We start from the raw sequence: 57,671 nt of genomic DNA, 5'->3' as shown, positions 1-57,671 counted from the left end.
CGCCCATCATGCTGTTCTTTTGCTGGAGCGTCTTTGCCCAGCGCGACAGGCGTGACTATGTGGATTTGTTTGGTCTCTCGCTGCGGCTAATTGGGAGCCTGGCGCTGCTGCTGACCTCCTGCGGCCTGGCTGCGCTAAACGTGGCCGATCTTTACTACTTTGCCTCTGGCGGCGTTATCGGTAGTCTGCTTAGCAATGCCATTTTGCCGTGGTTCAACGGTATCGGTGCCACCCTGGCGTTGCTGTGCGTCTGGGCATCGGGATTGACCTTGTTCACCGGCTGGTCGTGGCTGACCATCGCCGAGAAAATCGGCGCGGTGGTGCTCGGCTGTGCCACCTTTGTCTCCAACCGCAGCCGGCGCGACGATGATGAGCATGACGGTTACCGCCGGGCGGACCCCGAATCGGCGAACGATGTTCCACTGCGCGCCGGGGAGCAGGACGATGACGACCCGCTGCTGCGTCCGTACGCGACGCAGGAGGCGGATCCCGATCCGCTGTTGCGGCCATCGGCCGCAGCGCTCGCGGCGCGGCGCGGCGAGCTGGCCCAGGGCGCAGAGGCGACCCCGCTCGCCGGGCAGGGCATGACCGCTTACCCGCAGAACGAACGGCCTGACGCCACGATGCATGACGCGGCGCACCCTGACGCTTTCGCCAATGCGCCCACGGGCGCGACGGCCCCCCTGGGTGTGGCTGCTTACCCCGGCGCGGGCGCTATTCCACCCGCCGTCGCGGGTCAGGTCATTGCCGGCGATCCCATCGCCAACGGCGCGCGGGTGAATTATCCCCCCGAGGGCGCCTGGGCCGAGCCTGCGCCGTCTGCTTTCCTACCGCCGGCGCAGGCCGATGAGGTGCCGCATTACCGGTTTGAATTGCCCGGCGCGGCGGCCAGACCGCAGGCTTTGGCCGCGCAAGAGGAGGGACCGCGTAATGGGGACTGGCCACGGGATCCTGATGCCCCGCACACCCCCTATGATTTCACCGTCGCGCAGCAAAACAGCGGTGCGCTGGCGGCAGGCGCTGCCGCCGCAGCGCAAGGGGGCAGGCCGTTGACCTTCATGCCGGTGTTTTCCGCCAGCGGTAATGACTACAATCAGCAGGTTAAACAAGGCATTGGACCGGAACTGCCGCGCCCGAACCCGGTGCGTATTCCGACGCGGCGTGAACTCGCCTCGTACGGCATCAAAATCCCCTCCCAGCAGCGGTCACCCCAGGACGGTCTGCAAGCGGATTCGCTGGCGCCGGCTGACGGCGTCGACGGCCATCCGCTGCCGGCGCAGAACGCTGATGCGTCCCCAGTTGACGCCACGCTAAGGCCGGCGTTCGCGTCACCGGAAGCAGCAGCCGCGTGGGATGAGCAGCAGCGCCTGGCGGAGGATTTTGCCCGCCAGCAGTGGCAACGCTATCCCGATGATGCCCACGCAGCGCACGGCAGCGCCTCACCGCTGTCGCCGGCGGCCGATATCGACGGCCTCCGCGCGGCAGGTAGCGCGCCGATGTCAGCAGGTGTGGACAGCCGGCGGCAGGCTGATTTTGCGGCGCAGGAGGCGCGGTTTGCGCCAGCGCGCACCCTTGACGATGCGCCGTCCGCCGCCAACCCGAGCGAGGACGACGGCTGGCAGGACGACGATGCCACTTGGCACGACCATGATGGCGCTGGCGACGACGGCGTGCCGCAGGGCTATGGCGCGGCCTCGCGCGCGCCGCAGGATAATCCATTCGGCCAGCCCGCGCCGCAGACGCCGGCAATGGACAGTCTGATCCATCCGTTCCTGATGCGTCAGGAACAGCCACTGCAAAAACCGTCCACGCCGCTACCGACCATGGATATCCTGACTCCGCCGCCGCAGGAAGAAGAGCCGGTGGACATGTTCGCCCTGGAGCAGACGGCGCGCTTGGTGGAAGCCCGACTGGCCGACTATCGCGTCAAGGCGGAAGTCGTCGGCATTTCGCCGGGGCCGGTGATTACGCGCTTTGAGCTGGATCTGGCGCCCGGCGTGAAGGCGGCGCGCATTTCCAATCTGTCCCGCGATTTGGCGCGCTCATTATCGGCGATGGCGGTGCGGGTGGTGGAAGTGATCCCCGGCAAACCCTATGTTGGCCTGGAATTGCCCAATAAGCGGCGCCAGACGGTCTATCTGCGCGAAGTGCTCGATTGCGAGAAATTCCGCGAGACACGCTCGCCGCTGGCGCTGGTGCTCGGCAAAGATATCGGCGGCCAGCCGGTGATTGCCGATCTGGGCAAAATGCCGCATTTGCTGGTAGCGGGGACCACCGGCTCCGGGAAATCGGTGGGGGTCAACGCCATGATCCTCAGTATCCTGTATAAAGCGACGCCGAAAGAGGTGCGCTTTATCATGATTGACCCGAAAATGCTCGAGCTGTCGGTGTATGAAGGTATTCCCCATCTGATGACCGAAGTGGTCACCGACATGAAGGACGCCGCCAACGCGCTGCGCTGGTGCGTGGGCGAAATGGAGCAGCGCTATAAGCTGATGTCGGCGCTCGGCGTGCGCAATCTGGCGGGCTATAACGAACGTATTGAGCAGGCGGACGCCATGGGCCGGCCGGTGCCAGACCCGTTCTGGAAGCCCGGCGATGGCATGGCGGAGGCGCCACCGGTGCTGGAAAAGCTGCCCTACATCGTGGTGATGGTGGATGAGTTCGCCGATCTGATGATGGCGGTAGGCAAGAAAGTGGAAGAGCTGATTGCCCGTCTGGCGCAGAAAGCACGTGCCGCCGGTATCCATCTGGTGCTGGCGACGCAGCGGCCGTCGGTGGATGTTATCACCGGTCTCATCAAGGCCAACATCCCGACGCGTATCGCCTTTACCGTTTCCAGCAAAATCGATTCCCGCACCATTCTCGACCAGGCCGGCGCCGAATCGCTGCTCGGCATGGGGGATATGCTCTATCTGGCGCCCAACTCTTCGCTGCCGGTGCGCGTTCATGGCGCCTTTGTGCGCGATGAAGAGGTGCATGCGGTGGTTAGCGACTGGAAAGCCCGCGGCCGGCCGCACTATATCGACAGCATCACCAGCGCCGGTGACGAGGGTGAGGGTGGTGGCGCCGGCCTTGACGGCGACAAAGAGCTGGATCCACTGTTCGATCAGGCGGTGGCGTTCGTCATCGACAAGCGCCGCGCGTCGATCTCCGGCGTGCAACGCCAGTTTCGCATCGGTTACAACCGCGCCGCGCGGATCGTCGAGCAAATGGAATTGCAAGGCATTGTCAGTCCGCTGGGCCACAACGGCAACCGCGAAGTGTTGTCCCCGCCGTCACAGGAGTAAGCGCCTCTCGCCGGGGCGCCACCGTGCAAAGATGCGTAAACCGGGACGTTTCAGAGGATATTTCTATGGCGTCCCGCTTATCTTCCGATAAAGTTAATTCTGTCACCGCGCCTCGGACGGGATCGCGCGGGCTTACTTTCTCAAGGAATGCCAATAATGAAAAAACGGTTGATGACTGCTTGTCTATTTGCCGCCGTGCTGGCGGCCCCGGCGTTTGCCGACGATGCCAACGTGCTACAAAACCGTCTGAATCAGGTCAACAGTTTCCACGCCAGCTTCACCCAGCGGGTGACCGGCGCCGAAGGCGGCGTGGTGCAGGAGGGCGAGGGCGAATTGTGGATAAAACGGCCGAATCTGTTCAACTGGCATATGACCGCGCCGGATGAAAGCATACTGGTGTCCGACGGCAAAACCCTTTGGTTCTACAATCCCTTTGTTGAGCAGGCGACCGCCAACTGGCTGAAAAACGCCACCGGCAACACGCCGTTTATGTTAATCACCCGCAACAGATCCACCGACTGGGGGCAGTATAATGTGAAACAGCAGGGCGACAGTTTTTCGCTGGTGCCGAAAGCGGATAACGGCAACCTGAAGCAGTTTACGATTAACGTCACCGCCAATGGCACTATTACCGGTTTTACCGCCGTGGAGCAGGATGGCCAGCGCAGCGCCTATCAGCTGAAAAGCCAGAAGAACGACCCGGTGGACGACACCAAATTCCACTTTACACTACCGAAGGGCGTGACGCTGGACGACCAGCGCCAGTGAGGTAACTATGGGTAATCTGTCCCTGGACTTTTCCCAAAATGCATTCCAACCGCTGGCGGCGCGTATGCGCCCGTCAACGCTTGAGGAGTATATCGGTCAGAGTCACCTGCTGGCGGCGTATAAACCGCTGCCGCGGGCGATCAAAAACGGCCAGCTCCATTCAATGATTTTGTGGGTACCGCCGTGGACTAGACTACCCTGGCGGAATTGATTGCCCGTTACGGTCAGGCCGACGTGGAGCGCCTATCGGCGGTGACGTCAGGCATCAAGGAAATCCGCGAGGCCATCGAACGGGCGCGCTTGAATCGCGATGCCGGGTGGCGCACCATTCTGTTTGTCGATGAGGTTCATCGTTTCAATAAAAGCCAGCAGGACGCTTTTTTACCGCATATTGAAGAGGGCACCATCACCTTTATCGGTGCCACGACCGAGAATCCCTCATTTGAACTGAATTCGGCGCTACTTTCCCGCGCCAAGGTCTATTTGCTGAAAGGCTTGACGGCCGAGGATATCGGCCTGGTGCTCGATCAGGCGATGCAGGACAGCCAACGCGGCTACGGTGGGCAAAATATCGTGCTGCAGCCGGAAAACCGCCAGCTCTTGGCGGCGTGGGTAAACGGCGATGCGCGGCGGGCGCTCAACAGTCTGGAAATGATGGCGGACATGGCTGAGACTGACGCTGAAGGCCAACGGGTGCTGCCCCCCGCACTGCTAAACGAGATAGCCGGCGAGCGCAACGCGCGCTTTGATAACAAGGGCGATCGTTACTACGACTTGATTTCGGCGCTGCATAAATCGGTGCGCGGATCATCGCCCGATGGGGCGCTGTACTGGTATGCGCGGATTATTACCGCCGGCGGCGATCCGTTGTACGTCGCGCGTCGATTGCTGGCTATCGCATCCGAAGATGTGGGCAACGCCGATCCGCGCGCCATGCAGGTGGCCATCGCCGCCTGGGATTGTTTTACCCGCGTGGGGCCCGCTGAGGGCGAGCGGGCCATCGCCCAGGCGATCGTCTATCTGGCCTGCGCGCGAAAAGGCGGATTATTATGTACCGGCGCATTTGCGTAACGCACCGACCAGGCTGATGAAAGACATGGGGCTGGGGGCCGAGTACCGCTATGCCCACGATGAACCCAACGCCTACGCCGCCGGTGAGGACTATTTCCCGCCGGAAATGGCGCACACCCGCTACTATCATCCCAGCTCGAGCGGCCTGGAGGGCAAAATCGGCGAAAAGCTCGCCTGGCTTGACGCGCTGGATCAAAATAGCCCGACAAAACGCTACCGATAACTAGGCCGTTGCGGTAAGGTTAGCAGTGCTGAATTCATGACGCGACCCCCGCCCGGGGCGCCGCGCGGCCGTAAACGTACATCAGATAATCATAAGCACAGGACTAGCATGCTCGATCCCAATCTACTGCGTAATGAGCTCGACGCAGTCGCCGAAAAATTGGCTCGCAGAAAATTTAAACTGGATGTGGCGACATTGCGCCGGCAGGAGGAGCGCCGCAAAGTGCTCCAGGTGGAAACCGAGAATCTGCAGGCTGAACGCAATGCCCGCTCCAAAACTATCGGCGCCGCGAAATCCCGCGGGGAAGACATTGAGCCACTGCGCCAGGAGGTCAATCAGCTTGGTGAGCGTTTAAACGCCGCCAAAACCGAGCTGGACGCCCTGCAGGGCGAGATCCGCGACTATGCGCTCTCGCTGCCCAATATTCCCGACGATGACGTGCCCGACGGTCGGGACGAAAACGACAATCGGGAAGTGTCGCGCTGGGGCGAACCGCGGCAATACGATTTTCCCGTCCGCGACCATGTGGAACTGGGTGAAATCGCGGGCGGGCTCGATTTTGCCGCGGCGGTCAAGCTGACCGGCGCGCGCTTTGTGGTGATGCGTGGCCAAATAGCCCGTCTGCACCGCGCGCTGGCCCAGTTCATGCTGGATCTGCATACCGAACAGCACGGCTATGTGGAGCATTATCTGCCTTATCTGGTTAACCATGCTTCGCTGTACGGCACCGGACAGTTACCCAAGTTTGCCGAGGATCTGTTCCACACGCAGCCGCTGAGCGAAGAAGCGGACACTAGCGCTTATGCGCTGATCCCGACCGCGGAAGTGCCGCTGACCAACCTGATGCGCGATGAGATAATCGAGGAAGACGCGCTGCCGCTGAAGATGACCGCCCACACGCCATGTTTACGCTCCGAAGCCGGCTCTTACGGGCGCGATACCCGCGGGCTTATTCGTATGCACCAGTTCGACAAAGTGGAAATGGTGCAGGTGGTGAAACCGGCGCTGTCGATGCAGGCGCTGGAAGAGATGACCGGTCATGCCGAAAATGTACTGCAATTGCTGCAACTGCCGTACCGTAAAGTGTTGCTGTGTACCGGCGATATGGGTTTTGCCTCCTGTAAAACCTACGATTTAGAAGTATGGCTGCCGGCGCAAAATACCTATCGCGAAATCTCCTCGTGCTCCAACATCGGCGATTTTCAGGCGCGGCGGATGCAGGCGCGTTACCGCAGCCGGACGGACAAAAAACCGCAGCTGGTACATACGCTGAATGGTTCCGGTCTGGCGGTGGGCCGTACGCTGGTGGCGGTGCTGGAAAACCATCAGCTTGCCGACGGGCGCATCGCCATCCCGGCGGTACTACAGCCTTATATGAAGGGCCTGACCCATATCGGCTAAGCGGCCGCAAGCAGGTGCTACGCGCCCAATGTGGCGCGTTTTTTTGCGCGCGATCAAGCCGCTTACCTGCGCTGGCGCAAAAAATGCGGCGGCCAGAGGCGGCCGATTGACTTTTTACGCCGTGGTGGCATGATGCGCGCAATCTCTTCTCTGAGGCTGCGTTTCCTATACCATGTCCGCCTATTCTCGCCCGGTGCTGTTATTGCTCGCGGGGCTTTTGTTATTGACGATTTCTATCGCCGTACTGAATACGCTGGTGCCGCTTTTGCTCAGCCATGCTTCGCTACCCACCTGGCAGGTCGGCCTGGTCAGTTCGTCCTATTTTACCGGTAATCTGGCCGTTACGCTGCTGGCCGGGCTAATGATTAAGCGGCTGGGTTTCACCCGCAGTTATCATGCGGCCTGCGTGCTGTTTGCGCTGGCGACCGCGGAGCTGGGGCTGACGGACGGGTTCCACAGCTGGCTGGTCCTGCGCTTTCTGGCCGGTATCGCCTGCGCGCTGATTTGGGTGGCAGTGGAAAGCGCGCTGATGCGCAGCGGTACCCTTCATACCCGCGGACAGCTGTTGGCGGCCTATATGATGGTCTACTATTTGGGCACCGTGGTGGGGCAGTTGCTGTTAAGCGGCGTGGCCACCGCCCTGACGGCGGTGCTGCCGTGGGCGGTCAGTCTGGTGGTGTGCGCGATGCTGCCGCTGCTGTTCGCCCCGATGGCGCCCCCCAGCGCTGAAGCGCCGCGGGTGGCGCTGTGGCCAATGTTGCTGCGCCGCAACGCCAGACTAGGCGTCAACGGCTGTATTATCTCGGGGATTGTACTCGGCTCGCTGTACGGTCTGATGCCGCTGTATCTGTCCCATCTGGGCCTGAGCGATGGCAATGTCGGCTATTGGATGGCGCTTCTAGTCAGCGCCGGTATCGCCAATGGCCGGTCGGACGCCTGGCGGACCGCTATGGCCGCCTGATGGTGCTACGAGTGCTGGTGTTCATGGTCGTCCTCGGCAGTTTGGCGATGCTGAGTCATGCCGCGATGGCGCCGGCGCTGTTTGTGCTCGGCTGCTCCGGTTTTACCCTGTATCCGGTGGCAATGTCCTGGGCCTGTGAGAAGGTTAGCCCGGATGAACTGGTGGCCATGAATCAGGCGCTATTGCTCAGCTACACGCTCGGCAGCCTGTTCGGCCCAACGATGACCGCCATGCTGATGCAGCGTTATTCGGATCATTTGCTGTTTGTGATGATAGCGGCGGTGGCGCTGGTTTATCTGGTGATGCTGCTGCGCAAACCGGATCGACACCACACCCCGGTGGCGACCGCCTGATAGCGGCGCCGGCGAGCATCTACCCCCCGGCGGCATCCAGGACCTTCTTCTCGTTATCCCCGGCACTAGGGCCGCCGCCGGCCCGCGCGGCTGTCATCTGATGCTGTTCAGCATCAGCGCCCCGACCAGCCAACGGAGGCAGAGCGCCGATGCCCCCGCGGAGGCAGAGCTTCCGACGGTCGAACTCCCGACTACTCGCCGGCAGCGCCCCGACGAGCCAGCATGGTCCGCAGCCACAACAGGGCGCCTGCCTGCCTCAGGCGTTTTCCGCCAGCGTCTGCGGCAAGGCGCTCGGCTGCATCTGCGCTTGCTCGTCCTCTTCGTGACGGGTAAAGCGCCAGCAGCGGGTATGATAACGCGCAACACTATTGCGATGCGCGACGCTGACCAGCGTCATCTGGGGCAAGGTGTCAATCAGCAGACGATACATTAGCTGTTCATTCTCATCATCCAGCGCGCTGGTGGCCTCATCGAGAAACAGAATCTCCGGCTTTATCAACAGCGCGCGGGCGAACGCCAGCCGCTGTTGTTCGCCAGGAGAAAGCCAGTGTCTCCAGTTGGCCTCCTGATTCAGCTGCGGCCGCAGGTGTTTGAGGCGACACTGTAGCAATACCTCATGCATTTGCGCGTCGGAAAAGTGATCCGGCGCATCGGGATAGCACAGCGCGCCTTTCAGCGTGCCGATGGGAATGTAATTGCGCTGGGGTAAAAACAGCAATTTGCGCTTCTCTTGCAGCAGGATGCTGCCGCTGCCGTAGGGCCAAATGCCGGCAATGGCCCGCAGTAACGTGGACTTACCACAGGCCGACGGCCCGGCCACCAATACGCGTTCACCGGGGGCGATGGAAGCGGTTACCGGCGCAAAGAGGGGGCGGCACGTCAGGAACATGCAACGTCAATGCCCGCAACGATAGCGCCTGGAGCGGGTCGTGTGCGCGCTCGATTGGCGTATTGCGGCTCTGATGGCGCTCTACTGCCGCATTGAAACCCGCCAAACGGTTGATACACGCTTTCCAATTTGCTAATTGGGTAAAAGCGTCGATAAACCAGGATAACGAGCCCTGGATTTGGCCAAACGCGGAATTAATTTGCATGAGCGTGCCGAGCTGGATCGCGCCGGAAAAATAACGCGGGGCGGCCACCAGAATGAGAAAGATGATGGCAAATTGGCCGTAAAAGTTGCTGGCGATGTTCAACCGGCGGCCGACACGCATGATAGACCACCAGTTGTCCCGGATCGATTCAAACCTGTCATCCAGTTGTTTGGCTTCGCGGGGTTCACCCTGATACAGCGCAATGGCATCATTGTTTTCACGAATGCGGATCAGCCCGAAACGGAAATTTGCCTCAAACTTTTCCTGCATAAAGCCCAGACTCACCAGCGGGCGGCCTACTTTCCAAATGATAAGCGAACCCACACCGGCATAGAGAATAGCGAACCACACCATATATCCGGGTATGTTAATTGCGTGGCCGCTGAGCATAAAACTCAGCGGTCCGCTTACCGACCAGAGAATCGAAATAAAGGTGACAAAGGTAACGACACTGGACAGCAGGCACAGGGTCAGCGAAAGCGTACCGCTGGTCAAGGCATTGAGATCTTCAGCGATACGCTGATCGGGGTTATCCACCGTTTGCTGCTGTTTGGTATGATAATACACGTGGTGAGCCAGCCATTTTTCCATATACTGCCTGGTCATCCAGCGTCGCCAGTGCATCTGCAACCCTTGGGTAAGATAAATTTTATAGATGGAAAGCAGGATAAAGAGCAGCGCCAGCCAGGTAAACTTGAGCAGTTGGCTTTTGAACACCGCAAAATTCTTGGTTTGCAGCGCGTCGTAGAACACCCGATTCCATTGGTTGAACAACACGCTCAAATAAACGATAGCCAAAGACAATATGATAATGACGGCCAACAGACCCCAGGCACGCCATTTCTCTTCGGAGCGCCAAAATGGCGCAATGAGTTGCCAAATGTCTCTCCAGCGGGCCGCTTTGATGTGGTTTGCTTTCATAACCCCTAATCACACTTATTGTTCAAACAAACATGATACGACATTCGCTAATCCCTCTTGTTCATAAAATTGCAGAATTAGTAAGTAAACATGTAACACACCCGGGCATGGGGTGTTTCCGGGCGCGTTGAGACAGGCAACAATGGAATGCGCTCCGGCGGGGGTGAGTTGTCGATGGCGAGAGGGGGCTCGCTGAATGGGCGAACCGGTGATGCATGGATGAAAGGTAATCGCTAATGATAGATGGATATGGGAGACGAGCAAGGGAGACGGGTAAGGGATTTAATGATAGGAGGACGGGTAAGGGAGGACGGAGGCGACATACGGTCGCCATCGCGGCACGCCACCTAGCGCAGTCGATCTCCGCTCGTAAGAGGGCCGGCCTGGGGGAAGAAACGATTCATTAAACCAGGGATGTCGCGAAAAGAAATTGAGCCGCTTACGCCACGCTGCGCTTTCACCGCACTGGCGCCGCGGGGAGCGGAACCCCAGCGCAGAAAGCGCAAGAGGCCCGCCTGCTCAGTACATTACCTTGTGGCCGTAGCCCGCCAAAATGTCGCGAATGTGATCCATTCTCTCGGTTGTCGGCGGTTTGACGCCCTCCAGCCGGTACTCCTCGCCCATGGCGATCCATTTGTGCTTACCCAGCTCATGATAAGGCAGTAGCTCGATTTTCTCGATATTGCTCATATGTTTGGTGAACTCGCCGAGCATGTGCACTGATTTATCATCATCCGACCAGCCAGGCACCACCACATAGCGCAGCCAGGTACGCTTATTGATCTTGGCCAGATAACGGGCAAAATCCAGGGTACGGTGATTGTAGACCCCGACCAGATTTTGATGGATATCGTCATTCATCTCTTTGATATCCAGCATGACCAGATCGGTGACCTCCAGCAATTCGTCAATCACCGGATCGTAGCGGCGAACAAAACCGTTGGTATCCAGGCAGGTATTGATGACCTCGGCATGGCAGGCGCGGAACCAGTCGCGCACAAACTCCGCCTGCAAAATCGCTTCTCCGCCGCCGGACGCGTTCATAAAATGGCGATAGGAGATCACCTCACGCATGATTTCCTCAACGGTTATTTCCCGTCCGCCGTGGGTATCCCAGGTATCGCGATTATGGCAATACAAACAGCGCATCAAGCAACCCTGGAAAAAAATGATGAACCGAATGCCGGGGCCATCTACGGTTCCGCAGGATTCAAAGGAATGGATACGACCAATAACAGACATGGCAGGGTGTTCTCCATTGATAATGGAATAATAAGTTTTGGCTGAAAGCCTGCTTACGCTAAGTATAGCCGTCAGACAAAACGCGCTGTTCCATTGGGCGCGCCGCGCCGAGTAAAAAGGCCCCACTTTCGTGGAGCCTTTATTTTACGCCCTTTAAGACGGTGTGGGAAATTACATTGATTCAGTGAAGGTACGGGTAATCACGTCTTTCTGCTGCTCTTTGGTCAGCGAGTTGAAGCGGACCGCGTAACCGGATACACGAATAGTCAGGTTCGGTTAATCCTCCGGGTGCTCCATCGCCTTCACCAGCATTTCATGATTCATCACGTTAACGTTCAGATGCTGGCCGCCTTCAACACCGGCTTCATGATGGAAATAACCGTCCATCAGACCCGCCAGATTGGCTTTACGTACGTCGTCGTCTTTGCCCAACGCCTTCGGAACGATCGAGAAGGTATAGGAAATCCCGTCTTTCGCATAAGCGAACGGCAGTTTTGCCACCGAGGTCAGCGAGGCAACGGCGCCTTTCTGATCACGGCCATGCATAGGGTTGGCGCCAGGTCCAAACGGTGCGCCGGCGCGACGACCATCCGGAGTATTACCGGTTTTCTTACCATACACCACGTTAGAGGTGATGGTGAGAATCGACTGGGTCGGTACGGCGCCGCGATAGGTGGTCAGCTTCTGGATTTTCTTCATGAAGCGTTCAACTAGGTCGCAGGCGATATCGTCGACGCGCCGATCGTTGTTACCGAACTGCGGGTATTCGCCTTCAATATCAAAGTCGATGGCCAGACCGTCTTCGTCACGGATAGGTTTGACTTTGGCATATTTGATGGCGGACAGCGAGTCGGCGGCGATGGACAACCCGGCGATGCCGCAGGCCATAGTGCGATAAACGTCGCGGTCGTGCAGCGCCATCAGAGAGGCTTCATAGCTGTATTTATCATGCATGTAATGGATGATGTTCAGCGCGGTGACATACTGTTTTGCCAGCCAGTCCATGAAATGGTCGGTACGTTCCAGCAGGCTATCATAATCCAGTACGTCGTCCGCCAGCGGTTCCCATTTCGGACCGACCTGCATTTTCAGTTTTTCGTCCACGCCGCCATTGATAGCGTAAAGCATGGTTTTCGCCAGGTTGGCGCGGGCGCCGAAGAACTGCATTTGCTTGCCGACGACCATCGGGCTGACGCAGCAGGCAATGGCGTAATCGTCGTTATTAAAGTCAGGACGCATCAGGTCATCGTTTTCATACTGCACGGACGAGGTGTCGATGGACACTTTTGCGGTGAACTTCTTGAAGTTGATCGGCAGTTTTTCCGACCACAGAATGGTCATGTTCGGTTCCGGCGACGGCCCCATGGTGTACAGGGTGTTCAGGAAACGGAAACTGTTTTTGCTCACCAGCGTACGGCCGGCGATGCCCATACCGCCAAGGTATTCTGTTGCCCAAATCGGGTCGCCGGAGAACAATTCATCATATTCCGGCGTACGCAGGAAGCGTACCATACGCAATTTCATGACCAGATGGTCGATAAGTTCCTGCGCCTGTTCTTCCGTCAGTTTGCCGGCTTTAAGGTCACGTTCGATGTACACGTCAAGGAAGGTGGACACGCGACCGAAGGACATCGCGGCGCCGTTTTGGGATTTCACGGCGGCCAGATAACCGAAGTAGGTCCACTGCACGGCTTCCTGTGCGGTCGTGGCCGGCCCGGAAATATCACAGTCGTATTTGGCGGCCATTTCTTTAATCTGGGCCAGCGCGCGGTGCTGATCGGCAATTTCTTCGCGCAGACTGATGGTCTGTTCCAGCTCTTCGCCGTTTTCCAATTTGGTTTGCAGAGATTGGAACTGGGCGAATTTATCTTTCATCAGAAAATCGATGCCGTACAGGCCACGCGGCGATAATCGCCGATGATACGTCCGCGGCCATAAGCGTCAGGCAGACCGGTCAGTACGCCCGCTTTACGACAGCGCAGAATGTCGGGGGTATAGACATCGAACACGCCCTGATTATGGGTTTTACGGTAGTCGGTGAAAATCTTTTTCAGGCCCGGATCCAACTCGCGGTCATAGGCCTTACAGGAGCTTTCCACCATTTTAATGCCGCCAAACGGAATGATGGCTCGTTTTAGCGGTGCATCGGTCTGCAGGCCGACCACTTTTTCCAGCGACTTAGTGATATAGCCGGCGTCATGAGAGGTGATGGTGGCGGCGACATCGGTATCAAAATCGACCGGGGCATGGGTGCGGTTCTCGATTTTGATCCCTTCCATCACTTTTTCCCACAGCGACGTGGTGGCGGCGGTGGCGCCGGCCAGGAAAGATTCGTCGCCTTCATAGGGAGTATAGTTTTTTTGGATGAAGTCACGCACGTTGACTTCTTTCTGCCAGTGTCGCCTGCGGCAAAACCTTCCCAGGCCGTGGACAGTTTGTTATTCAGATCGGTCATTATACACCTACCTTCTAATGTGGATTTCGACAATCCGGCTTCGGCGGCACAACTTAGTGTTGGTTGTCACCGCGCGGATAAATTACCCAATACGTTAACCCAACCAGTAAACCATCGCCGATAATGTTGCCGATCGTAACCGGAATCAGGTTATCGGTGATGAAATTGGCGACCGTCAGGTTAGCGAATTGTTCAGGCGCCATCCCGATGGCCTGCCAGAATGCTGGCGAGGCGAAATTCTTGATAACGATCCCCATCGGGATCATAAACATATTGGCAATGCTATGCTCAAACCCGCTGGCGACAAACATCGTGACCGGCATAATCATGGCGAACATTTTATCAAACATGCTGCGGCCGGAATAACTGGTCCAGACCGCCAGACAAACCATCAAGTTTGCCAGAATACCGAGGCAGACCGCCTCGACAAAGGTGTGATGCATTTTATGATCGGCGGTCTGCAATACGTTCAAACCCCAAGTGCCGTTGGCGACCATGTGCTGACCAGCAAACCAGATGAGGGCCACAAATAACAGCGCGCCTATCAGGTTGCCGATATAAACATTGATCCAGTTACGCACCAGCTGCGCCCAACTAATACGGCCGCTTGCCCGAGCTACGACAATCAGTACCGACGAGGTAAACAGATCGGCGCCGCTGATGATGACCAACATTAACCCTAGAGAGAAACAAAAACCGCCGATAAGTTTGGCGAAGCCGTAAGGAACGGCTGAGGTGCCGGTGGTCGCGGTAATGTAAAAGACGACCGCGATGGAAATAAAGACGCCCGCGGTTATCGCTAGGAAAAAGGTGGTGCTGGGGTGTTTCGTCGCTTTATAGACGCCCGCTTCCTCAGCCACTTTTGCTGCCGCCGGAGGTAATAACAGATCAAAAGGGTTGTCAGCTTTCGTACTAACTCTTTCGTGGAATTAATTTACGGGTTAATTCTACCAACTCAGTATAGGGCAAAAATTGACATGGATCATAGATGGCCAAACTTGAAGGGGGAAATACACCACAAACACTACGGGGTTTCTACTTAAATCATTGAATTACAATCAAAAAATAAATTTTAAATTTTATAAAATGAGTTGAAAATCACATTTTATGCACCTTTTCCTCCGCCTTTTTAATAGCATTTGTGGCGCAGTTGTTATTGGCGTTTATTATCGGCGTGATTTTACTTTAATGAAACAATTGCGCCTATCCTGTCACCTGTAATGCCGTTGAATCGCTTGAGCCTGCTAGACGCCCCATCGTGTCAGGCGCAAGCGCATCGCGATTGCGCACGCCTGCATCTGTGATGCGCTTGCGCAGCGGGGCCACGTGACGCACAGCGCGGCCTGCCCAGCTGCGAGACGCGCCGCGAACGGGTAGCCGTCAATAAAGCCGCCGTTCGCCGGCGAAGGCCGGAACCCCAGTAACCGCAGAGGCGGCTGCCCAGCTACGAGACGCGCCGCGAACGGGTAGCCATCAGTAAAGCCGCCGTCCACCGGCGAAGGCCGGAAACCCAGTAACCGCAGAGCCGGCTGCCCAGCTGCGAGACGCGCCGCGAACGGGTAGCCATCAGTAAAGCCGCCGTCCGCCGGCGAAGGCCGGAACGCCAGTAACCGCAGCACAGGCTGCGCCTCAGGGGGCAGCCTGTGCCATCGGCGTTAAGCCGCTGGCTTGCCGACCAGAAGCGGCGTTTGGCCTGCTGTAATTTTTCATACGCGCCCAGCAGGGCCTGGTGCGCCGGCAGGGCTTTGAGACTGTCATCCAGTGCCTTCAGACCGTAGAACGGGTTCACCCCCGCGAGCGCCGCAGTGGCGGCGGCTAGAGTCTGGGCGCCGTACAGACGTGCGAAGGCGTGCTGGTACTGCTCCGCAGCGCGGCCGTCATCGTCATCTTGCAACTGAAGCAGCGTCTGCAGGCAGCGGTAATAATTCTCGCGCTCCGGGCTGAATACCGATGCGTTGAAGTCTCGCGTCCATTCGACCCACAACAGCGCCTGCTCGTGGTCGCCGCCGGCCAGCGCCAGCATGGCCTTCAACTCGCCGACCCACAGGGTAAACCAGCCATTATCACTGCCGGTGGCAAGACCCAGGAGTTCACGCACCCGGGCGAAATCGTCCAGCCCCAGCGCGTCAATCTGCTCGATAAGCGCCAGATAGCGCGCCTGCGGCCACTGACTTGCCGGCAGTTGGCAGAGCGTGGCGCGAAGACTAATAGCCATGGTATTATTGGCCAGCAGCAGATCTTCGGCCGGATAGATATCTGACATCCCCGGCACCAGGATCCGGCAGGCATAAACGCCAAGATGTTGGTAATCGGCGATATAAACCTCTGTGTCGCGCTGGCGGAAAATGTCCATTAACGTGGCGAATTCAGCCGCGGTGGTGCCGATGAAGTCCCCGTCCGCAAAGGGATAATCCGCGTCCTGCTTGAACAGATCCCAGGAAATCAGGCCGCTGGAATCGATAAAATGGGTTTCCAAATTGGTCTGCTCGGCGACCTCTTGATTATCGAAGGTCGGCGGCGTGAACACGTCCAGATCTTTCAGGCCGCGCCCCTGCAGCAGCTCGGTTACCGTCCGCTCCAGCGCCACGCCGAAATCCGAGTGGGCGCCAAAGGAGGCGAAACAGTTCCCGTTGGCGGGGTTGAACAGCACGACACAGATAACCGGAAACTGGCCGCCCAGCGAGGCGTCATAGGCAAAGATAGGAAACCCTTCGCTCTCAAGCGTAGCGATGGCTTCGACCACGCCGGGATAACGCGCCAGCACCGGCTGCGGAATGGCGGGTAAACTGATGGCCTCGGCGATGATGCGGTTTTTGACGTAGCGCTCGAACACCTCAGACAGCGCCTGTACCCGAGCCTCGCTGGCGGTGTTGCCCGCCGACATGCCGTTGGAAACATACAAATTACCAATGATGTTCATCGGAATGTAGATGGTTGCGCCGTCGGAGTGGCGGATGAAAGGCAGGGCGCAAATGCCGCGCGCGTTATTGCTGGACTGCAAATCCACCAGGTCCCGCCCGGTCAATTCCCGGTCGGGGTCGTAAAAGGCGTGCAGATGATCATCAAGGATGCCGTCCGGCATCCCGCCGTCGGCCGGAATGGGGAACCAGCGCTCATTGGGATAATGCACAAACTCACCGCCGGCGACCGAAGCACCGAGGTAAAAGTCGGCGAAAAAATAGTTAGTGGAGAGGCGTTCAAAATATTCGCCAAGCGCCGAGGCCAGCGCCGCTTTGCGGGTAGCGCCTTTGCCGTTGGTAAAGCACAGCGGACAGTCGCGGTCGCGGATATGCACCGACCAGACATGGGGCACGGGATTCAGCCAGGATGCTTCTTCAATAGAGAAGCACAGCGCGCTGAGTTGCGCCTGGAAGCGGGCTATGGAGTCTTCCAGCGCCGCGTCTTTGCCTGGAATAAAGGTCTGTGTCATCAGGGTCACTTATTATCAACGGTAAACCGTCATAATACGGTGTTTTCTCCCTCGGCTCCATGTATTCTCTTACCTATCAGGCGTTGCGGCCGGCCGTGGGCGGTGTTAAAACCATGGTAGGTGTTTAGCGGTTTTACTGGCAAATCGTGGTGAGGGAAAATGAATCAGGTGTATAATTTTAGCTCCGGCCCGGCAATGCTGCCGGCGGAAGTGTTGAGCAAGGCGGAGCAGGAATTGTGTAATTGGCATGGCCTTGGCACATCGGTCATGGAAATAAGCCATCGCAGTAAAGAGTTTCTTGAATTGGCACACACCTCCGAGCAAGACCTACGCGAGCTGTTGGCTGTCCCCGACAATTATAAAGTCCTGTTTTGCCACGGCGGCGCGCGCGCGCAATTCGCCGCGGTGCCGATGAACCTGCTGGGAGAGGCCACCCGCGCCGATTATATCGATGGCGGCTATTGGGCGCACAGCGCGATAAAAGAAGCGCAAAAATATTGCGACCCACAGGTGATTGATGTCACCACCGAAATTGACGGTCTGAGCGCGATTAAACCGATGCGCGACTGGGCATTATCAACCGATGGCGCCTATTTACATTATTGCCCGAACGAAACCATTGATGGTTTGGCTATCGATGAAGTGCCGGATTTTGGCGACAGGGTGGTGGTGGCGGACTTTTCCTCCACCATTTTGTCGCACCCGCTGGACGTCAGCCGTTTTGGGGTGATTTACGCCGGGGCGCAGAAAAATATCGGACCGGCCGGGCTGACGCTGGTTATCGTGCGCGAGGATCTGCTGGGCCGCGCGAGCAAAGCGCTGCCGTCCATTCTGGACTACAGCGTTCTGGCCGAAAACGATTCCATGTTCAACACGCCGCCGACATTCGCCTGGTATCTGTCGGGACTGGTGTTCAAATGGCTGAAAGCACAGGGCGGGCTGGCGGAAATGGATAAACGCAATCAGGCCAAGGCTTCCCTTTTGTATCGCACCATCGACGAGAGCGATTTTTACCGCAATACCGTCGCGACGGCCAACCGTTCGCGTATGAATGTGCCGTTCCAATTGGCGGGCAGCCAACTGGATGAGCTCTTTTTGCAGGAGTCTCTGGCCGCCGGCCTGCATGCATTGAAGGGACACCGGGTGGTGGGCGGCATGCGCGCATCGCTGTACAATGCCATGCCGCTGGAAGGCGTACAGGCGCTGGTGGACTTTATGCTTGGCTTTGCTCGTCGCCACGGCTAACGCTTTCCGTGCCGCCGCCGGGCTTAGGCGGCGGCTTGAGGGTTGACCGCGATATTAAGCAAGGCCGCCAGGGCGCGTGGCGCTGCGATTTAGCGGCCTTGGCCGGCGGCGCGAGCAGGGCTAAGCCCCTTTTTTCCCTGTCGTGGCGCAGTCGGCCAGCGGGCCGGCCGCCAGCGCCAGGCGTTATTCTTTGTTGGAGAAAGTGTTACACATGCAGGATTCCCTGACCCTAAACCCCATCGCGCGCGTCGATGGCACCCTCAACCTGCCGGGTTCCAAAAGCGTATCCAATCGCGCCTTGTTACTGGCGGCGCAGGCCCACGGCACCACGCGGCTGACCAATCCGCTCGACAGCGACGATGTGCGCCATATGCTGACGGCCCTCGGCCAGCTGGGTGTGAACTACCGTCTGTCGGCGGATCGCCGCAGCTGTGATATCGACGGCCTCGGCAGGCCGTTGCGCGCGCAAGCGGCGCTGACGATGTTTCTCGGTAACGCCGGCACCGCCATGCGCCCGCTGGCCGCCGCGCTGTGCCTGCAGGCGCATGATGTCACGCTGACCGGAGAGCCGCGCATGAAAAAGCGTCCCATCGGACACCTGGTCGACGCGCTACGCCAGGGCGGGGCGAAAATAGATTACCTCGAACACGAGCATTATCCGCCGCTGCGTTTGCGCGGCGGTTATCAAGGCGGCGATATCACCGTTGACGGTAGCGTTTCCAGCCAATTTCTCACCGCCCTGTTAATGATGGCGCCGCTGTCCCCGCAGGACAGCCGCATCCGCATCAAGGGCGAACTGGTGTCCCGGCCCTATATTGATATCACCTTGGCGTTAATGAAAAGCTTCGGTGTTGAAGTGCGGCACGATAATTATCAGGTGTTTTACCTCACCGGCGGCAGTGTATACCGGTCGCCGGGAGAGTATCTGGTGGAAGGAGATGCCTCCAGCGCGTCGTATTTTCTGGCGGCGGCGGCGATCCGCGGCGGCACCGTGCGCGTGACCGGTATCGGCCGCCACAGCGTACAAGGCGATATTCGCTTCGCCGATGTGCTGGAGAGCATTGGCGCGACGATTCGCTGGGGCGACGATTACATTGAATGCAGCCTGGCGTCGCTGCACGCCATCGACATGGACATGAATCACATCCCCGACGCGGCGATGACCATCGCCACCACCGCGCTATTCGCCAGCGGCGGCACCACCACCTTGCGCAACATTGCCAACTGGCGGGTCAAAGAGACCGACCGGTTGACGGCGATGGCCACCGAGCTGCGCAAAGTGGGCGCGATCGTGACCGAAGGCGAGGATTATCTGACGGTCACGCCGCCGGCCGAATTGACCGCCGCCCGGATCGCTACCTATAACGACCACCGAATGGCGATGTGCTTTGCGCTGGTGGCGCTGTCGGACACCCCGGTGACCATTCTCGACCCGCAATGTACGCATAAAACCTTCCCGGACTTTTTTGCCCGGCTGGCGGCGCTAATGAAGCCTGAGGACTTCACTCTCGTCGAGTTTAAAGGAGAAGACAATGACGGTTATAGCCCAGGTAATCACCATCGACGGACCGAGTGGTGCAGGGAAGGGGACGCTATGCAAAGCGTTAGCAGAAACGTTACAATGGCATTTATTGGATTCCGGCGCGATCTACCGGGTGTTGGCGCTGGCAGCCCTGCATCATCAGGTGGCTATCGACAGCGAGGAGGCGTTGGTGGCGCTCGCCGCCCATCTCGACGTCCGTTTCGAGGTCGAGCAGGGGCAATTGAACGTGGTGCTGGAAGGGGAAGATGTCAGCCAGGCGATTCGCAACGAAACCGTCGGCAATACCGCATCGCAAATCGCCGCGTTTCCGCGCGTGCGTGAGGCGCTGCTGATGCGCCAGCGTGCATTTCGCGCCGCGCCGGGCCTAATTGCCGACGGCCGCGATATGGGAACCGTGGTGTTTCCCGATGCGCCGGTGAAAATCTTTCTGGATGCGTCCTCGGAAGAAAGGGCGCACCGCCGCATGCGGCAGTTGCAGGAAAAGGGCTTTAGTGTTAACCTTGGACGCCTTCCATCCGAGATAAAAGAACGGGACGATCGCGACCGCAATCGCGCGGTGGCGCCGCTGATGCCGGCAGCTGATGCGCTGGTGCTCGACTCTACCCGCCTGACTATCGATGAAGTGATAACCAAAGCGCTGGCGCACGCCAGGAAGATTCTGGCGCTATCGTAACGATGTAGTGACTAAATTACCCTGCAGCGAGGATCGGCAGCGGGGCGTGTGTATAACAACCCCATCAAGCAGGATGCCGGATGGACGTTAATCAAAAAATCTGAAGATTATCAAATATGACAGAATCTTTTGCTCAACTCTTTGAAGAATCCCTGAAAGAAATCGAAACCCGTACGGGCTCCATCGTTCGCGGTACCGTTGTGTCCATCGCGAAAGACGTGGTTCTGGTTGACGCCGGCCTGAAATCTGAATCCGCCATTCCCGTCGAGCAATTCCGCAACGCCCAGGGCGAGCTGGAAATCGAAGTGGGCGATCAGGTTGACGTCGCGCTGGATGCAGTCGAAGACGGTTTCGGCGAAACGCTGCTGTCCCGTGAAAAAGCCAAGCGCCACGAAGCCTGGCTGATGCTGGAAAAAGCGTATGAAGAAGCGGCCACCGTTATCGGCGTTATCAACGGGAAAGTCAAAGGCGGTTTCACCGTTGAGCTGAATAGTATCCGTGCGTTCCTGCCGGGTTCTCTGGTCGACGTGCGTCCGGTTCGCGACACCCTGCATCTGGAAGGCAAAGAGCTTGAGTTTAAAGTGATCAAGCTGGATCAGAAACGCAACAACGTCGTGGTTTCCCGTCGTGCCGTTATCGAATCCGAAAACAGCGCCGAACGCGATCAACTGCTGGAAAACTTGCAGGAAGGCATGGAAGTCAAGGGTATCGTCAAGAACCTGACCGACTACGGCGCCTTCGTTGATTTGGGCGGCGTTGACGGCCTGCTGCACATCACCGATATGGCCTGGAAGCGCGTGAAGCATCCGAGCGAAATCGTGAATGTCGGCGACGAGATCACCGTTAAAGTACTGAAATTCGATCGTGAGCGTACCCGTGTCTCCCTCGGCCTGAAACAGCTGGGCGAAGATCCGTGGGTCGCTATCGCGAAGCGTTACCCGGAAGGCACCCGCCTGACCGGCCGCGTGACTAACCTGACCGATTACGGCTGCTTCGTTGAAATCGAAGAAGGCGTTGAAGGCCTGGTGCACGTTTCCGAAATGGACTGGACCAACAAAAACATCCATCCGTCCAAAGTGGTTAACGTGGGCGACGTGGTGGAAGTGATGGTGCTGGACATCGACGAAGAACGCCGTCGTATCTCCCTGGGCCTGAAGCAGTGCAAAGCTAATCCGTGGCAGCAGTTTGCTGAAACCCATAACAAGGGCGACCGCGTTGAAGGCAAAATCAAGTCGATCACTGACTTCGGCATCTTTATCGGCCTGGGCGGCGGCATCGACGGCCTGGTTCATCTGTCCGACATCTCCTGGAACGTGGCCGGCGAAGAAGCCGTACGCGAATACAAAAAGGGTGACGAAATCGCGGCCGTGGTTCTGCAGGTTGACGCAGAGCGCGAGCGTATTTCCCTGGGCGTGAAGCAGCTGGCTGAAGATCCGTTTAATAACTACCTGTCTTTGAACAAGAAAGGGGCTATTGTTACCGGTAAAGTCACAGCAGTTGACGCGAAAGGTGCTACAGTTGAATTAGCCGGCGGCGTTGAAGGTTACCTGCGCGTTTCTGAAGCCTCGCGTGACCGCGTCGAAGACGCTACGCTGGTCCTGAACGTCGGCGACGATGTGGAAGCAAAATTCACCGGCGTCGATCGCAAAAACCGCGTTGTCAGCCTGTCCGTTCGTGCCAAGGACGAGGTGGACGAGAAAGAAGCCATCAGCACCGTGAACAACAAGCAGGAAGAAGGCAACTTCTCCAACGCGATGGCTGAAGCCTTTAAAGCGGCGACCAAAGGCGAGTAATAATAATGGGGGAGCGGGGGAGACTCTGCTCCTGGACGGTAGTTAAGGTGTTACGCTGCTCTCAAAAGAGACGCGTAAACTTGGAGGAATTATGACCAAGTCTGAGCTTATCGAAAGACTAGCTGGCCAGCACGCTCATATCCAGGCAAAAGTGGTTGAGGATGCAGTGAAGGAGATGCTTGAGCAGATGGCGACCACGCTCGCCAGCGGCGAACGCATCGAAATCCGCGGTTTCGGCAGTTTTTCTCTTCACTACCGTGCCCCGCGTATCGGCCGCAATCCTAAAACCGGTGATAAAGTGGAACTTGAAGGCAAATATGTTCCGCATTTTAAACCGGGTAAAGAGTTGCGCGATCGCGCCAATATCTACGGTTAACCGCCGCGGCCCGACGGCCGAAATTATTGCAAACCTGAAAAGCCCCTTTATGGGGCTTTTTTTTGCCTCTGCGTCGCGGGAGATCAGGTCAACGGCCGATAGGAGAACGGTGAGCGGGATCGATATTCTGGTAGGGTATTTAACACCGGTATTGATTCAGCGGAGGTTTATAACCGAAGGGATAAACCTGTGCCTGTGGCTGATGCCGGCCGCCGTCCCGTTGCGGTATGTGATTCTTTTACCCGTGCGGTTATCGGGTGAAGCATAACGTGCAACACGCATGATTAATCGTCTGAAGAGGTGAAGATGCCCATAGTTTTCTCAATGCCGAATAGAAATATATTGCTCAGTAACCATAAAGTTGCGCAGGTATTAAATGCCAATAACGAACGGGAAGCAACGCGAATTACTAATTTAGCTGAATTTGTCAGCGGCATTATTGATTGATTTAGGGGGGGAACGCATAAAAAAGAAATCATTGCACTATTCCATACCCTACAGGAAAGTCAACATGGCGCAACAGAGATGCGAGATGCCTGACCGATGCCGTCTGGAAAACTTTGACCAGCTCAGGCAACTGGCTTTGCCGGAATACCGAAACCAATTCCAGCTTGAGGTTGTATGCCCTGCCGCCCGTTTCGGCTGTGGTTATACGCTCAAGGTCAATGACCAGATCTTGTACCAGTGTGAAAATGTGTTGGAAAAGAGTAATAACCGGGACGTAAACCAACTGTCATTTTTTCATGCGGCAAACATTCGGATGAAAATGGAAGACATGGTATACCTGAAGATGGGTATCGAGGCCGATGGCGAAATGGATTATTTATCATTTTATAAAAATGCCTCTCTGTCCCGCCTGTTTAACATTAGCCCTGATCTTGCCCCGCCATCTCCGTACAGCTTTTGTATCTTAAGTTAACGAAGCCCGCTGCCGCCGGTATTCTCTCGGAGAGTGATATCCCAGCGCGCTGTGCGGATGGTTTTCATTGTAATGCGTGAACGCTGCTGCAAGGTTTCGCAGGGCTGTTCTCGCATCCGGTTTTGGCATGAACTCGATATAGTCTTCCTTCATCGTCTTCACGAACCGTTCGGCCATGCCATTGCTCTGCGGGCTGCTCACCGCTGTTGTGCAGGGCTCCAGATCCAGTTCTCTGGCGAACCTCTGCGTTTCATGCGCGGTATACGCTGAACCGTTGTCCGTCAACCACTGCACCGCTGTATCGGGTAACCTGTCGCCGAAGCGCTTTTCTACCGACATCAGCATCACATCCTGCACGGTCGAACTGTCGTAGCCTACAGTGCTCGCAGACCAGTCTATGGCCTCTCTGTCGCAGCAGTCCAGTGCGAACGTGACCCGCAGTTTTTCACCGTTGTCGCAGCCGAACTCGAAGCCATCTGAACACCAGCGCATATCGCTTTCTGCCACCGCGATCCTGCCCTTATGCTCACGCCTCGGCCGCTCTGGTTTTCAATGTAATAACAGCAGGTTATGCTCACACATGATCCTGTAAAGTCGTTTCGCATTTACCGGCGTCAGTCCCTCTGCGCGACGTTGTTTACGCAGGATGCCCCACACCCGCCGATAGCCGTAGCTGGGCATATCGCTGATGATGTCGAGGATGTCCGACAGTATTTCAGCGTCTGCTTCGTCATTACGCCGGTTACAGCGCCTGTCCTGCCAGTCGGCAGAACGCTTAATCCGCAGTGACAGCGGCGCACGCGACACGCTCATGGCGCGGCTGACCTGTGCTATTCCCCGGCCTTTGGCAACAAGGGCGCGTGCGCTATCCATTTTCGTGACTGGCCGTACTCCACGGCTTCTTTTAGGATCTCAACCTCCATCGTCTTCTTACCCAGAAGGCGCTGGAGCTCCCGGACCTGCTTCAATGCAGCTGCAAGCTCAGAGGCAGGAACAACGTCCTCCCCGGCAGTGAGGCTGCCTTCCTGATATTGCTTTTTCCACTTAAACAGCAGGCTGGGCTGGATACCGTGCAGTCGTGCGAGATGGGAGACATTCATGCCGGGCTCCATCCTCTGCTGAATAATGGCCATTTTTTCCTGAGGAGTTTTACGTTTACGGACTTCTTGACCTAACGGGATCCCGGTCATATCAAAATTGGCGTTAGTGTTAGACATATATTCAAGCCTATCTCTTATCTGGAGATACAGCTACTGTCTGGTGTTTCAGGGGGATAAATCAGTTTAACATTAGCCCTAAGGATGAGGACCCATTGATGATTAAACTCCAAGCGCGGGAATACCGTCTGGAAAATCTGGAGAAAATTGAGAACTATCAGTATGGCATTTCCTTCGACGCCGTTTTTAAACAGGGTAACCGAATCACTATTTCCGACGCTAATGTCTCGGCGATGAGAGCCTTAAACGAGACATTACAGGATAAATTGTTAAGCGGACGGTATAAAGAGTGGGATACGTTGTTGGCAGAGGGGTACAAAACCAAAGACGATAACGTGCTGAGAGCTTTAACGGCCCCTTAAACGAAACTATTGTGACATGATAAACCACGAAGAAATGCTGGCGGAATCGGGCTGGGACAATTCCCATAACGCATTGCGGGAAATTACCATCGCGGATATCCCTCTTTTTGAACTGTGGGACCTGGCGAATGAGGTTGGCGGTTATGAGGATGATGTGCTAAGCAGCAACCCTTCTGATCACTTAATCACTCTGCAGGATAATTGGAACGGTAGGCGAGACGTGGACGGCGATAGCCTGAACTGGCCTGACGATAGCGATGGTCTGGACTGGCTCGGCGATAGCCATAGTCTGGACTGGCCCGGCGATAACTACGGGTTAGCGGTTTCTTTAGCAAGCATATTATCGGCACTGCCGCCGCTACCCCCGATGCCGCCGCTTCCGCCGCTTCCGCCGCAATTGTCGCTTACTCCGCAGCCGATGCCTTCTCCGCTGGCGGCGATTGCGTCGCTGCCGACGACCGCCGACACCGAGGTGTAAGCTAATCGACGGGAACACCGTCGCAGTTTGCCTCAGCGGTCTATAAGGCCATTCACTTATCTGCGGCGTAGCTTACCGTCCTGTCCAAGCGGCGAGACCACGCCGCGTTTCCTGACGGATACTGGCTGCCTGTCTGACTCACCGAGTCTCTTAACACGCAGGTCCGTCGATGCCCTTGTCCATTACCGCGCTGGCGCTGGCCGTTATTGCGGGTAATTTACCGCTGTTATTTTTGCCACAATTACCGACGGCCGGCATGCTGTGCGGGCTAGTGGCTGTCGGCGGTGTGTTGTTACTGAGCGGCCGCCGCCTGGCGCAATATTTGGCGCTTGGGGTGCTGATGCTGGCCTGGAGTGGCTATCACGCCCGGCTATTGCTGGTGCAAACGACGGCATGGAGTCATGGTAATCAGACCATGATTGCCCGCCTGACCACCCTCAATCTCTCGGCAGAACAGGCGCCCGCCCGTCTGGTCGCTTGCGTCAGCCACATCAACGGGCAACGCGTATTTCCGCCGGTAGTGGTGGCGCTCCGCTGGCGCTCACTGCCGGCGCGGTGGTGCGCCGGGCAGCAGTGGCGGCTAAGGGTTGCGCTGCAGCCGGTACACGGGCGCATGAATGAGGGGGATTCGATACCCAGCGCTGGGCCATGGCGAATCATCAGCCACTGCAGGGCAGGGTATTGCGCGCGCGGTTGCTTGACGACGGGTGCATCCTGCGCCAGCGGTGGGTCCAACGTGCCGTTAACAACATGCAGCAGCCGCGCTGGCGGCCGCTGATGCTGGCGCTGGGTTTCGGTGCCACTCAGGAAATCAGCGACGGGGACTGGTAACTGCTGTCGCGTACCGGTATTGCCCATCTGATGGCGATTTCCGGGCTGCATATCGGCCTGGCGGCGCTGTTTGGCTGGCTGGTGGCGCGGGGGGCCCAATTTTTCTTGCCGGCCCGCGCGATAGGCGTGGGATTGCCGCTGCTGTTTTGCTGGCTGTGCGCTGCTGGCTATGTGGCGTTATCCGGGGCGAATTTTCCCGCCCAGCGCGGCCTGCTGGCGCTGACGCTTTGGAGCGTGGTGCGCCTGCGGGGTATGACGCAAAGCCCGTGGCAGATTTTGCTATGGTGCGTCGCGCTTATCCTTATCACCGATCCATTGGCGGTACTTTCCAATAGCCTGTGGCTTTCTTGCACCGCGGTGGCGGCGCTGATTTTCTTCTTCCAATGGGCGCCGCTACCTGAACGCTGCCGGCGAGGTTGGCGATGGTGTGGGGTTCGCTGGTTGCATTTGCAGGGCGGCATGACCCTGCTGCTATTGCCTATGCAGTGCCTGCTATTCCATGGCGGCAATCCACTGGCTCTGGCGGCCAATGTGTGGGCGGTGCCGCTGGTGTCGTTTATCACCACGCCCCTCATCCTGACGGCCATCGTCACCGGCGGTCAACGCTGGCTGAGCGCTCAGCTCTGGCGCATGGCGGATCTGTCGCTGGAAGGGGTGATGGCGCCGCTTGCGCCGCTGCAACAGGGTTGGTTGACGTTACCGGGACAGGGCCTGGTATTCAGCGCCGTCAGTTGGTTGGGCATCATCATCTGGCGTTTTGGCTGGTGGCGTCGCTATCCCATGACGCTTGGGGTGTTGGCCGTGCTGATGCTGCTCAGTTTCAGATCGCCGGGGACGAATGCGCCGCGCTGGCGGCTGGATATGCTGGACGTGGGCCACGGCCTCGCGGTGAGTATTGAGCGTGACGGCACTGTATGACACCGGCGCCGGCTGGCGCACGGGTGACATGGGCAAGGCGGTGATCCTGCCTTATCTGGACTGGCGCGGGCTGACGCCCGGACATATCTACCTGAGCCATAGCCATGAGGATCATATCGGCGGCTTGGCCAGCGTCAGCCACGTCTGGCCCGAGGTCCCGGTCAGCAGTCCATTTCGCGCGCCCGGACACCGGTTTTGTCTGCGCGGCTGGCGCTGGCAAGGGCTGCATTTTGAGGTGCTTTGGCCGCCAGAGCCGGTTGATAGCGCCGGCAATAACGATTCCTGCGTACTGCGCATTGACGACGGCCAGTTCCGGGTGCTGCTCACCGGCGACTGATTTATCCCCCTGAAACACCAGACAGTAGCTGTATCTCCAGATAAGAGATAGGCTTGAATATATGTCTAACACTAACGCCAATTTTGATATGACCGGGATCCCGTTAGGTCAAGAAGTCCGTAAACGTAAAACTCCTCAGGAAAAAATGGCCATTATTCAGCAGAGGATGGAGCCCGGCATGAATGTCTCCCATCTCGCACGACTGCACGGTATCCAGCCCAGCCTGCTGTTTAAGTGGAAAAAGCAATATCAGGAAGGCAGCCTCACTGCCGGGGAGGACGTTGTTCCTGCCTCTGAGCTTGCAGCTGCATTGAAGCAGGTCCGGGAGCTCCAGCGCCTTCTGGGTAAGAAGACGATGGAGGTTGAGATCCTAAAAGAAGCCGTGGAGTACGGCCAGTCACGAAAATGGATAGCGCACGCGCCCTTGTTGCCAAAGGCCGGGGAATAGCACAGGTCAGCCGCGCCATGAGCGGGTCGCGTGCGCCGCTGTCACTGCGGATTAAGCGTTCTGCCGACTGGCAGGACAGGCGCTGTAACCGGCGTAATGACGAAGCAGACGCTGAAATACTGTCGGACATCCTCGACATCATCAGCGATATGCCCAGCTACGGCTATCGGCGGGTGTGGGGCATCCTGTGTAAACAACGTCGCGCAGAGGGACTGCCGCCGGTAAATGCGAAACGACTTTACAGGATCATGTGTGAGCATAACCTGCTGTTATTACATTGAAAACCAGAGCGGCCGAGGCGTGAGCATAAGGGCAGGATCGCGGTGGCAGAAAGCGATATGCGCTGGTGTTCAGATGGCTTCGAGTTCGGCTGCGACAACGGTGAAAAACTGCGGGTCACGTTCGCACTGGACTGCTGCGACAGAGAGGCCATAGACTGGGCTGCGAGCACTGTAGGCTACGACAGTTCGACCGTGCAGGATGTGATGCTGAGGTCGGTAGAAAAGCGCTTCGGCGACAGGTTACCCGATACAGCGGTGCAGTGGTTGACGGACAACGGTTCAGCGTATACCGCGCATGAAACGCAGAGGTTCGCCAGAGAACTGGATCTGGAGCCCTGCACAACAGCGGTGAGCAGCCCGCAGAGAATGGCCGAACGGTTCGTGAAGACGATGAAGGAAGACTATATCGAGTTCATGCCAAAACCGGATGCGAGAACAGCCCTGCGAAACCTTGCAGCAGCGTTCACGCATTACAATGAAAACCATCCGCACAGCAGGCCAGAAACCGAGGATTGTAATCACGGCACGGCGTCTACCGGCTGCATTGTGGCCGCTAACAAGCCATTCGGTGTGGCTGGCATTGCACATGGCAGTGATTTTTATTTCTACGATACAGGCGATATTGAGCTGATCATTAGGGATGCAATGCCCGGCGATATCGTTAGTTTAGATATTCAGTTAAAGGTAGGAGGAAATAAGCTTGTACCTATGATAACCGACCGAAACTGGTGGGACTGGATTTATAGCTTAACCCAAAATGGTGTTGTTGTCATTTTTGCAGCGGGTAATGGTGGTTTAGATCTAAGTATTGAATCGGGCAATATCAACCAATATGGCGATAGCGGAAGTACACTTATTGGCGCATGCGCACATAACGATGGAAGTCGCTGTGGTTTCTCTAACTATAACCATCCTAGCTCGCTCATCAATTCATGGGGTGATTGGAGCGTTGTGACAACAGGTTATTCTTCGTTGCAGAGTTTACCGGGAAGTAATCGTAACTACACTAAAGATTATTCAGGGACATCGAGTGCGACGCCCTTAAGCTCAGGCGCGCTGGCATTGATACAGTCTTATGCTATCACTCACTTGGGACTCTATCTCAATTCACTTGAAATGCGGTACCTCATTTTAAAGACAGGCTATTTGGAAAATGCAGGCGACAACATTGGATGCCGGCCTAATGTTGGTGCTGCGATTCGTTACCTGCAGGAAAATCAGCCCGCAATAATAAGCGCCGTGATAGACGGGCCCGCAGTGGTTACACAAAAAGAAGAAGTCAACTTATCGGCCGAAAGGTCGGTATCAAATGTCGCCGCACTGACTGCCTATGCCTGGCAGGTTCCTGAGAATATTAGCGCAGAAGTCATCAATCAGCCAACGTTACGGTTCTACGCTCCTGCCGTCCTCCAACCGCAGGAGGTATTAATTAAACTGACGGTTACCGATGCTCTAGGCAATAGCGCCGATGCCACACATGCTCTGCTTATTAACCAAGAAGCCGCAACGCAATACCCTTTATGGGACGCGACGAAAGTATATTGGACTGGTGATAAAGTGAGCTGGAAAAACCAATACTGGCAAGCAAAATGGTGGAATGTCAACGTCGAACCTGAGGAAACGGGGATTATCTACCCTGGACCATGGGAAAAAATTGACTAACCTGGTAAAAGAAAATAACAAGGTACGATGACGATAACAGGATTCAACATGTCTTCCCTGATGTCACGTCGTTCGGATGAGGGATGCTGGGACGTGAGGGAGACCCCGTTAGACCACCACCGGCCTATCGGCCTGCACCATCGCCGCTGCTATCGTACTCGGGGATGTCGTCGTCCGGGCTGACGTCTTGTGCGGAGTCATCCGATTAACACCCGCATAGCGCTCAATGACCGCCAGGCGATACCCTAATGAGTCGCGTTTTTTCAACACCAGGCTTGGACTTGCGCCTTCTTTACCCCACCGCTGCGCCAGGGTTGCCACAGAGGGTACGGCCCCCCTTGCCCTGCCAATCACAGCGCGTGGATAGTGTCAGCGTCCTTTATTGACACTGTCGCAAAGTGCCGGCGAGACGGTGACAGAAAGGTATTGACCCCGCTGATGGCAACGTTTGCATCTCTTGACATGGCCGGCGGTGCAAGCATCACCCCCGCTAGCGACGCTTTGCCATAGTATCGTCGCGCGCGGATGCACCAATGCGCCCAGGGCGGATCAAACAGCACCCCACAAAGGCGTCTGACGGTGTGCTGCTGGAGTGGAGGTAAATCTTTGCCGGCGTAATGCTGCTAGAGGCCAGCCTTGTGCGGCATTCAGGTGTTTTTTTCGCCGAGGATAGCTTTAAGATCACTGCGCAGGGAAGACAGGGTTTTGTCGTATTTTTCCTTACGTTCCGCATCTTCGAGCAGGGTGACAATGGTTTCTGACAAGGTGTTACCACGCCGCTGGGCCAGCGCCGCCAGCCGTTGCCAAACCAGATATTCCAAATCGATGGACTTCTTGCGCGTATGCTGGTGTTCGGCGTTGAAATGCCGCTTGCGCCGCGCGCGAATAGTTTGCTTCATGCGGTTTTCCAGACCGGGATGCATTGATTCGCGGATCCATTTCAGGATCTTTTCCGGCTGGTGCTGATAACTGATAAGCTGCTGAGCAGATTCGGCTGCTGCGCTGTTTTCTTCGTGACGGGAGATGCGCTCCCCTTCACGGTGTTTTTTAATCAGGTATTTCCACTTCCAACCGGTTTCCAGATTTTCAAGCTGCTGGTATTTCATGGGAGCGCACCTGTGACCGTGTAACCTGCAGCCGATGATAACATTGTTGGTTGTTATTTCACTAATATTTGTCGGTGCCGACCTTTTTGCGCCCCCGCGCCGGACCGTTGAGGCAATGATGCCGCAGGAAGGAAAAGAGGCGAGACGAAGCAATGTCTCTTCTTGTATAATCAGCGTTTCCCTGAACAGCGACGCTATTTATCATTTTGACCAATAAAAAATTAGAATGGAAATATTTACTGCCCGATCTGGCCGGTTTCGCGGCGGTATTTGACCAACCCTGCCCGCCTTTGTCCGCCCATTTGGCAACGCTTCAGGCCCGTCTGACGGACGGACTGAAGCAATTTTGCCACTCACGCACGCCCAGCCGGTTCATGCTGCTGACGGCACAGGAGGAGGAGGACTATTTTCAGCTGATTGCCGAGATGGTTAAACAGATCCTGCCTGCGCCAGATCAGCCGGTGGGCAGCCGCTATGTCGTGACCGGTATGGGCGTCAGCGCACAGCCGGCGACCAAGCCGGAGGATAACTTCGCCGCCCGCGATGTCTGCGTGTGGCAGTCCTGGGTCGAATACGAACAGCTCTTCGGCGCGCTGCGCTGCTATCGGGATGTCATCGATCTGCAGCCGGGCCTGGTCCATCACGCCAACGGCGGCGTCCTTATCGTCGGGGTCCGCGCCCTTACCAGCCAGCCTCTGCTCTGGCTGCGGCTTAAGCAGATGATCCTGCAGCAGCGCTTCGATTGGCTACCGGCGGACGAAAGCCGTCCGCTGCCGGTTTCCGTCCCGTCGATGCCGCTCAACTTACGGCTCATCGTGCTTGGCGACCGCGAAGGGTTGGCCGACCTGAACGATTTGGAGCCCGAAATGACCCGTCTGGCTCTTTATGGCGAATTCGAGTCCGAGCTGCGCATCACTGAGGCCGAGGAAATGGCGCAATGGTGCGGTTGGGTCAACATGCTGGCCCAACGTCAGGGGTTAGCGGCGCTCACCCCTGACGCCTGGCCAACGCTGGTACGGCAATCAGTGCGTTATAGCGGCGATCAATCCCAGCTACCGCTGTGTCCGCAGTGGCTTACCCGGCGGCTGAAAGAGACGGCGCTGTATGGCTCCCAGCAGGCGCTGACCGCCGCGGCATTTACCGACAGTGAACGTACCCGCCTCTGGCGTGAAAGCTATCTCAGCGAGCGGATGCAAGATGAGATCGCCGAAGGCCAGATTATGGTGGAAACGGAGGGTAAGGTGATAGGCCAGGTCAATGCGCTTTCGGTGCTGGATTTTCCCGGCCATCCGCTGCCGTTCGGCGAGCCGTCGCGCATTAGCTGCGTGGTGCATTTGGGCGACGGTGAGATAAATGACGTTGAGCGCAAAGCGGAACTGGGCGGCAATCTTCACGCCAAAGGCATGATGATCATGCAGGCGTTTTTGATGTCGGCGCTGGAGCTGGACCAACAGCTGCCCTTCTCCGCCTCGCTGGTTTTTGAGCAGTCCTATGGTGAGGTGGACGGGGACAGCGCTTCGCTGGCGGAGGGGGTCGCGCTCATCAGCGCGCTGGCGGATAAACCCATCAATCAGCAAATCGCCGTCACCGGCTCGGTGGATCAATTCGGCCGCGTCCAGCCCATCGGCGGCGTGAATGAGAAAATTGAAGGCTTTTTTGCCCTGTGTCAGGCGCGCGAGCTGACCGGCGCCCAAGGGGTGATCCTTCCCACCGCCAATGTGCGCCATCTTTGCCTGCATGACGATGTCATCGAGGCGGTACGCGAGGGGCAATTTTCCCTGTGGGCGGTGGATACTATCGATGAAGCGTTGGAAATTCTGACCGCGATGCCGTTTGACCACGACAAGCGTCCAAGTCTTCTCGCCTCGATACGCGAGCGTATCGCCAATGTTAATCTGCACGAACGGCAACGTTTGCCCTGGGGCTTCCGCTGGCTAAACTGGTTTAACCAGAGCTAAGGGAATTGTCAGCGGCCGGCATGTCGGGTAATGTGCGGGACTCAATAATTAAGGTTTAGAGAAATATGGTAGATAAACGCGAATTCTATACAAAAGAAGATCTGCTGGCGTCCAGCCGCGGCGAACTGTTCGGCAATGAGGTCCCGCAGTTGCCGGCGCCGAATATGCTGATGATGGACCGGGTGGTCAAAATGACCGATGACGGCGGCAATTACAATAAAGGTTTCGTGGAAGCGGAACTGGATATTCACCCGGATATGTGGTTCTTCGGTTGCCATTTTATCGGCGATCCGGTCATGCCCGGCTGTTTAGGTCTGGACGCCATGTGGCAGTTGGTCGGTTTTTATTTAGGCTGGCTGGGCGGCGAAGGCAAAGGCCGCGCGCTGGGCGTAGGCGAAGTGAAATTTACCGGGCAGATCCTGCCCAGCGCGAAAAAAGTGACCTACCGGATCCATTTTCGCCGCGTCATTAATCGCAAATTGGTGATGGGGATGGCGGACGGTGAAGTGCTGTGCGACGGGACCGTCATCTATACCGCGAGCGATCTGAAAGTCGGTCTGTTCAAGGACACCGCCGCGTTCTGATGTTCACGGCCGGCAGGGCGTTGACCTCTCTCGGCGCGCGCACCGACGACGTGCGTAAAAAAACCTCCGCACCAGGCGGAGGTCGTTCTTCGGTGACAGATCAGATTACCGATCGGTCTTCCATGGCTTTGCGCCAGCCTCCCAACCAGTGAGAGCGTGCGTCAAGTGATTGATATGGAAAAAGTTCACGGGTGCGCCCTGACAGACACGCTTGATAGCCGCGTGAATGAGCACGTTCAAGGCGATCTCGTTTTTGTCTTTTCATAGGTTTATCCCTCATCATCTTGGCTGGTTGAAAGAAAACGGTAACCCCGAATGCCGAAGTTACCCTTAATTTTTAACGAGAAAAGCGCGGAAGATCAAACCGTGTCGTCATAGTTTTGTCATCTGCTGCAGGCAATATTGACAAATCTCTCGGCCCAAAAAACGGCGAAGGGCGCGTTAAGCCGCTGAATTGCTTCTTGTGTCGCCAACGACGGTCGGGACCCACCGCTACCGCCGGCGACATATGTAAACACTTATAACAAATAATTATTTGCTTATAACTATAAATCCTTTCGCCACCTGCTGACCGACCTTGTCCCAGCCCTGCGCCAGCGTGCGCACCAGCGCGTCATAGCCATCTTTTTCTTGCGGCAACGCCAGATCAAACGGCTGGCGGATGACGCGCCCGTTTTGAGTCAACAACCACACCCCCTGCACGACCGCGCGCCCATCATAGCGCCCGTGAAAACCGGTGAGGGTTACCGTCAGCTCACTGCCGTCATCGCGGCTGCCGATGGGCTGGGTGGAGACCAGCGTGACCGGTAGTGCGGCGCTTAGATTCGCCACCAGCGCTTGCTGTAATTGCTGTTCCAGCGGGCTGGCCCACAGATTGCTACGCGCCGTGGTATACTGGACGTCGCTGGTCTGATACACCAGCCCGTTGCCGGCCAGGAAATCCGCCACCGACACCTGCTCGACCCAAAGCTTGGGATGTACACCAGCGCTCTCGGCGCGAAACGGCGTGGCGGCCCCGCTCTGCACGTCGGTTACACCGCCCGCGCCGGACGCCGTAGCGCCTGCTTCTATGGAAGTTAGCGTCGCCGCGGTGGTGCTCGCTTTGTACGGTAGTTGATAGTAGGTGTTACCGCCGGCGTAGGCGCCGAGCAACAGCACCGTCGCCAGCGCCAGAAGTTTCCCTTTTAGCATCATTTCGCCCTCTTCGGCTGTGGATCTTTACCTTTATCCGCTTGAAAAACCAGCGCGTTACTTTTGCTGTTCAGCGTTCGCAGCACCGGATGCAGCTCACGCAGCACCTGATCGAGACGCTGCATGTCCGCCACCATTTTATTGTAGGCTGGGGCGCCGGGCTGGAACCCTTTCATGCTACGGTTCATCTCTCTTAGCGTCTGCTGCATGTCCTGAGGCAGCTGTTGCATCGATGCGCTTTCGGTAATTTTATTCACCGCCTTCAACGTGCGCTGTAGCTCCTGCAGCGTGCTGCGGCTTTGCGCCAGCGCGCTGGTCGCCTGATTAAGCATCGGATCCAGCGGTAAGGCGTTAATTTTATCAAGCGTAGCGGTCAGTTTCTGCTGTATCTGCGCCAGACCGGCACTGGTCGTCGGCATGACCGGGTAACCATTGGCGGTTGTGGGTCCCGGACAGGCTTTGGCCTGCGGGTAAAAGTCCAGATCGACATACAGCGCGCCGGTCAGCAAATTAGCGCTCTTCAGCGCCGCGCGGAACCCTTGCCCCTCGGCCCCGGCCAGGCGCTTATTGATATCAAAGTTTTTGCCAACCTTGCTGATAAAGCGATCCTGCTCAATGCGAATCAGCACCGGGACGCGGTAGTCACCGTTCATTTCCTGATCGGCGCTGACGATGGCGAACGGCACCTCCGCCACCGTCCCGAGCCGGATACCGCGGAACTCTACCGGCGCTCCCGGCTGCAGGCCGCGAATCGAATCATCGAAGAACAGCACATAGTCCTGATGCTGGGTGTAGAGGGAATCGGTAATATCATTTTTATTATCAAACAGCTGGTAACGCTGCTGCTCTTTGGCGGCCTACCCCAGTTCCCAGCCGGTCGGCACATCGAAACTGACGCCGCCGGCAAACAAGGTGGTTAGCGACCCCATTTCCACACGCATGCCCGAAGCCGACATATTTAGCGCCACGCCGCTGTCTTTCCAAAAACGCACGTTATTAGTCACCAGGCTGTTATAGGGCGCGTTGACAAACAGCTGATAATTCATCATGCGCTTTAGCGGGTCAAAGTGGCTGGTTTCCAACGTACCGACCAGAAAGCCGCGAAACAGCACCGGATCGCCGGCGCTCAATTGGCCGGATCGATCGCTGTCCAGCTGGATACGGATGCCGCGCGCGTCGGGGGACGCCAGCGGCGGCGCGTCCAGCAAGGTGAATTTCCGCGACGTCTCGGCGCTGGAACCGGGCTGCAGCTGGATGTAGGCGCCGGATAGCAAGGTCCCCAACCCCGACACCCCTTCCTTGCCGATCTGAGGTTTTACCACCCAGAATGCCGAGTCCTTATTAAGCACCTTGTCCATGCCGTTGTAGATGCGCGCTTTGATTTCCACCTGACGCAGATCTTCTGTCAACATCACGCTCTCGACGGTGCCGACATCCACGCTGCGGCTTTTGATGGCGGTTTTACCGGCCTCAATGCCGTCGGCGTTGCTGGTCGTCAGGGTAATCACTTTGCCCTGATGGCTGAAGTGGTAGTACAGGATCCAGGCGCCGATAAGCACGGTGACAATGGGAATGATCCACACCGGCGACCAGCGTTTGATCTTCTCCACCCGGGCTTCCTGATAATTATTTTCCGTCAACGGTCGACTCCTTCAACGTGTTTTGCACCGCCCTGTCCCACAACAGACGGGGATCAAATGTTTTGGCCGCTATCATGGTCAGGATAACCACGGCGGCAAACAGCAGCACGCCGATGCCGGGGCTGATGCTCATCAGCCTTCCCATGCGCACCAGGCCGGACAGGACGGCAATGACAAAGACATCAATCATTGACCAGCGGCCGACGAACTCCACCACTTCATACAAGAGGTGCATCCGTTCGCTGTCGGCCGCCTTGCGCTCTCTGCTGCCGGCGGCGTCCCAGCACAGCCAGCCCAACGCAATCATTTTCAAGCTGGGCACCATGATACTGGCGATAAAAATCACCAACGCCACCGGGATTGAGCCGTCCTCCCACAGCAAGATAACGCCGGCCATGATAGTAGAGTTGAGCCGGTTACCCAGGCCATCGGTAATCATAATCGGCCGCAGATTAGCCGGGATATACAGCATTATTGAGGTCAACAGCAGCGCCAGCGTCCACTGCAGGCTATTGCCGCGGCGCGCGCCCTCGCGGGTGTGGCAGCGCGGGCAGGCAACGGTGTCGGCGGGCAGAATCAGTGTGCAACAGCTACAGGCGCGTAGACCCTGCGCCAAACCGCCTTGCCCGGGCTGAAAACGTTTCACCGGCGAGGTGAATGGCATAATGACGTTCCACAACCACCGCGGGTCGACGCACCGTAGCGCTCGCAGCTGCAGCAAACAAAAGAAACAGAAAGAAATAAAACTATTGCCGATACCAATCTGACCGTAGGCCATCAATTTGACAAAACTGACCAGTACCCCGACCAGAAAAATCTCCGCCATACCCCAGCTGCGCAGGGAAAATAACAGTTTGGCAAGGAATGCCTTCAGGCGAAACGGCAGCGGCACATTCATGCATAACACGATAATCAATATCATGCATAGGGCAGGAATCGCCTGCACGCATAACAAAAAAACGCCGGCCAGACTGGAGAAATGATCGCTCACCATTACCAGCGGTATTTGCGGCAAGGTTATTTGGCGCCTCAGCCCGGAGACTTCCATATTGACGAAGGGGAACAGATTGGCCAGCCCCTGCATCACCAGCGCACTGATGGCGAACCCCACCGGCTGGCGTTTCGGATCCGGCCAATAGCTCTGCAAGGTATTTCGGCAGCGCGGGCAACACCCCTTCTGGCCGGGCGTCAGCGGCGGCAGCGCCACCAATAAATCACAGTGCGGACATAGCACTGGGTGCTGATGTCGGGGATGATCGCACACGCCTACCTCCTATTGTGCACTCCGCTTGCGCGAGTAAACGGCGGCCGGCGCAAACCGTCCACCGTGGGCTAATCCGCTGTGCCGTTCTGTTGCGCTTCCAGCGTTTCCCAGCGGGTGAACGCCTGCTCGAGCGCATCTTCTGCCCGTGCGATTGCACTCAGCACCGGCTGGGTTGTTTCATGGGGTTGGCTGAAAAAGTCCGGCGCCGACATTTGCGCCTGCAGTCGGCCTATTTCCTGCTCCAGCATCTCAATCTGACCCGGTAACGTTTCCAGCTCCCGTTGCAGGTTATAACTGAGTTTCCCCCCGCCGCGTTTGGCAGAAGATGGGGTGGCGCTGGCGGGCGGGCGCCGGCGTCGATGGCGCAGGTGCCGACGGCGCCTTTAACGCACGGTGATTGCTGCGCTGGCGCTGGGCGTCAAAATAGCCGCCAACATAACGCTCAATGCGCCCTTCCCCGGTAAAAATCCAGCACTCGGTCACCGAGTTATCGACGAACTGACGATCGTGGCTGACCAGAAGTACGGTGCCTTGATAACTGTCGAGTATCCCTTCCAGCAGTTCCAGGGTTTCGACATCGAGATCGTTAGTGGGTTCGTCGAGGATCAGCAGGTTGCTGGGATTAAGAAACAATCGCGCCAGCAATAACCGGTTACGCTCGCCGCCCGAAAGCGCTTTCACCGGCGTCATAGCCCACTTCGGATGAAATAAAAAGTCCTGCAGATAACCCAATACGTGGCGCGAACGGCCGTTGACCATCACTTCCTGCTTGCCCTCGGCCAGGTTGTCCATCACGGTCCGTTCCGGGTCAAGCACCGCACGGTACTGGTCGAAATAGGCGACTTCCAGCTTGGTGCCGCAATGCACGCGGACGCTGTCGGCGCTAAGCTGGCCCAGCATTAATTTCAGCAACGTGTTTTTGCCGCAGCCATTGGGGCCGATGAGAGCGATTTTATCGCCACGCTGCACCTGGGCGCTGAAATGGCTAATCAGCCTTTTCCCGTCAATGCCATAACTGACATCGTACAATTCAAAAACGATTTTGCCCGACCGCGCCTCCTCTTCCACCTGGATCTTGGCGCTGCCCATCACTGCGCGCCGTTCGGAACGCTCTTGCCGCAGCGCTTTAAGCGCGCGCACCCGCCCTTCATTGCGCGTGCGCCGGGCTTTGATCCCCTGGCGGATCCACACTTCCTCCTGCGCCAGTTTGCGATCAAACTCGGCGTTTTGCAGCTCTTGCACCCGTAGCTCTTCCTCTTTCCCTTCCAGGTATTTGTCATAATTGCCCGGCCAGGAAACCAGTTTGCCGCGGTCCAGATCGACGATGCGGGTTGCCATGGCGCGGATAAACGACCGGTCATGGGAGATGAAGATAATGCTGCCGGGGAACGTCTTCAGGAATGCTTCCAGCCAATCGATGGTTTCAATATCCAGATGGTTGGTCGGCTCATCTGGCAGCAACACCTGCGGCTGGCACACCAGCGCGCGACCCAGCGCCGCTTTGCGCAGCCAGCCGCCGGACAGCGACGCCAGCTGGCTGTCGGCGTCCAGACCTATTTGTTCTATCACCTCATGGATGCGTTTTTCCAAATGCCACAGGTTTTGATGGTCGATAATTTCCATCATCCGGCCCATTTTCGCCAAATTTTTTTCGCTCGGATCTTGTTCTACCTGTTGGGAAATGGCGTGGTAGGCTTTCAGTATCTGCGCCTCAACGCCTTCAGCGACGAAATCAAATACGCTGCCGGTGATGTCCCGCGGCGGATCCTGCTGCAAACGGGCGACCGCCACGTCCCGCTCGAAAATCAGCTGGCCATCGTCAAGCGGCACCTCGCGGCTCAAGATTTTCATCAAGGTGGATTTGCCGGCGCCGTTGCGCCCGACCAGGCAGACGCGCTCGTTGCGCTCGATATTCAGCTCGGTGTTATCCAGCAGCGGCGCATCGCTGAACGACAGCCAGGCGCCGGAAAGACTAATTAATGACATGACTTAAAGATCCTTGTCCGCATGGCTTATCAACCAGCAGAGATGAATTTGGCGGTTGCGGGCGAAGTCCGGCGAGCGGGTGCGATCGGTTATCGACTGCGCCCGCAGGCCCAGCTCGTCCAGACCCGCCTCGTCCAGCTGGAAACCGCGTCTGTTATTGGAAAACATGATAGTGCCACCGGGGCGCAACAGCCGTTTAAGCTGCGCCATCAGCGTCAGATGGTCGCGCTGCACGTCAAAGGTGTCGGCCATGCGCTTGGAGTTGGAAAAGGTCGGCGGGTCGATAAAGATAACATCGAAGGTCTCTTGCGCCATCGCCAGCCACGCCAGGCAATCCGCCTGAATCAGCCGGTGCTGACGGCCGACCAGCCCGTTGCTGCGCAGATTTTTTTCCGCCCATTCGAGATAGGGTCGCGACATATCGACCGACGTGGTGCTGCGCGCGCCGCCAATTCCGGCATGAACACTGGCGCTACCGGTATAGGCAAATAGGTTGAGGAAATCTTTGCCGCGGCTCATCTCCCCCAGCATTCTGCGCGCGATACGGTGATCGAGGAACAGCCCCGTATCCAGGTAGTCGGTCAAGTTGACCCATAATTTGGCGCCATACTCCTCTACCAACAGAAACTCGCCTTTCTGCGCCAGTTTTTCATATTGGCTTTTGCCTTTTTGCCGCTCGCGCGCCTTCACAACCAGCCGGCTGGCCGGTATGGCCAGCACCGCCATGGTAGCGTTAATCACATCATACAGCCGCTGCCGCGCGCGTTCGGGGTCGATGCTTTTCGGCGCGACATATTCCTGGATCACCACCCAACTGCTGTAACAGTCGATGGCGACATTGTATTCTGGCAGATCGGCGTCATACAGCCGGTAGCAATCAAGCTTCTCCCGCTCGACCCACTTTTGCAGCGCGCGCATATTTTTGCGCAAGCGGTTGGCGAAATCGGCGGCGATTTGCCCTTCCGTCGAACCGGGCGCAGCGGCAGTTTCCGCCAGCAGATAGTTCTTCTGTTCGCAGTCTAGCGGGCCGTTTTTCGCTTTAAAACTGCGCTCGGCACGCAGCATCAAGGCGCCGAGCAGCGCCGGCGACGCGCTGAACAACGACAGCCGCCAAACTGGTTCTTCATTACCCGGCCGAGCTGGTTGTGCAGGGCGATTAGCGCCGGCTCACTCTCCATACGTTCACCGTAGGGTGGATTACTTACCACGTTGCCGCGCGTCCCCGCCGGCAGCGGATTGACCAACTGCGCCACCTCACCGACCTGGAAGGTTATCAACGCCGACACGCCGGCATGCTGAGCGTTATGGCGCGCCTTCTCTAGCACGCGGCCATCGATATCAAAGCCGTAAAAGCGCGACGGCGTTTGCGCCAACCCGGTGCGGGCACGCGCGCGCGCGTCACGCACCTTCTCTTGCCACAGCGCCTCATCATGCCCGGACCAGGCAGAAACCACCCAAATCGTGCGCGTAAGCCCGGTGGCGCAATCGGCCGCGATCATCGCCGCTTCAATCAGCAGCGTGCCGGAGCCGTACATCGGGTCCAGCAATGGCGTGTCGGGCTGCCGGCCAGAGCGCAGCACGATGGCGGCGGCCAGATTCTCCTTCAACGGCGCCTGACCGGCGCCATCGCGATAGCCGCGCTGGTGCAGACTGCTGCCGCTCAGATCGAGAGACAGCATCACCTGGTCACGGTGCAGATAGGCCTGGATCTTGATATCCGGCTGCTGGCGGTCAACATCGGGACGGCGCGCGCAGTGGCGGGTAAAGCTATCGACGATGGCGTCCTTGACCTTCAACGCGCCATACTGGCTGTTACGTATTGCCGCGTTGGTGCCACTGAAATGCACGGCAAAGCGCTTATCGACGGTAAACAGCGACGGCCAATCCACCGCCTGCACGCCGCGATACAGGTCGCCGTCGCTGTTAACGCTAAACGCGTTTAACGGCAGGACGATGCGCGACGCCAGACGACTCCACAACAGCGCGCGGTAAAGCAGCCGGTTATCCGCCTGAAAATGCACACCGCCCAGCGCGATTTTGCACGACGTGGCCCCCAGGGTTTCCAGCTCGCTTTTTAACAGTTCTTCCAAACCTTGTGCCGTGGTGGCAAACAGAGAATTCATCTGGTCACTTATTATTAATTAAAAAGAAAATCGATGCGCATTATAGCCAATCCAGCCCCATTGTCATAAAGTTGACCGTCATCACAAACGGCACGGAGGCATAATGAGTATTTTATCGCGTTTATATGTGCATCCGGTGAAATCAATGCGCGGATTGCAGCTGTCGCATGCTCTAGCCGGCGCCGAAGGGTTGGCGTTTGATCGCGTTTTTATGCTCACCGACGCCGACGGCACGTTCATCACCGCCCGTCAGTTTCCACAACTGCTGTTATTTACCCCGGTGATGCTGCCGGGCGGGCTGCACCTGACCGCGCCCGACGGGCAAAGCCGCCACGTGCGCTTTGCCGACTTTTCCGCCCCGTCGCAGCCGGTGGAAGTCTGGGGGAATCATTTTACCGCTTATCCGGCGCCGGAGGCCATCAATACCTGGCTGGCAGGCTATTTAGATCAGTCGGTTACCCTCTGCTGGACGGGCGAGCACAGCCACCGTAGGGTTAAACGCTTTCCTACCGTACCGCTCTCGTTCGCCGACGGGTACCCCTATTTGTTGATAAGCGAAGCGTCTTTCTTGGATTTACAGCGCCGCTGCCATGCCGGCGTCACGCTGACCCAGTTTCGGCCCAATCTGGTGGTGACCGGGACTGAGGCGTATGCGGAGGATAGCTGGCATCATTTGCGGATCGGCGAGGTCGAGTTTGAAGTAGTGAAACCCTGCAGCCGCTGCGTCTTGACCACGGCCAATGTCGAGCAAGGCGATAAACATCCGCAGGGTGAGCCGTTGCGCACCTTACAAGGCTATCGCAGCGACGACGATGGCAACGTCGATTTCGGCCAGAATGTCATCGCCCGCACCACAGGCATAGTACGCGTGGGCGATAAGGTCGAGGTTGTCAGCACCCGCAAACCGCGACGATACCACGCCGGCAGCCCGTCTGTCGCCCCCGCGCCGCCAGCCGTCGACGCACCGGTGACCATCGAATATCAAGGCCGGCGTTTTACCGGTAACCAACGGGATATTTTGCTGGAACAGTTGGAGCTGCAGGGAATACGCATCCCCTACTCTTGCCGGGCCGGGATTTGCGGCACCTGCAAGGTAAAATTACTGTCGGGTAAAGTTGCGCCGTTAACGGCCAGCGCAACGGCACAGACGCCGTGGGTGCTGTCCTGCAGTTGCATTCCGCGCGGCGATGTGCAACTGGAATAACCCGGCCGGCGCTCAGAAACCGCTTAGGCTTGCGCCGGCCCCGGGGCGGCCTAAACCGCGGTCGCGTACTGCAAATCGTCCTGACGCGACGCCGGCTGCAGCCGGTCATGCATGATCTTTATCGCATCACCGAGGGCCATCCGCCGACCGGCCAGCGCCAGACCGGGCTGGGCTAGCACGCACAGGCTGGCGTTGTCGCCCGCCTCCGCCACCAGCAAACGCGCCCGTTCACCGCCGTCACTCACGCAAACCTGCACGCTGTCGCCCCCCATGGGTTGCCACGCGTCTGCGTGATACTGCGTTTGAAAATGCCAGCTCTTGGGCATTTGCGGTTTTGAAAAGCGCAACGCCACTAGCGCATTCAGCACCAATTCAGCGCGCAGAGCGTCATTAAGCGGTAATGCACGGCTTTTATCCTCGAATTGATAATAAAGCGCGGCGTCGTCAACGCAAAAACGCGTGCGCTCGAACGCATCTGGAGTCAGCATTTTCGCGCAAAAACGCGAACGGAAAACTAATCCGTCCGACAGATCGAGCATCATACGGTCATGTTCAGCATCGAAAAACCAATGCCAGTTATCGCCAGGGGTGATCTTCATCCATTTACCTTTTATCACGTCGCCAATTCAGGGCCTGGTCGCTATCCGGCAAGCGTCACCTACGGAGCCGGAAATTTAATTGATCTTAAATTAGCAGTAAACGAATAAAAGATAAACGAGGCTGGATAAGAAATATGCCCCCAGCCCGCATTATTTTGTCAAGATTGGCTAAATATCGCTGACAATATCCTTTACCAAGCGCGGCCCGTGAAAAATAAAGCCCGAATAGATCTGAATAAGCGAAGCGCCAGCCGCCATTTTTTCCCTGGCCGCGATGAGCGAATCGATACCGCCGACCCCGATAATCGGTAATTTACCTTGTAACTCAGCGGACAATTGTCGGATAACGTCGGTGCTGCGTAATTGCAGCGGTCGGCCGCTCAACCCGCCGGTCTTGCCACAATAATCCATGCCCTGTACCAGTTCACGGCCGGTGGTGGTATTGGTAGCGATGACGCCGTCGATATTATGACGCACCAAACTATCGGCGACTTGGATCAATTCCGCCTCTGTCATGTCGGGAGCTATTTTAACCGCCACCGGCACATATTTGTGATGGTACGCTTGCAGCGTCGTCTGCTTATTTTTTGTCGCCAGCAACAGATCATCCAGAGCCTCACCAAATTGCAGGGTGCGCAGACCGGGGGTATTGGGCGATGAAATATTCACCGCGATATAACCGGCATAGGGATAGACCTTCTCCATACAGGTCAGATAATCATCCTTGCCCTGCTCAACCGGCGTATCTTTATTTTTGCCGATATTGATGCCCAGCACGCCGCCGAAATGGGATTTCTTGACATTCTCCACCAGGTTGTACACCCCGTGGTTATTAAACCCCATGCGATTTATCAGGCCGCCGGCTTTCACCAGACGGAACAGGCGCGGCTTTTCATTACCGGGCTGCGCGCTGGGCGTGACCGTGTACCCACCTCGATAAAACCAAAACCCATGGCGCCGAGCACGTCGATGCAATCACAGTCCTTATCCAAACCTGCGGCCAGACCGAGCGGATTTTTAAAGGCGATGCCCATGCAGTTGACGGTTTTTGCCGGTACCGATTGACGCACCAGCCATTCCAGCGGGGTGCCGGTAATGCGCTTAAGCTGCTGAAAGGTTAATTCATGGGCCCGTTCCGGGTCGAGATGGAACAGCGCTTGCTTAATAAGCGGGTATAACATGGGTCTCCTGATTCCCGGTTGCAACCGGGGCGGTATTATCAATCATCGGCGCAGGAAAGGGAATCGATAATAGCCCAAAAAAAGGCATCCCGCCGGATGCCCTTCAGATGCTACCGGATTGACGCGCACCGTCATCAAAAAACAGAGCTTTAGGACGCCAAAGCCCGTCAACGCGGACAGCGCCGCGGATAAAACGCGCAGCCCGGGTTACCCCCTCGGCCAAGCAATGCGAAGGCTTGCGCGCCGCGAGGAGATAATCCGCCCCGCCATCCCTCGGCCGCCGCTTAAGCGTCCACCAGCGCCTTGCTTATTTTCTCAAACAAATCCCCGGATAAGTTCTCCAGCGCTTTCAGGCGCTCCAGCGCCGCACGCATCAGCCGCTGACGCGGCAAGTCATAGCGTTTGAGCCGGATAAGCGGCTCAACCATACGCGACGCCACCTGGGGGTTGCGCGTATTTAATTCAGTCAAGATCTCGACCAAAAAGGCGTAGCCGCTACCGTCAGCCGCGTGGAATGCCGCCGGATTATTGGCGGCGAAGGCGCCGATAAGCGCCCGGACACGATTGGGGTTGTTGAGGCTGAAAGCGCGATGGGTGAGCAGCGATTTCACCTGATCCAGCGCATCCGCCGCCGGACTGGTGGCCTGCAGGCTAAACCACTTATCCATAACCAGACCGTCGTGATGCCATCGCTCGTCGAACTCGGCCAGTAGCGTCGCCTGACAGGGCAATTGCGCCGCCACCGCCGCCGCCATTGCCGCCAGCGTATCAGTCATGTTATCGGCCTGACGATATTGTTCGGTGGTCAAACGTACCGCACGGTCGCGATCGCCAAACGCCAGATAATGCAGGCAGCAGTTACGCAGCGCGCGCAGGCCGATATCCCGGTGCTCTACCCGATATTCCGCGCAGGGGGTGGCGCGGTAAACCGCCAGCAGCTCGTCATTCAGTTCGTTCGCCAGACAGCTGGTCAGCGCGTCGTGAACGCTGTGAATCGCCACCGGATCCACACTATCAAACAAACCGGCCATTTCGTTCTCGCCGGGCAGCGTGAGTATCTGTGCCGCCAGCGCCGGATCCAGCGCCTCATCAAGTAAAATGCCGCGGAACGCATCGGCCACATGCAGCGGCAGCGTCAGCGGCTGTCCCTCCTGGTAGCGGGCCACATTCAAACGGATATAAATAGACAGCAGGCTTTGCGCCGCATCCCAGCGGGAGAAATCGCTGGTGGCAAAACGCATCAGCATGATCAATTGCTGGTCGCTATAAGGATAATCCAGTTTCACCGGCGCGGAGAACTCCCGCAGCAGCGAGGGGATCGGCAGCGACGGCACCTGATCGAAAATGAACGTCTGAACGCTTTCGGTCACGTTCAACACCGGATCCACCGGCGCGCCAGCATACTGAAGCGGGATAACCTGTCCCTGGTTATCGTAAAGTTCGATATTCAGCGGAATATGCAGCGCCTGTTTTTCCGGCTGGTCCGGCGTCATCTGCGTGACGTGCAGGGTGTATTGCTTAAGCTCGGCATTATAGTCATCGCGCACCGTCACCAGCGGCGTACCCGACTGGCTGTACCAACGGCGGAACAGCATCAAATCGATCCCGGACGCCTCCTCCATCGCCACGACGAAATCCTCGCAGGTGGCGGCGCTGCCGTCGTGGCGGGAAACGTAGCGACGCATGCCGTCCTGAAACGTCTCTTCCCCCAGCAGGGTATGCAGCATTCGGATCACTTCCGCGCCCTTCTCATACACCGTTAGGGTATAAAAGTTATTCATTTCAATAACTTTATCGGGACGGATGGGATGCGCCATCGGGCTGGCGTCTTCGGCGAACTGCGCGCTGCGCATGACGCGCACATTATTGATTCGATTCACGGCGCGTGAACCGACATCCGAGCTGAACTCCTGATCGCGAAAGACCGTCAGCCCCTCTTTCAGACTGAGCTGAAACCAGTCGCGGCAGGTAATGCGGTTGCCGGTCCAATTATGGAAATATTCGTGGCCGATGACCCGTTCGATGTTGAGATAATCCACATCGGTCGCCGTTTGCGCCCGGGCCAGCACGTATTTGGCGTTAAAAACGTTGAGTCCCTTGTTCTCCATGGCGCCCATATTGAAGAAATCGACCGCCACTACCATATAGATATCCAGGTCGTACTCAAGACCAAAACGGGTTTCGTCCCAGCGCATGGCGCGCTTGATGGAGGCCATCGCCCAGTCGGCGCGATCCAGATTGCCGCGATCGACAAACAGCTCTAATGCCACCTCCCTGCCGGAGCAGGTGGTGAAGCTGTCGCGCAGCACGTCAAAATCGCCTGCCACCAGCGCAAAAAGATAACAGGGTTTCGGAAAGGGATCTTGCCAGACGACCCAATGATGGCCGTCGCCGTTATCGCCGTAATCACTACGGTTGCCGTTGGAGAGCAAGAAAGGATAGCGTTGCTTGTCCGCCAGAATGCGTGTAGTGAACCGCGCCAGCACATCCGGGCGATCCAGATAAAAGGTAATATGACGGAACCCTTCCGCCTCGCATTGGGTGCAAAGCGCATCGCCGGAAAGGTAGAGCCCCTCCAACGCGGTATTATTGGCGGGATGAATCAGCGTCTTGATGGTCAAGGTAAAGGTGGCGGGCAACTGCTCGATGACCAGGCCGGGCGAATCCAGACGATAATGCGCCCATTCCTGACTGTCCACCCGCAGGCTCAGCAGGCGTAAATCTTCGCCGTTGAGCAGCAAGGGCGCACCGGCCTGGCCCTGGCGCACAACGGTGCTGGTTGCCGTGACGGTGGTATTCTCGGCCTCGAGATCAAAATCCAGGTGAATATCGGTAATGGTATAGTCCGGCGCACAATAATCATGGCGGTATTTGGCTTGCGGCTGTTGCGTCATAGTTAACCTTTAGGCATCAGTGTCGATTTCTGCCGTTAAGTCTATTCCTGTTAGCGGCAGGTTGCCATTGTAAAGACCGGCAAGCACGCTAAAATGCAGCGTTCGTTGAAAAATAGCGCGAGCTGGCGGAAAAACCTGGCATTTTACCGGGCAACTAACCCGCGGGACGGCACGTTTGGTCCTCGACGTTATCACGCCAACTATGCTCTGATGTGACTACACTTATAGGATAACCGCGGCTTTTCATGGCCGTTACCCCTTTATCCGACTGAGAACAGATGTCGTAAGAGGATGCTTGAACGCACCATGAATGTTGCCACCGATCCGATTTTAACGTCGATACTCGATACAGATGCCTACAAACTCCATATGCAGCAGGCCGTTTTCCACCGCTATCATGACGTGACGGTCAGCGCGGAATTTCGCTGCCGGGGGGACGACTTGCTTGGCGAATACGCCGCCGACATCAGTGCGCAGGTCGAGATGATGCGTAGCTTGCAATTGAATGACGATGAATTTACCTACCTGCGCGGTCTGCCGTTTTTCCAAAGTGACTATCTTAACTGGCTGCGCCAATTCCGTTTTAACCCGGACCAGGTACGGATACGCAATCATCATGGTAAACTTGATATTCGCATTACCTGTCCCTGGCGCGACGTCATCTTGTGGTAAGTGCCGCTGCTCGCGGTCATCAGCGAAGTGGTGCACCGCCGCCGCTCACCACAGGTAACGACGGCGGAGGCGGTGGCACGGCGGAGGCAGAAACAGCTCCATTTCCGCCGCATCAGCGAAGATCTTGACACCTCCCGTTTCCGGCTGATGGATTTCGGTACCCGCCGGCGCTTTTCGCGTCAGGTGCAGTTTGAGGTTGTCGCCGAACTGCAGCGGGAATTTCCTTACCTTATCGGCACCAGCAATTATCAGTTGGCGCGGGAAGGCGGCTTGCCGCCGGTCGGTACTCAGGCGCATGAATGGTTTCAGGCACATCAGCAGATCAGTCCGAGTCTGGCTAACAGCCAGCGTGCCGCGCTGCAGGCTTGGCTGGACGAGTACCCCGACAGGCTGGGGATCGCGCTTACCGACTGCATTACTATGGACGCGTTTTTGCGCGACTTCGGGCCGTCGTTCGCCCGCGCCTACCAAGGCCTGCGCCACGATTCAGGCGATCCAGTGGAATGGGGTGAGAAAGCGATTGCGCATTATCAGCAGTTGGGTATTGATCCGCACACCAAAACGCTGGTGTTCTCCGACAGCCTCGATTTTGATAAGGCCGTCATGCTTTATCGTCATTTCTGGCAGCGCATCAATCTGGTGTTCGGCATCGGCACGCGGCTGACGTGTGATATTCCGTCCATCAAGCCGCTTAACATCGTCATCAAACTGGTAGAATGCAACGGCAAACCGGTGGCGAAGCTGTCGGACAGATCCGGCAAAACAATGTGTCACGACAAAGCCTTTGTCCGCGCCTTACGTAAAGCTTTCGACCTGCCGTTAGTGGTGAAAAAGGCCAGTTGAACCCACACCAGGCCGCCCCCAGGCACCCCGCTTCGCCCCGTTTGTCATGACCGCCCCACGGGGGTCATGACCCGCCGCCACCGCGGTTTCCCTCCCCCAATGCGCGTTGAAAGCAAGATTACCGCCAGAAATATGCGATTTCCCCTTGTGGTCTTGCCGCCGCCAGGTAACATATTATGGTCCGTTAGCGGGACCAAAGCCTTTTTCTATTAACTGAGTAAGAGAGTATTTTATGAGCGTAGTGCCTGTAGTCGATGTACTGCAAGGGCGCATGCCGGCTGACAGTGAAGTCACTGTACAGGGTTGGGTGCGTACCCGCCGGGATTCCAAAGCCGGAATCTCCTTTCTTGCCGTCTATGACGGTTCCTGCTTCGATCCCTTACAGGCTGTCATTAATAATACTCTGCCGAATTATCAGAACGACATTTTACGCCTGACCGCCGGTTGTTCCGTGTCGGTGACCGGCCGGGTGGTCGAATCCCAGGGCGGCGGGCAGCGTTACGAAATTCAGGCGCAGGTGATTGAGGTGCTCGGCTGGGTGGACAATCCGGACACCTACCCCATGGCGGCCAAACGCCACAGCGTGGAATATCTGCGTGAGGTCGCTCATCTGCGGCCGCGCACCAACCTTATCGGCGCCGTGGCCCGGGTGCGTCATACTCTGGCGCAGGCTATTCACCGTTTCATGGACGAGCAAGGTTTTTTCTGGGTGTCGACGCCGTTGATTACCGCTTCCGATACGGAAGGCGCCGGCGAAATGTTCCGCGTGTCCACTCTCGATCTGGAAAATCTGCCACGCACCACCGACGGCAATGTCAATTACGATGAGGATTTCTTCGGTAAAGAGGCCTTCTTGACGGTTTCAGGGCAGTTGAACGGCGAAAGTTACTCCTGTGCGCTGTCGAAAATCTATACCTTCGGCCCGACGTTCCGGGCGGAAAATTCCAATACCAGCCGCCATCTTGCCGAATTCTGGATGGTCGAGCCGGAGGTGGCGTTTGCTACCCTGGACGATGCCGCCGGTTTAGCGGAAGCCATGCTTAAATATGTCTTTCAGGCGGTATTGACCGAGCGCGCTGACGATATGCAATTCTTCGCCGAGCGCGTGGACAAAGAGGCGGTAAACCGTCTGAAACACTTTATTAGTGCAGATTTTGCGCAGGTAAACTACACCGAGTCGGTAAGCATTCTGCAAAACTGCGGCCAGACATTTGAAAACCCGGTTTCCTGGGGCATTGACTTATCTTCGGAACATGAACGCTATCTGGCGGAAAAACATTTTAAGGCGCCGGTGGTGGTGAAGAATTATCCCAAAGATATCAAGGCGTTTTACATGCGGATGAACGACGACAGCAAAACTGTCGCGGCCATGGATGTGCTGGCACCCGGCATCGGCGAAATCATCGGCGGTTCGCAGCGTGAAGAGCGCCTGGACCGGCTGGACCTGCGTTTGGCGGAAATGGGCCTCAACGAGGAAGATTATTGGTGGTATCGTGATTTACGCCGCTATGGAACCGTTCCGCATTCTGGTTTTGGATTAGGTTTCGAGAGATTAATAGTTTATGTCACAGGAATGCAAAATATTCGTGATGTAATACCCTTCCCGCGAAGTCCACGCAATGCCAATTTCTAAAATCCGGTATTTAATATAAGAAAAACATATATATACGACACTAAGGCCAGCTCTGCTGGCCTTTCTTATTTCAAAGTTAGAGATATCTCACAAAGTTCCCTAAAAATTATATTTAGACATACATTTTTTCCCACTGAAACATTATTACGACATTTGTATCATTTTCGGGGTAGATTAACGACTCTGTGAATGGAACACTGCGTGCAGACACAGGAAGACACCAAACTCTCAATAATGTTTCGTAAGAAATTATTAGCGGCAGCGGCAGGTGTCCGGATAACACCAATGAGGGTAGTAATAATGATGAAGCGCAATCTTCTTGCAGTGGCAATTCCGGCCTTGTTGGCTGCCGGTGCCGCTAACGCGGCCGAAGTATATAACAAAGATGTCAATAAATTAGACATCTACGGTAAGGCTGTCGGCCTGCACTACTTCTCCCACAGCGACAACAGCTACGGCGGTGACGGCGATCAGACTTATGCCCGTCTCGGCTTCAAAGGTGAAACTCAAATTACCGACCAGCTGACCGGTTTCGGCCAGTGGGAATACAACTTCCAGGGCAACAACTACGAAAGCAACACCGACGCACAGGACGGCAACAAAACCCGTCTGGCGTTCGCCGGTCTGAAATTCGGCGATGCCGGTTCATTCGATTACGGCCGTAACTACGGCGTAGTGTACGACGCTATCGGCTGGACCGACATGCTGCCGGAATTCGGCGGTGACTCAGGCTATAGCGACAACTTCATGGTGGGTCGTACCACCGGTGTTGCTACCTACCGTAACACCAACTTCTTCGGCTTGGTTGACGGCTGGGATTTCGCAGTACAGTACCAGGGCAAGAATGATCGTGACGAAATTCGTCGTGCCAACGGCGACGGCTGGGGCGCGTCTACCAGCTACACCTCGCCGATCGGGGTTGGCATTGTCGGTGCTTATGCTTCATCTGACCGTACCGATGCACAGCAGAACGCTTTCTACGCTAACGGCAGCGAAAATCACCAACTCCAACCTGCAAATCAATGGCGCTGACGCTACCGGTTTTGCTAACAAGACCCAGCTGATTGAATTGGTTGCTCAGTACCAGTTCGACTTCGGTTTGCGCCCGTCTGTTGCCTACGTTCAGTCGAAAGGTAAAGACATCGAAGGCGTGGGTGATGTTGACCTGATCAAATACGTTGAAGTGGGCGCCACCTACTACTTCAACAAAAACATGTCCACCTATGTTGACTACATCATCAACCAGATTGATAGCGACAACGAGCTGGGCATTGGCAGCGGCGACACCGTTGCTCTGGGTCTGGTCTACCAGTTCTAATCCCTTTCCAGCCGCTTAAGGCTGAAAGTTAGGATAGCGAAGGCAGGGTTTATACCCTGCCTTCTTTTTTTGTCTACTCTGAAAAATGTGCGGCAAACGGTTGGCAAAGGGCTCTGGTAACGGTAACCTGATAGCACTTTTCGCACACTGTGACGTTTGGACACACTTCCCATGTTTGAATCTATCCCGGTCGCACCAGCGGACCCGATTCTCGGCCTGCTGGATGTCTTTCGCGCCGATGATCGCCCCGGCAAAATCAACCTCGGTATCGGCGTTTACAAGGATGAAACCGGTAATACGCCGGTGCTGACCAGCGTAAAAAAAGCGGAAGCGCTGCTGCTGGAAAATGAAACGAGCAAAAACTATCTTGGCATCGATGGTCTGGCGGCTCTCGCCGCAGGCACGCAGCGTCTGCTGTTCGGCGCTGACAGCACCCTCATCGCCGACGCGCGGGCGCGAAGCGCCCAAACCCCCGGCGGTACCGGCGCCCTGCGCGTGGCTGCGGATTTTCTGGCGCATAATACCGCCGTGCGCCGCGTTTGGGTTAGCAACCCCAGTTGGCCGAATCACAAGAACGTTTTCAGCGCCGCAGGTCTGGAGGTATGCGATTACGCCTACTATGACGCGGTGACGCATACGCTTGATTTCACGGCAATGCTGGCAAGCCTGAGCCAAGCACGGGCCGGCGATGCGGTCTTATTTCACAGCTGTTGCCACAACCCGACCGGTATCGATCCCAGCGAGCAGCAGTGGCGTGATTTGGCTGCACTGTCGGCCCGTCAGGGCTGGCTGCCGCTGTTCGATTTTGCCTATCAGGGCTTCGCTCACGGCCTGGAAGGCGATGCGGCAGGCTTGCGTATTTTCTGCGAAGCGCATCAAGAGCTCATCGTGTGCAGCTCCTATTCAAAAAACTTTGGTCTGTATAATGAACGCGTCGGTGCCTGTACCCTGATTGCGCCCGACAGCGCGATTGCCGATCGCGCCTTCAGCCAGCTAAAAGCCATCATCCGCGCCAATTACTCCAACCCGCCGGCGCACGGTGCTGCCGTTGTTACCACCATTTTGGCCGACGACGTACTGCGCGCCATGTGGGAGCAAGAGCTGAGGGGTATGCGTGAAAGGATCCAGCGTATGCGTCAGCTGTTCGTCAATACGCTTTTGGATAAGGGTGCGCGGCAGGACTTCAGCTTTATCAACCGGCAGAATGGCATGTTCTCTTTCAGCGGACTGACACAGCAACAGGTACTTAAGCTGCGTGACCAGTCGGGTATTTATGTAGTGAATTCGGGCCGTATCAACGTCGCCGGAATGACGCCGGATAATATGGCGCCGCTGTGCGAGGCGATCGTAGCGGTGTTCTAATCGCCGGCCGGTGGTAGGTGGCGCGCCGCGGCGGCGCGTCCGTCTGCCGGGTGAAACCTGAGCCGTTGAGCGGGCCCCGAACCGGTGCGCCCTGGACCCTGAATGCTTTCAGGTCAGGACCTGTTACCCCCATCAGAACCGTATCCCCAACATCCCCATCGCATAGGTCAGTACGTCAGTACGTTATCAGGACGAGGCGCCACAATAAAGGGATAGGCCCGCGCGCGGTATCAGCCTCAACGGGCAGCGAGCATGAATCTCTCGATGGCCGGCTACTGCAAGAAGGGATTGGTGCGTCGCTCGTGGCCCAGCGTCGACATCGGACCGTGGCCGGGCAAAAAAGCAATATCATCCGCCAGCGGCATAAGCTGATGATGAATCGAACGCATCAGCGTCGGCATATCGCCACCGGGCAGATCGGTGCGGCCAATGCCGCCATTAAACAGCACGTCGCCTATCAACATGAACTTCGCGGCTTTATTCCAGAACACCACATGCCCCGGAGAATGGCCGGGGCAATGCAGCACTTTGAATGACAGCGAGCCAACGCTCACCGTTGCGCCGTCCGTCAGCCAGCGGTCAGGCGTCAACGGCGGAATCCGCTCTACGCCGAACATTTGGCACTGCCCCGGCAGACTCACCAGCAGCGGCTCTTCATCACGATGGGGGCCGATGATGGGCACCGCATAGAACGCCGCCAGCTCACTGGCGGCGCCGACATGATCCAGGTGGCCGTGGGTCAGCCATATCTCTTTAACCGTCACCCCGAGCGTCGCCACTTCCTGACGCAGCCGCTGCGCTTCGCCGCCGGGATCCACCAGCGCCACTTCACCAGTCTGTTCGCACCAAACCACAGAACAATTTTGGCTGAATGCCGTTACCGGCATAATGTGATATTTCATACTCTATCCTGTCAAACCCTTTACACCAGATTATACGGCGAAACGGCGGTGATGTTGACAGGAAATGCTCGCCCCTACCAGGTGCGCGCCGGCCCTGTGTCTATATGAACGAAATTACTGCGCGGATAGTAACCCACGCCGCCCATGCGCAGCTTGAGCGCCGCTTTGCGGATCATGCTGAGCGGGGTGCCTTCAATATGAAAATCCATCGCTTTACCCAGGGTGTGGTAACTGTGCTTGGCCACGCCCTCGCTCTTGGCCCGTAGTGAATTATTGGTGTGAACGGTCCGATAGCCGGAAATCAGCTGCACCGGTTTATTGGTTTGCAGCGCCGTTTGTATACGATAAAGGTGTTCAAAAAGACCGGGGTCAATGTCGGTTATCTTGTTGGCGCGATAATCGCGGAAAAAATGATTCAACCGGCTCAACTCGCTTTGATCATAGCTCTTACCATTAAAAAATTCCGTTTTCAACGTTTCACCGGTATGCAAATTATTCAAGGTAAGCATGCGTGCTCGGGGCGTGGAAAGCGTGGCGAAAGCACTGCCGGGCAGCAGCGCCAGTCCGGCGGCAGCCGTACCGAACACCAGCAATCGGCGGCGTAGATGATTAATATGATCCATGGGCAATGTAACCAGTCGGCAGAGTTGATGAACAAATGCACATTAGCGCACCGACCGAACCATAACCGCCTGGCCGGGCAACGTCAATCACTCAAGCGTCAGGATTTGCAAAAGCTCACAAAGTAGTCTATAAAGGCGCGCAACCGGCCGGCCTGGAAAACTCGCCGGCGGTCAGCGGCTTATTGCAGCAGCCGTTGCGCTTGCGGCAGGCTCCTTGCGCCCTTTTGGGTGGGGGTATCATAATTGTAAATATCTGAGCGGAATTGCGGCTTCCCATCGTCTGCGACCCAAGCGGTCAGATAAAACAGATTGACCGGAATTTTATGGCGAATCGGCACATAGGTGGTATTGCCCTGCTTAAGCGTCGCGCTGACACGCGCATCGCCCCAACCGGCGTCCTGCAATAGCATGTTGGCCAACACCGTCGCCTTATTCACTCGAACACAGCCAGAGCTGAGCGCGCGCTGATCCTGACCGAACAAATTATGATTAGGCGTATCGTGCAGATAAATGGCATCCGAGCTGGGCATATTGAATTTATAGCGGCCCAAGGCGTTCTTCGGGCCCGGCGCCTGCTGCAGACGGTAAGGGAAATGGTTGGGGGTCACGATATTCCAGTCAATGCTGGCCAGGTTTACTACGGCGGCATCGCTGTTCCAGCCCGACAAGATGGTGAAGTCGTTACGCGGTAAATACCCCGGATCGCGTAACGCTTTCGGCAAAATGTCCTGACGCACCAGCGAAGTGGGCACATTCCAGGGCGGGTTTAGCACCACGCTGCTCAATGCGCTGCGCATCAGAGGCGTTTTGCGGCTGGGACGACCGACGATCACCCGCGAGGATAACACCTCCGCTCCTTGCTGATAATAGACAAGGGAGTAATTGGGGATATTCACCAAAATGCCGGTATTGATGCGGTTATTGAGCAAACGTAAACGCTGAATGTTCAGTGCCAACAGCGTGACCCGGGTCTGCGGAGAAACGTTAAGCCAGTTACGCGTCTGGCGGCCGATCACGCCATCGTCCCCTAGCCCCTGCCAGTTTTGAAAGCGTTTCACAGCCGCCACCAGATCGGGCGAATACATTTTGTCCTGTACATCCACCGTGGCGACCACTGCCGGATTATCGCTGGAGGGCGTGGGCGTAAGCTCCGCGGCGGCGGGGCTTACCACCGCCGGCGGCGGATCGGGGCTGACCGGTTGTGAAGCAGGCGGATTGGCCGGCGCCGCATCTACCGTCGGCAGCGGCGCGACATCGCCAGGCTGGAGCATACCGGTGCGCTGCAACATTTCGCGCAGCGCTGGAATGTCGTCGCTGAGTTGGCCGGGACGCAGGCTGGCGCTGCCGGTCAACTGCGGCCAGGGGTGATTATCGGCCAGGATGGTTTTCAACGCCTGATGCATTTTGGCGTATTGGGGATGCTGCGGCACCAGGCCGCTGACAAAGGCGTCCAGTCTGCCGTCATTGAGGGCATTTTGCCAGCGTTCAATCAGCACGCGCGGCGGCAACGCCAGCTGGTAGGGCGCGTTGCCGTACAGCCATCTTTCGCCGTTGGCGCCGACGCCGTTGGTAAATTGCAGGTAGCCCAGCATGGCGTCGGACAGAATCTTATCCCGCGCTAGACCGGTGATACGCGAGTCCGTGAGCCATTGCGCCCAGGTGGTGAATTGCGGCTGTACGCCCGACAGCGCCAGTTCCGCCAATTGCTGCTGAAAATGCTGCACCGCCGCCCGGTCCTGCCACATCGGCGCATCCTGGCGCGCGGCATAAAGCGCCGTGATCTCCCGGGAAAAGTAAGGCTGAACATGGGCAGGGAAAGGCTGTCCCGGCAGGGGAGCGCCAACGATCTGGCTATGCGCGGCCGGCGCGCCAAAGGCGAGGCCAGACAGCGAGGCGATACCGGACATCAGCAGGCAACGCATCAAGGCACGGCGCAACAACGCAGATTTCGTGGCTAACATCCTATGTCCCCTGTAGTGAAGCAGTTAATTTATCATGTTTTTATTAACCTTGTTCACCGTAGTATATAAGCAGAAACAGAAAACTGCGCAGTAAACGAAAAAGGCGACGCGGTGACCGTTTAGCCGTTTTCGCTGCGCGCAGGCCGGCGATGGCATGACGAAACGTGCCGCACCGTCGACTTATCAACGGCATAAACGCCACGTTTGACGAGATCAATCGAACCGGGTTTGCCACCTTTGAACTTGAACGCTGGTTTTGGCTTCTCATCACTACCGGAGCCGGAACCGGCGTAACCCCCCCTATCATCATTGCCATAAAGGGAAGCCCCGCGCTT

General features: G+C 57.0%; 28 protein-coding genes and 16 pseudogenes (1 of these 44 only partly in view). 25 read left to right on the top strand and 19 right to left on the bottom strand.

All coding sequences use genetic code 11. From position 1 onward, the window contains the following. The 5 genes and pseudogenes from JZM24_RS16715 to JZM24_RS16695 form a co-directional block, all read left to right on the top strand. A protein-coding gene (locus JZM24_RS16715) for a DNA translocase FtsK 4TM domain-containing protein (protein ID WP_215671078.1) crosses the window boundary here: on the top strand, nucleotides 1-3,290 show its 3' portion. The gene continues 259 nt to the left of window position 1, outside the view; only the last 3,290 of its 3,549 coding nucleotides appear in the window; the start codon falls outside the window, past its left edge; its stop codon occupies nucleotides 3,288-3,290. A gap of 156 nt (nucleotides 3,291-3,446) precedes the next feature. Then, on the top strand, nucleotides 3,447-4,058 hold the full coding sequence (gene lolA / locus JZM24_RS16710) for an outer membrane lipoprotein periplasmic chaperone LolA (protein WP_215671076.1): 612 nt from the start codon (nucleotides 3,447-3,449) through the stop codon (nucleotides 4,056-4,058). A gap of 7 nt (nucleotides 4,059-4,065) precedes the next feature. Further along, nucleotides 4,066-5,352 (top strand): annotated as a pseudogene (locus JZM24_RS16705) (replication-associated recombination protein A). Nucleotides 5,353-5,460: 108 nt separating this feature from the next. Beyond that, nucleotides 5,461-6,753: a serine--tRNA ligase gene (gene serS, locus JZM24_RS16700; RefSeq protein WP_215671074.1), complete on the top strand. Its 1,293-nt coding sequence runs from the start codon at nucleotides 5,461-5,463 to the stop codon at nucleotides 6,751-6,753. Between the two features lie 172 nt (nucleotides 6,754-6,925). Then, nucleotides 6,926-8,067 (top strand): annotated as a pseudogene (locus JZM24_RS16695) (MFS transporter). Between the two features lie 256 nt (nucleotides 8,068-8,323). On the opposite strand, the pseudogene JZM24_RS16690 reads toward JZM24_RS16695, so the two are convergent. The 5 genes and pseudogenes from JZM24_RS16690 to ycaO all read right to left on the bottom strand — a co-directional run. Next, a pseudogene (locus JZM24_RS16690) lies at nucleotides 8,324-10,082 on the bottom strand (ABC transporter ATP-binding protein/permease). A 519-nt stretch (nucleotides 10,083-10,601) separates the two neighbouring features. Continuing rightward, complete coding sequence (gene pflA / locus JZM24_RS16685; protein WP_215671072.1) at nucleotides 10,602-11,324, bottom strand: pyruvate formate lyase 1-activating protein; 723 nt, start codon at nucleotides 11,322-11,324, stop codon at nucleotides 10,602-10,604. Between the two features lie 171 nt (nucleotides 11,325-11,495). Then, a pseudogene (gene pflB, locus JZM24_RS16680) lies at nucleotides 11,496-13,779 on the bottom strand (formate C-acetyltransferase). A 53-nt stretch (nucleotides 13,780-13,832) separates the two neighbouring features. Continuing rightward, nucleotides 13,833-14,687, bottom strand: a pseudogene (gene focA / locus JZM24_RS16675) (formate transporter FocA); the annotation flags it as partial. 764 nt (nucleotides 14,688-15,451) lie between these two features. After that, a pseudogene (gene ycaO, locus JZM24_RS16670) lies at nucleotides 15,452-17,209 on the bottom strand (30S ribosomal protein S12 methylthiotransferase accessory factor YcaO); the annotation flags it as partial. A gap of 159 nt (nucleotides 17,210-17,368) precedes the next feature. Here ycaO and serC point away from each other — a divergent pair. The 6 genes and pseudogenes from serC (at nucleotide 17,369) to JZM24_RS16640 (ending at nucleotide 23,758) form a co-directional block, all read left to right on the top strand. Next, complete coding sequence (gene serC / locus JZM24_RS16665) at nucleotides 17,369-18,454, top strand: 3-phosphoserine/phosphohydroxythreonine transaminase (protein WP_215671069.1); 1,086 nt, start codon at nucleotides 17,369-17,371, stop codon at nucleotides 18,452-18,454. A gap of 211 nt (nucleotides 18,455-18,665) precedes the next feature. Next, nucleotides 18,666-19,940: pseudogene (gene aroA / locus JZM24_RS16660) on the top strand (3-phosphoshikimate 1-carboxyvinyltransferase); the annotation flags it as partial. A 46-nt stretch (nucleotides 19,941-19,986) separates the two neighbouring features. Beyond that, the gene (gene cmk / locus JZM24_RS16655) at nucleotides 19,987-20,670 is read left to right on the top strand and encodes a (d)CMP kinase (RefSeq protein ID WP_215671067.1); all 684 of its coding nucleotides are present in this window, start codon (nucleotides 19,987-19,989) and stop codon (nucleotides 20,668-20,670) included. 116 nt (nucleotides 20,671-20,786) lie between these two features. Continuing rightward, a complete protein-coding gene (rpsA, locus tag JZM24_RS16650) occupies nucleotides 20,787-22,463 on the top strand; it encodes a 30S ribosomal protein S1 (RefSeq protein WP_215671065.1) in 1,677 nt (558 codons plus the stop codon). A gap of 91 nt (nucleotides 22,464-22,554) precedes the next feature. Further along, nucleotides 22,555-22,839 (top strand): integration host factor subunit beta, encoded by a 285-nt coding sequence (gene ihfB, locus JZM24_RS16645; protein WP_074013175.1) that lies wholly within the window; start codon nucleotides 22,555-22,557, stop codon nucleotides 22,837-22,839. A 511-nt stretch (nucleotides 22,840-23,350) separates the two neighbouring features. Continuing rightward, the gene (locus tag JZM24_RS16640; protein WP_215671063.1) at nucleotides 23,351-23,758 is read left to right on the top strand and encodes a hypothetical protein; all 408 of its coding nucleotides are present in this window, start codon (nucleotides 23,351-23,353) and stop codon (nucleotides 23,756-23,758) included. Here JZM24_RS16640 and JZM24_RS16635 read toward each other — a convergent pair. Next, nucleotides 23,750-24,948, bottom strand: a pseudogene (locus tag JZM24_RS16635) (IS3 family transposase). The gene JZM24_RS16640 and the pseudogene JZM24_RS16635 overlap by 9 nt on opposite strands. 125 nt (nucleotides 24,949-25,073) lie before the next feature. Here JZM24_RS16635 and JZM24_RS16630 point away from each other — a divergent pair. The 7 genes and pseudogenes from JZM24_RS16630 to JZM24_RS18945 form a co-directional block, all read left to right on the top strand. Continuing rightward, entirely contained in the window at nucleotides 25,074-25,337 is a 264-nt protein-coding gene (locus JZM24_RS16630) for a hypothetical protein (protein ID WP_215671061.1), read from the top strand. Between the two features lie 16 nt (nucleotides 25,338-25,353). Next, nucleotides 25,354-25,815, top strand: coding sequence for a hypothetical protein (locus JZM24_RS16625; protein WP_215671059.1), 462 nt, complete (start codon nucleotides 25,354-25,356; stop codon nucleotides 25,813-25,815). A 169-nt stretch (nucleotides 25,816-25,984) separates the two neighbouring features. Next, nucleotides 25,985-26,593 (top strand): hypothetical protein, encoded by a 609-nt coding sequence (locus JZM24_RS16620; protein ID WP_215671057.1) that lies wholly within the window; start codon nucleotides 25,985-25,987, stop codon nucleotides 26,591-26,593. A gap of 53 nt (nucleotides 26,594-26,646) precedes the next feature. Continuing rightward, nucleotides 26,647-27,564 (top strand): DNA internalization-related competence protein ComEC/Rec2, encoded by a 918-nt coding sequence (locus JZM24_RS16615; protein ID WP_312885054.1) that lies wholly within the window; start codon nucleotides 26,647-26,649, stop codon nucleotides 27,562-27,564. Further along, nucleotides 27,548-27,901 carry an MBL fold metallo-hydrolase gene (locus tag JZM24_RS16610; protein WP_215671054.1) on the top strand — a complete coding sequence of 118 codons (354 nt, stop codon included), beginning with the start codon at nucleotides 27,548-27,550 and terminating at the stop codon, nucleotides 27,899-27,901. Before JZM24_RS16615 ends, JZM24_RS16610 begins: the two co-directional genes overlap by 17 nt. Nucleotides 27,902-27,989: 88 nt before the next feature. After that, nucleotides 27,990-29,125 (top strand): annotated as a pseudogene (locus tag JZM24_RS16605) (IS3 family transposase); the annotation flags it as partial. Between the two features lie 36 nt (nucleotides 29,126-29,161). After that, nucleotides 29,162-30,292, top strand: a pseudogene (locus JZM24_RS18945) (S8 family peptidase); the annotation flags it as partial. 647 nt (nucleotides 30,293-30,939) lie between these two features. Here the strand turns inward: JZM24_RS18945 and matP are convergent. Further along, entirely contained in the window at nucleotides 30,940-31,398 is a 459-nt protein-coding gene (matP, locus tag JZM24_RS16600) for a macrodomain Ter protein MatP (RefSeq protein ID WP_074012029.1), read from the bottom strand. Nucleotides 31,399-31,604: 206 nt separating this feature from the next. Between matP and JZM24_RS16595 the strand changes: the two genes are divergently transcribed. Together JZM24_RS16595 and fabA are read left to right on the top strand one after the other, a co-directional pair. Continuing rightward, nucleotides 31,605-33,356 carry a S16 family serine protease gene (locus JZM24_RS16595; RefSeq protein WP_215671051.1) on the top strand — a complete coding sequence of 584 codons (1,752 nt, stop codon included), beginning with the start codon at nucleotides 31,605-31,607 and terminating at the stop codon, nucleotides 33,354-33,356. Nucleotides 33,357-33,421: 65 nt separating this feature from the next. After that, the gene (gene fabA, locus JZM24_RS16590) at nucleotides 33,422-33,940 is read left to right on the top strand and encodes a bifunctional 3-hydroxydecanoyl-ACP dehydratase/trans-2-decenoyl-ACP isomerase (protein ID WP_215671049.1); all 519 of its coding nucleotides are present in this window, start codon (nucleotides 33,422-33,424) and stop codon (nucleotides 33,938-33,940) included. Between the two features lie 100 nt (nucleotides 33,941-34,040). On the opposite strand, the gene rmf is transcribed toward fabA, so the two are convergent. The 6 genes and pseudogenes from rmf to rlmKL form a co-directional block, all read right to left on the bottom strand. Beyond that, entirely contained in the window at nucleotides 34,041-34,205 is a 165-nt protein-coding gene (gene rmf, locus JZM24_RS16585; RefSeq protein ID WP_215671048.1) for a ribosome modulation factor, read from the bottom strand. A gap of 266 nt (nucleotides 34,206-34,471) precedes the next feature. Then, on the bottom strand, nucleotides 34,472-35,131 hold the full coding sequence (gene pqiC, locus JZM24_RS16580; RefSeq protein ID WP_215671237.1) for a membrane integrity-associated transporter subunit PqiC: 660 nt from the start codon (nucleotides 35,129-35,131) through the stop codon (nucleotides 34,472-34,474). Next, nucleotides 35,131-36,771 (bottom strand): annotated as a pseudogene (pqiB, locus tag JZM24_RS16575) (intermembrane transport protein PqiB). The gene pqiC and the pseudogene pqiB overlap by 1 nt, the downstream one beginning before the upstream one ends. Then, nucleotides 36,758-38,035: a membrane integrity-associated transporter subunit PqiA gene (gene pqiA, locus JZM24_RS16570; RefSeq protein WP_215671046.1), complete on the bottom strand. Its 1,278-nt coding sequence runs from the start codon at nucleotides 38,033-38,035 to the stop codon at nucleotides 36,758-36,760. The pseudogene pqiB and the gene pqiA overlap by 14 nt, the downstream one beginning before the upstream one ends. Before the next feature lie 68 nt (nucleotides 38,036-38,103). After that, nucleotides 38,104-40,021, bottom strand: a pseudogene (locus JZM24_RS16565) (ABC transporter ATP-binding protein). Between the two features lie 3 nt (nucleotides 40,022-40,024). Next, nucleotides 40,025-42,144, bottom strand: a pseudogene (gene rlmKL / locus JZM24_RS16560) (bifunctional 23S rRNA (guanine(2069)-N(7))-methyltransferase RlmK/23S rRNA (guanine(2445)-N(2))-methyltransferase RlmL). 103 nt (nucleotides 42,145-42,247) lie between these two features. Between rlmKL and JZM24_RS16555 the strand changes: the two are divergent. Then, nucleotides 42,248-43,348 (top strand): YcbX family protein, encoded by a 1,101-nt coding sequence (locus tag JZM24_RS16555; RefSeq protein ID WP_215671044.1) that lies wholly within the window; start codon nucleotides 42,248-42,250, stop codon nucleotides 43,346-43,348. 50 nt (nucleotides 43,349-43,398) lie between these two features. Here JZM24_RS16555 and JZM24_RS16550 read toward each other — a convergent pair whose 3' ends face one another. The 3 genes and pseudogenes from JZM24_RS16550 to pepN form a co-directional block, all read right to left on the bottom strand. Next, complete coding sequence (locus tag JZM24_RS16550; RefSeq protein ID WP_215671043.1) at nucleotides 43,399-43,947, bottom strand: cell division protein ZapC; 549 nt, start codon at nucleotides 43,945-43,947, stop codon at nucleotides 43,399-43,401. 168 nt (nucleotides 43,948-44,115) lie between these two features. After that, nucleotides 44,116-45,128 (bottom strand): annotated as a pseudogene (pyrD, locus tag JZM24_RS16545) (quinone-dependent dihydroorotate dehydrogenase). 284 nt (nucleotides 45,129-45,412) lie between these two features. Then, a complete protein-coding gene (gene pepN / locus JZM24_RS16540) occupies nucleotides 45,413-48,022 on the bottom strand; it encodes an aminopeptidase N (RefSeq protein WP_215671041.1) in 2,610 nt (869 codons plus the stop codon). Nucleotides 48,023-48,328: 306 nt separating this feature from the next. Here pepN and pncB point away from each other — a divergent pair. The 4 genes and pseudogenes from pncB (at nucleotide 48,329) to JZM24_RS16520 (ending at nucleotide 53,850) form a co-directional block, all read left to right on the top strand. Continuing rightward, nucleotides 48,329-49,537 (top strand): annotated as a pseudogene (gene pncB / locus JZM24_RS16535) (nicotinate phosphoribosyltransferase). 232 nt (nucleotides 49,538-49,769) lie between these two features. Next, the gene (gene asnS, locus JZM24_RS16530) at nucleotides 49,770-51,170 is read left to right on the top strand and encodes an asparagine--tRNA ligase (protein ID WP_215671039.1); all 1,401 of its coding nucleotides are present in this window, start codon (nucleotides 49,770-49,772) and stop codon (nucleotides 51,168-51,170) included. A 300-nt stretch (nucleotides 51,171-51,470) separates the two neighbouring features. Next, a pseudogene (locus JZM24_RS16525) lies at nucleotides 51,471-52,488 on the top strand (porin). A gap of 171 nt (nucleotides 52,489-52,659) precedes the next feature. After that, nucleotides 52,660-53,850 (top strand): amino acid aminotransferase, encoded by a 1,191-nt coding sequence (locus JZM24_RS16520; RefSeq protein WP_215671037.1) that lies wholly within the window; start codon nucleotides 52,660-52,662, stop codon nucleotides 53,848-53,850. Nucleotides 53,851-54,122: 272 nt separating this feature from the next. Here the strand turns inward: JZM24_RS16520 and JZM24_RS16515 are convergent, their stop codons facing one another. The 3 genes from JZM24_RS16515 to JZM24_RS16505 all read right to left on the bottom strand — a co-directional run bounded on the left by JZM24_RS16515 (nucleotide 54,123) and on the right by JZM24_RS16505 (nucleotide 57,336). Further along, nucleotides 54,123-54,752 (bottom strand): MBL fold metallo-hydrolase, encoded by a 630-nt coding sequence (locus tag JZM24_RS16515; protein ID WP_215671035.1) that lies wholly within the window; start codon nucleotides 54,750-54,752, stop codon nucleotides 54,123-54,125. A 74-nt stretch (nucleotides 54,753-54,826) separates the two neighbouring features. Continuing rightward, a complete protein-coding gene (mepK, locus tag JZM24_RS16510) occupies nucleotides 54,827-55,375 on the bottom strand; it encodes a peptidoglycan L,D-endopeptidase MepK (protein ID WP_215671034.1) in 549 nt (182 codons plus the stop codon). Nucleotides 55,376-55,554: 179 nt separating this feature from the next. After that, nucleotides 55,555-57,336: a L,D-transpeptidase LdtD gene (locus tag JZM24_RS16505; protein WP_215671032.1), complete on the bottom strand. Its 1,782-nt coding sequence runs from the start codon at nucleotides 57,334-57,336 to the stop codon at nucleotides 55,555-55,557. Nucleotides 57,337-57,671 lie beyond the last annotated feature (335 nt).

The sequence above is a fragment of the Candidatus Sodalis endolongispinus genome (assembly GCF_018777395.1).
Lineage (GTDB): Bacteria > Pseudomonadota > Gammaproteobacteria > Enterobacterales > Enterobacteriaceae > Sodalis_B > Sodalis_B endolongispinus.
This window is presented reverse-complemented; position numbering and strand designations above follow the sequence as displayed.

What these genes read in the sequence shown, in the direction of transcription:
- pepN (WP_215671041.1), bottom strand. Translation starts at nt 48,022, where the DNA reads ATGACGCAACAGCCGCAAGCCAAATACCGCCATGATTATTGTGCGCCG.
- rpsA (WP_215671065.1), top strand. Translation starts at nt 20,787, where the DNA reads ATGACAGAATCTTTTGCTCAACTCTTTGAAGAATCCCTGAAAGAAATC.
- serS (WP_215671074.1), top strand. Translation starts at nt 5,461, where the DNA reads ATGCTCGATCCCAATCTACTGCGTAATGAGCTCGACGCAGTCGCCGAA.
- JZM24_RS16620 (WP_215671057.1), top strand. Translation starts at nt 25,985, where the DNA reads ATGCCCTTGTCCATTACCGCGCTGGCGCTGGCCGTTATTGCGGGTAAT.
- JZM24_RS16640 (WP_215671063.1), top strand. Translation starts at nt 23,351, where the DNA reads ATGGCGCAACAGAGATGCGAGATGCCTGACCGATGCCGTCTGGAAAAC.
- rmf (WP_215671048.1), bottom strand. Translation starts at nt 34,205, where the DNA reads ATGAAAAGACAAAAACGAGATCGCCTTGAACGTGCTCATTCACGCGGC.
- pqiC (WP_215671237.1), bottom strand. Translation starts at nt 35,131, where the DNA reads ATGCTAAAAGGGAAACTTCTGGCGCTGGCGACGGTGCTGTTGCTCGGC.
- JZM24_RS16630 (WP_215671061.1), top strand. Translation starts at nt 25,074, where the DNA reads ATGATTAAACTCCAAGCGCGGGAATACCGTCTGGAAAATCTGGAGAAA.
- JZM24_RS16520 (WP_215671037.1), top strand. Translation starts at nt 52,660, where the DNA reads ATGTTTGAATCTATCCCGGTCGCACCAGCGGACCCGATTCTCGGCCTG.
- JZM24_RS16505 (WP_215671032.1), bottom strand. Translation starts at nt 57,336, where the DNA reads ATGTTAGCCACGAAATCTGCGTTGTTGCGCCGTGCCTTGATGCGTTGC.
- mepK (WP_215671034.1), bottom strand. Translation starts at nt 55,375, where the DNA reads ATGGATCATATTAATCATCTACGCCGCCGATTGCTGGTGTTCGGTACG.
- cmk (WP_215671067.1), top strand. Translation starts at nt 19,987, where the DNA reads ATGACGGTTATAGCCCAGGTAATCACCATCGACGGACCGAGTGGTGCA.
- fabA (WP_215671049.1), top strand. Translation starts at nt 33,422, where the DNA reads ATGGTAGATAAACGCGAATTCTATACAAAAGAAGATCTGCTGGCGTCC.
- pflA (WP_215671072.1), bottom strand. Translation starts at nt 11,324, where the DNA reads ATGTCTGTTATTGGTCGTATCCATTCCTTTGAATCCTGCGGAACCGTA.
- asnS (WP_215671039.1), top strand. Translation starts at nt 49,770, where the DNA reads ATGAGCGTAGTGCCTGTAGTCGATGTACTGCAAGGGCGCATGCCGGCT.
- JZM24_RS16625 (WP_215671059.1), top strand. Translation starts at nt 25,354, where the DNA reads ATGATAAACCACGAAGAAATGCTGGCGGAATCGGGCTGGGACAATTCC.
- lolA (WP_215671076.1), top strand. Translation starts at nt 3,447, where the DNA reads ATGAAAAAACGGTTGATGACTGCTTGTCTATTTGCCGCCGTGCTGGCG.
- JZM24_RS16555 (WP_215671044.1), top strand. Translation starts at nt 42,248, where the DNA reads ATGAGTATTTTATCGCGTTTATATGTGCATCCGGTGAAATCAATGCGC.
- JZM24_RS16550 (WP_215671043.1), bottom strand. Translation starts at nt 43,947, where the DNA reads ATGAAGATCACCCCTGGCGATAACTGGCATTGGTTTTTCGATGCTGAA.
- ihfB (WP_074013175.1), top strand. Translation starts at nt 22,555, where the DNA reads ATGACCAAGTCTGAGCTTATCGAAAGACTAGCTGGCCAGCACGCTCAT.
- JZM24_RS16515 (WP_215671035.1), bottom strand. Translation starts at nt 54,752, where the DNA reads ATGAAATATCACATTATGCCGGTAACGGCATTCAGCCAAAATTGTTCT.
- matP (WP_074012029.1), bottom strand. Translation starts at nt 31,398, where the DNA reads ATGAAATACCAGCAGCTTGAAAATCTGGAAACCGGTTGGAAGTGGAAA.
- serC (WP_215671069.1), top strand. Translation starts at nt 17,369, where the DNA reads ATGAATCAGGTGTATAATTTTAGCTCCGGCCCGGCAATGCTGCCGGCG.